Annotated in this window: 34 protein-coding genes and 1 pseudogene (1 of these 35 cut by a window edge); 13 read left to right on the plus strand and 22 right to left on the minus strand. The window is 70.9% G+C overall.

Annotated features, from left to right (window positions below; all coding sequences use genetic code 11):
• From JOD31_RS15695 to JOD31_RS15745, 11 genes are all read right to left on the minus strand, one after another.
• Positions 1-407 carry the beginning of a calcium-binding protein gene (locus tag JOD31_RS15695; RefSeq protein WP_204951355.1) on the minus strand. The gene continues 1,759 nt to the left of window position 1, outside the view, so only the first 407 of its 2,166 coding nucleotides appear in the window; its start codon is at positions 405-407; its stop codon lies beyond the left edge, outside the window.
• A gap of 378 nt (positions 408-785) precedes the next feature.
• Entirely contained in the window at positions 786-1,013 is a 228-nt protein-coding gene (gene yacG, locus JOD31_RS15700; protein WP_204951356.1) for a DNA gyrase inhibitor YacG, read from the minus strand.
• Positions 1,014-1,019: 6 nt separating this feature from the next.
• Positions 1,020-1,643, minus strand: a complete 624-nt coding sequence (locus JOD31_RS15705; RefSeq protein ID WP_204951357.1) for a Maf family nucleotide pyrophosphatase — start codon at positions 1,641-1,643, stop codon at positions 1,020-1,022.
• 66 nt (positions 1,644-1,709) lie between these two features.
• Positions 1,710-1,928 (minus strand): translation initiation factor IF-1, encoded by a 219-nt coding sequence (gene infA, locus JOD31_RS15710; protein WP_020186778.1) that lies wholly within the window; start codon positions 1,926-1,928, stop codon positions 1,710-1,712.
• Positions 1,929-2,355: 427 nt separating this feature from the next.
• Entirely contained in the window at positions 2,356-2,772 is a 417-nt protein-coding gene (locus JOD31_RS15715; RefSeq protein WP_204951358.1) for an arsenate-mycothiol transferase ArsC, read from the minus strand.
• Between the two features lie 52 nt (positions 2,773-2,824).
• The gene (locus JOD31_RS15720) at positions 2,825-3,313 is read right to left on the minus strand and encodes a UPF0262 family protein (RefSeq protein WP_020186780.1); all 489 of its coding nucleotides are present in this window, start codon (positions 3,311-3,313) and stop codon (positions 2,825-2,827) included.
• A gap of 26 nt (positions 3,314-3,339) precedes the next feature.
• On the minus strand, positions 3,340-4,629 hold the full coding sequence (gene hisD / locus JOD31_RS15725) for a histidinol dehydrogenase (RefSeq protein WP_204951359.1): 1,290 nt from the start codon (positions 4,627-4,629) through the stop codon (positions 3,340-3,342).
• Between the two features lie 6 nt (positions 4,630-4,635).
• Positions 4,636-5,082, minus strand: coding sequence for a DUF2948 family protein (locus JOD31_RS15730; protein WP_204951360.1), 447 nt, complete (start codon positions 5,080-5,082; stop codon positions 4,636-4,638).
• A 108-nt stretch (positions 5,083-5,190) separates the two neighbouring features.
• Positions 5,191-6,480 carry a UDP-N-acetylglucosamine 1-carboxyvinyltransferase gene (murA, locus tag JOD31_RS15735; RefSeq protein WP_204951361.1) on the minus strand — a complete coding sequence of 430 codons (1,290 nt, stop codon included), beginning with the start codon at positions 6,478-6,480 and terminating at the stop codon, positions 5,191-5,193.
• Between the two features lie 107 nt (positions 6,481-6,587).
• Positions 6,588-6,758 carry a hypothetical protein gene (locus JOD31_RS15740; protein WP_204951362.1) on the minus strand — a complete coding sequence of 57 codons (171 nt, stop codon included), beginning with the start codon at positions 6,756-6,758 and terminating at the stop codon, positions 6,588-6,590.
• A gap of 39 nt (positions 6,759-6,797) precedes the next feature.
• Positions 6,798-8,573 carry a hypothetical protein gene (locus tag JOD31_RS15745; protein WP_204951363.1) on the minus strand — a complete coding sequence of 592 codons (1,776 nt, stop codon included), beginning with the start codon at positions 8,571-8,573 and terminating at the stop codon, positions 6,798-6,800.
• Between the two features lie 146 nt (positions 8,574-8,719).
• Between JOD31_RS15745 and JOD31_RS15750 the strand changes: the two genes are divergently transcribed.
• The 4 genes from JOD31_RS15750 to JOD31_RS15765 all read left to right on the plus strand — a co-directional run bounded on the left by JOD31_RS15750 (position 8,720) and on the right by JOD31_RS15765 (position 19,071).
• Positions 8,720-13,918, plus strand: coding sequence for an alpha-2-macroglobulin family protein (locus JOD31_RS15750; RefSeq protein WP_246482515.1), 5,199 nt, complete (start codon positions 8,720-8,722; stop codon positions 13,916-13,918).
• A 161-nt stretch (positions 13,919-14,079) separates the two neighbouring features.
• Positions 14,080-16,155, plus strand: a complete 2,076-nt coding sequence (gene pbpC / locus JOD31_RS15755) for a penicillin-binding protein 1C (RefSeq protein WP_204951364.1) — start codon at positions 14,080-14,082, stop codon at positions 16,153-16,155.
• A 137-nt stretch (positions 16,156-16,292) separates the two neighbouring features.
• On the plus strand, positions 16,293-16,955 hold the full coding sequence (grpE, locus tag JOD31_RS15760) for a nucleotide exchange factor GrpE (RefSeq protein ID WP_204951365.1): 663 nt from the start codon (positions 16,293-16,295) through the stop codon (positions 16,953-16,955).
• Positions 16,956-17,097: 142 nt separating this feature from the next.
• On the plus strand, positions 17,098-19,071 hold the full coding sequence (locus JOD31_RS15765) for a calcium-binding protein (RefSeq protein WP_204951366.1): 1,974 nt from the start codon (positions 17,098-17,100) through the stop codon (positions 19,069-19,071).
• 49 nt (positions 19,072-19,120) lie between these two features.
• Here JOD31_RS15765 and JOD31_RS15770 read toward each other — a convergent pair whose 3' ends face one another.
• Together JOD31_RS15770 and JOD31_RS15775 are read right to left on the minus strand one after the other, a co-directional pair.
• Positions 19,121-20,371 carry an MFS transporter gene (locus JOD31_RS15770; protein WP_309299054.1) on the minus strand — a complete coding sequence of 417 codons (1,251 nt, stop codon included), beginning with the start codon at positions 20,369-20,371 and terminating at the stop codon, positions 19,121-19,123.
• Positions 20,368-22,470, minus strand: a complete 2,103-nt coding sequence (locus tag JOD31_RS15775) for a TonB-dependent siderophore receptor (RefSeq protein WP_204951368.1) — start codon at positions 22,468-22,470, stop codon at positions 20,368-20,370. Before JOD31_RS15775 ends, JOD31_RS15770 begins: the two co-directional genes overlap by 4 nt.
• 533 nt (positions 22,471-23,003) lie before the next feature.
• Between JOD31_RS15775 and bioB the strand changes: the two genes are divergently transcribed.
• The 5 genes from bioB (at position 23,004) to JOD31_RS15800 (ending at position 28,224) form a co-directional block, all read left to right on the plus strand.
• The gene (gene bioB / locus JOD31_RS15780) at positions 23,004-24,005 is read left to right on the plus strand and encodes a biotin synthase BioB (RefSeq protein ID WP_204951369.1); all 1,002 of its coding nucleotides are present in this window, start codon (positions 23,004-23,006) and stop codon (positions 24,003-24,005) included.
• Complete coding sequence (locus JOD31_RS15785) at positions 24,002-25,138, plus strand: 8-amino-7-oxononanoate synthase (protein WP_204951370.1); 1,137 nt, start codon at positions 24,002-24,004, stop codon at positions 25,136-25,138. The genes bioB and JOD31_RS15785 overlap by 4 nt, the downstream gene beginning before the upstream one ends.
• The gene (gene bioD, locus JOD31_RS15790) at positions 25,135-25,761 is read left to right on the plus strand and encodes a dethiobiotin synthase (RefSeq protein ID WP_204951371.1); all 627 of its coding nucleotides are present in this window, start codon (positions 25,135-25,137) and stop codon (positions 25,759-25,761) included. The genes JOD31_RS15785 and bioD overlap by 4 nt, the downstream gene beginning before the upstream one ends.
• Before the next feature lie 217 nt (positions 25,762-25,978).
• On the plus strand, positions 25,979-27,241 hold the full coding sequence (locus JOD31_RS15795) for an adenosylmethionine--8-amino-7-oxononanoate transaminase (RefSeq protein ID WP_204951372.1): 1,263 nt from the start codon (positions 25,979-25,981) through the stop codon (positions 27,239-27,241).
• Positions 27,238-28,224, plus strand: a complete 987-nt coding sequence (locus JOD31_RS15800; protein ID WP_204951373.1) for a beta-ketoacyl-ACP synthase III — start codon at positions 27,238-27,240, stop codon at positions 28,222-28,224. Before JOD31_RS15795 ends, JOD31_RS15800 begins: the two co-directional genes overlap by 4 nt.
• Positions 28,225-28,234: 10 nt before the next feature.
• Here JOD31_RS15800 and JOD31_RS15805 read toward each other — a convergent pair whose 3' ends face one another.
• The gene (locus JOD31_RS15805) at positions 28,235-29,707 is read right to left on the minus strand and encodes a sulfatase-like hydrolase/transferase (protein WP_204951374.1); all 1,473 of its coding nucleotides are present in this window, start codon (positions 29,705-29,707) and stop codon (positions 28,235-28,237) included.
• Positions 29,704-31,218, minus strand: coding sequence for a capsular polysaccharide export protein, LipB/KpsS family (locus JOD31_RS15810; protein WP_338100621.1), 1,515 nt, complete (start codon positions 31,216-31,218; stop codon positions 29,704-29,706). Before JOD31_RS15810 ends, JOD31_RS15805 begins: the two co-directional genes overlap by 4 nt.
• Before the next feature lie 257 nt (positions 31,219-31,475).
• Here JOD31_RS15810 and JOD31_RS15815 point away from each other — a divergent pair, with 257 nt between their 5' ends.
• Entirely contained in the window at positions 31,476-32,792 is a 1,317-nt protein-coding gene (locus tag JOD31_RS15815) for a capsule polysaccharide biogenesis protein (RefSeq protein WP_204951375.1), read from the plus strand.
• On the plus strand, positions 32,789-33,580 hold the full coding sequence (locus JOD31_RS15820; protein ID WP_204951376.1) for an SDR family NAD(P)-dependent oxidoreductase: 792 nt from the start codon (positions 32,789-32,791) through the stop codon (positions 33,578-33,580). The genes JOD31_RS15815 and JOD31_RS15820 overlap by 4 nt, the downstream gene beginning before the upstream one ends.
• A 64-nt stretch (positions 33,581-33,644) precedes the next feature.
• Here JOD31_RS15820 and JOD31_RS15825 read toward each other — a convergent pair whose 3' ends face one another.
• Together JOD31_RS15825 and JOD31_RS19670 are read right to left on the minus strand one after the other, a co-directional pair.
• Positions 33,645-34,601 carry a DMT family transporter gene (locus tag JOD31_RS15825; RefSeq protein WP_204951377.1) on the minus strand — a complete coding sequence of 319 codons (957 nt, stop codon included), beginning with the start codon at positions 34,599-34,601 and terminating at the stop codon, positions 33,645-33,647.
• Between the two features lie 153 nt (positions 34,602-34,754).
• Complete coding sequence (locus tag JOD31_RS19670) at positions 34,755-34,883, minus strand: hypothetical protein (RefSeq protein ID WP_271206195.1); 129 nt, start codon at positions 34,881-34,883, stop codon at positions 34,755-34,757.
• A 259-nt stretch (positions 34,884-35,142) separates the two neighbouring features.
• Here JOD31_RS19670 and glyS point away from each other — a divergent pair, with 259 nt between their 5' ends.
• A complete protein-coding gene (gene glyS, locus JOD31_RS15830) occupies positions 35,143-37,335 on the plus strand; it encodes a glycine--tRNA ligase subunit beta (protein WP_204951378.1) in 2,193 nt (730 codons plus the stop codon).
• A 337-nt stretch (positions 37,336-37,672) separates the two neighbouring features.
• Here the strand turns inward: glyS and lpdA are convergent, their stop codons facing one another.
• Positions 37,673-39,073: a dihydrolipoyl dehydrogenase gene (lpdA, locus tag JOD31_RS15835; protein WP_204951379.1), complete on the minus strand. Its 1,401-nt coding sequence runs from the start codon at positions 39,071-39,073 to the stop codon at positions 37,673-37,675.
• Between the two features lie 179 nt (positions 39,074-39,252).
• On the opposite strand from lpdA, the gene JOD31_RS15840 reads away from it, so the two are divergent.
• Positions 39,253-39,648: an SWIB/MDM2 domain-containing protein gene (locus JOD31_RS15840; protein ID WP_204951380.1), complete on the plus strand. Its 396-nt coding sequence runs from the start codon at positions 39,253-39,255 to the stop codon at positions 39,646-39,648.
• Between the two features lie 109 nt (positions 39,649-39,757).
• On the opposite strand, the gene JOD31_RS15845 is transcribed toward JOD31_RS15840, so the two are convergent.
• The 4 genes and pseudogenes from JOD31_RS15845 to JOD31_RS15860 form a co-directional block, all read right to left on the minus strand.
• The gene (locus tag JOD31_RS15845) at positions 39,758-40,027 is read right to left on the minus strand and encodes a hypothetical protein (protein ID WP_204951381.1); all 270 of its coding nucleotides are present in this window, start codon (positions 40,025-40,027) and stop codon (positions 39,758-39,760) included.
• 360 nt (positions 40,028-40,387) lie between these two features.
• Complete coding sequence (gene odhB / locus JOD31_RS15850) at positions 40,388-41,665, minus strand: 2-oxoglutarate dehydrogenase complex dihydrolipoyllysine-residue succinyltransferase (RefSeq protein ID WP_204951382.1); 1,278 nt, start codon at positions 41,663-41,665, stop codon at positions 40,388-40,390.
• A gap of 82 nt (positions 41,666-41,747) precedes the next feature.
• Entirely contained in the window at positions 41,748-44,702 is a 2,955-nt protein-coding gene (locus JOD31_RS15855) for a 2-oxoglutarate dehydrogenase E1 component (protein ID WP_204951383.1), read from the minus strand.
• Positions 44,703-44,852: 150 nt separating this feature from the next.
• Positions 44,853-44,951, minus strand: a pseudogene (locus tag JOD31_RS15860) (succinate--CoA ligase subunit alpha); the annotation flags it as partial.

Consider the following 44,951-nt stretch of genomic DNA (forward strand, 5'->3'; position numbering starts at 1 on the left):
ATGAAGATCTTAACGTTCGCGGCCTTGAGGCCGCCGCCGACGATCAGCGCGTCGGCGCCGGCGTTGACGCCCTCGACGACCCGGTCGACCCCTGACGCGGCGTCGAAACGGTAGGTGTCGCCCTCCGTGCCGCCCGCCAGGTAGTCGTTGCCTTCGCCGCCGGTCAGGTCGTCGACGCCGCTCTCGCCGTAGAGCGAGTCGTTTTCCGACCCGCCGTTGAGCCGGTCATTGTCCGCGCCGCCTGCGAGGTAGTCGGCCCCGCCGCCGCCGTCGAGCGTGTCGTTGCCGGCGTAGCCGTAGAGATTGTCCGCGTCCTCGCCGGGCCGAACGCCCGCCGGCGTGACGCCTGCCGTGACGCTGGCCGGCGTGATGCGGTCAGCGGAGCCCGTCCCTGTAAAGGTGGCCATTTTCATCCCCCGATGAAACGTCTTGCTTTGTTTTAGACGTGCGCCTCAGCGCGGCCCCTCGGCCGTCGCGGCCCATTCGCATCCTCTGGACTGTTTTTGGCAATAGGTAGAATTACGCACCCAGCGCCGGCCGCTTGGCCATGGCCGCGAAACATCACGACCTCCGGTCGAGGATTGCAGCCGCGCCGGCGGGGGTTTGGATGTGTTTTGGAGGCAGGCGAGGATGCGCGGGCGCATCGCGACCGTCTCTGACAGTCTCGGCGTCATGACCGGCGAAGCAGGTCATCCACGACGTGGACGTCGAGCGCTTGAGCAGACGTCATGGATACCCCCGCAACGGTGCGGGCATGACGGGTGTCAGTCCAAGCCGGTCAGGTCCTAGGCGTCCTCGTCGTCGTCCGCCGGCCGTTCGATCTCTTCGGATTCGGCGGTCGGCACGGCGTAGACGCCCTTGAACCAGCGCGACAGATCGATGTCCGCGCAGCGCTTGGAACAGAAGGGGTGATAGTCGGGCAGCGACATCTTCTTGCAGATCGGGCACGGCCGCGGCGACGGCCGGGGCTCTGCCGGGGGCGTGTCGCCGGGGGGCGTCGACGCGTCGGACATGGCGCTCTAGGCCTTCGCCAGCCAGCCGCGGTGCAGCGGATAGCCTTCGCCGACCAGCAGGTTGGCGGTTTCGTACAGCGGCAGGCCGACGACCGCGCCGTAGGAGCCGCTGAGCTTGGCGACGAAGGAGCCGGCGAGACCCTGGATGGCGTAGGCGCCGGCCTTGCCGCGCCATTCCCCGGAGGCGAGGTAGGCGTCGATCTCGCCTTCCGAGAGCCGCTTGAAGCGCACGCGCGTCTCGACGAGGCGGCTGCGCAGCGCGCCCTTGCGGGTGGTGAGGCAGACGGCGGTGGAGACGTGATGGGCGCGGCCGGAGAGCAGGCGCAGGCAGTCCGCCGCCTCCTCGACCGACTCCGCCTTCGGCAGGATGCGTCGGCCGACCGAGACGACCGTGTCCGCGCCGAGCACGAGGGCGCCGGCGAGCTCCGGGTCCTGCGAGGCGAGCGCGGCGCCGGCGAGCGCCTTGGCTTCAGCGAGGCGCAGCGCGAGCGTGCGCGGCCGCTCGTTGCGCTCGGGCGTCTCGTCGAGCGAGGCCGGCAGCAGCGCGTCGGGCTTGGCGCCGATCTGGTCGAGCAGCGCGAGGCGGCGCGGGCTCGCGGAGGCGAGGACGAGTTTGGGGCGGTCGGTCATCGGCGGTCGATCATGGACGACGCACGCCCCCGAGGCGCTCGCCCCTCAGGCGCTTGCGCGCCGCGCTCACTTGAAGCGGTAGGTGATGCGGCCCTTGGAGAGGTCGTAGGGCGTCATCTCGACGAGGATCTTGTCGCCCGCGAGCACGCGGATGCGGTTCTTGCGCATGCGGCCGGCGGTGTGAGCGATGATCTCGTGGTCGTTCTCGAGCTTGACGCGGAACGTCGCGTTCGGCAGCAGCTCGATCACGGTGCCCGGAAACTCGAGCAGTTCTTCTTTCGACATGTGATCTCGACAAGTGCGACGGCTGGACGCCCCTGAAATCCAGGCGCAGCCGATCGGAGCGTGACTTAGGAGAGCGCCTGATACCGGAAATAACGCGTTTCCACAACTCGTCCGACACAGGAGCCCTTCTTCGCGACGCATCGAAAGCCGAACGCGGGGATCCCTCCTCGCGCCGAAGGCGTGGGGAGGGTGGCCCGGCGCGCAGCGACGGGTCGGGTGGGGGCCTTCGGACGTCAAACGGCGTCGGCGGAGCTTCGTCCTGAGCCCCACCCCACCCGGCCGGGCTTCGCCCGTCCACCCTCCCCTGTCCCAGGGGAGGGATCGCCCGCGCCCTCTTAGCGCGACGCGCGGGAGCCCCCCTCGCGCCGAAGGCGTGGGGCGGCCCGGCGCGCAGCGACGGCTCGGGCGAGCGGCGGCGGCGTGGCCGCTACACCCGCGCCGGGGCGGCGTAGCGGAAGCGGTCCCGGATGCGGTCGATCAGGCTGTCGCGCATGGCGCGGTAGGCGTCCATGGTCTGCTCGCGCGAGCCGCCGGCCGCGAGCGTCGGATCCATCGTCGGCCAATACTCGACCTCGACCGGCAACCGGCGCGTCAGCTCCAGCGCGGCGTGATGGGCCTCCGGCGCAAGCGTGATGATGAGGTCGAAGTTCAGGTCTTCGAGGTCGTCGAGCGTGTGCGGGCGGTGCTTGCCCAGCGTGAGGCCCACCTCGTCGAGCGCGGCCTCCGCGAAAGGGTCGTTCTCGCCGGGCCTGACGCCGGCGGAGGCGACGTAGAGCGAGCGGCCGAAGTAATGGCGGGCCAGGGCTTCCGCCATCGGCGATCGGATGACGTTCTGTCCGCACATGAACAGAACCGATTGGGGACGCCCCGGCTCAGGACCGCCCGACACCGCCGCGTCAGCCCTTCCAGCTCAGGGCTGCGATCAGCGTGAACAAGCGGCGCGCGGTGTCGTGGTCGAGCGCGATCTTGCCGTCGAGCCGTTCCGCGAGCAGCTGCGCGCCCTCGTCGTGCAGGCCGCGCCGGCCCATGTCGATCGCCTCGATCTGGCTCGGGCTCGCGGAGCGGATCGCCGTGTAATAGCTCTCGCAGATCAGGAAGTAGTCCTTGAGAAGCTTGAGGAACGGCGTCAGCGACAGGAAATGCGTGACGACCTCCTCGCCCGACACCCGGCGCACGTTGAGCGCGAGCTTGCGGTCGATCAGCGCGATGTCGAGCTTGAACGGGCCCTCGCCGCCCCCGATCGGCTGGAACGCGTTGTCCTCGACCAGGTCGTAGATCGCGACCTGCCGCTCGTGCTCGACCTCGGTCGCCGCGCGCCCGATCGACGCGTCGTCGATGGTGACGGCGACGAGTTTGGCTTTGGGGTCGCGTCCGCTCGGGCTCATGGCCGCATCCTATCCGGTCGCGACGCTCAGTTCATGCGGATCGAAACGGAGCGGGCGTGCGCGTGGAGGCCCTCCGCCTCGCCGAGGGCGATGGCCGCGCCGCCGAGCGCCTTCAGCTGCTCCGGCCCGCAGCGCAGGATCGAGGTGCGCTTCAGGAAGTCGAGCACCCCAAGGCCCGAGGCGAAGCGCGCGGTGCGGGCGGTCGGCAGCACGTGGTTCGATCCGCCGACGTAGTCGCCGATCGCCTCCGGCGTGTGAGCGCCGAGGAAGATCGCGCCGGCGTGGCGGATGGCGTCGGAGAGGTCGTCGGCGTCCTCCGCGACGATCTCCAAGTGCTCGGGCGCGATGCGGTCGGCGAGCGCGGTCGCCTCGTCGATCTGGCCGACCAGGATGATCGCGCCGAAGTCGCGCCAGCTCGCGCTGGCGATGTCCTTGCGCGGCAGAACCGCAAGCTGGCGCTCGACCGCCGCCTCGACAGCGTCCGCGAGGCCGGCGTCGTCGGTGATCAGGATCGACTGGGCGGAGGCGTCGTGCTCGGCCTGGGCCAGCAGGTCGGCCGCGATCCAGTCGGGATTGCCGGTCTTGTCGGCGATCACCAGCACCTCCGAGGGGCCCGCGATCATGTCGATGCCGACGGTTCCGAACACCCGGCGCTTGGCGGCGGCCACATAGGCGTTGCCGGGGCCCACGATCTTGGCGACCGGCTTGATGGTCGCGGTGCCGTAGGCGAGCGCGCCGATGGCCTGCGCGCCGCCGACGCGGAACACCTCGTCCACGCCCGCGAGCTTGGCGGCCGCGAGCACCAGCGGCGAGAGCTTGCCGTCCGGCGCGGGCACGACCATCGCGAGCCGGTCGACGCCCGCGACCTTGGCGGGCACCGCGTTCATCAGCACCGAGGAAGGATAGGCCGCCGTGCCGCCGGGGACATAGAGACCGACGCTGTCGAGCGCGGTCCAGCGGTGGCCGAGCTCCACGCCGATGTCGTCGCGGTAGGTCTCGTTCGCCGGCATCTGGCGGCGGTGGTGGGATTCGATCCGGTCGCGCGCGAAGGTCAGGGCCTTCAGGGTCTCGGGGTCGCAGTCGGCGGCCGCGGCGTCGATCTCGGCGTCGGTGACCTGCAGGCCGACCGCTTCCAGGTCGACGCGGTCGAACCGCTTGGAGAGCTCGATCAGGGCCGCGTCGCCGTTGCGGCGGACCTCGTCGAGGATCGTGGCGACCACGGCGTCGACGTCCTCGGAGACCTCGCGCTTCATGGCGAGCAGGGCGGCGAAGCGGGCCTCGAAATCGGCGTCCGCGGAGGACAGGCGCAGGACCATGGGGCGTCAGGCCTCGTCGAGGTCGTGGGTGGGCTCGGCCTTGGCGGCCCAGACGGGTCCGAGATCGGCGGCGCGGGCTTCGACGCACTCGACCTCGAGCCGCAGGCTGGCGTCGCCGGAAAACACCAGCTCGATCGCGCCCGAAGGCGCCTCGTCCGGAGCGAAGCCGATGGCGAGCAGGTTCAGCACGGCGTCCGGACGGGAGCGGTCGATGCCCCGAGCCCTCACCGCGGTCACCCGCTCGAAGTGGCCGGCGGTCCGCCGGCGCCGGGCCTCGCCCTCGACCCGAAGGTCGAGCCGGTTTCCGACGAAGGCGAAGCGCTTCTCCGCCGGCAGGAAGACGAGATCGCCGACCTTGACCACGAAGTCCTGGAGATGGGCCGACAGCACGGCGAGGTCGTCCTCGTCGAGGGCGAGCAGCTTGAGCGGGGCGTCGGCGTCGGGATCTGTCATCGGTCCAGCCGGTTGCGTCGCAGGAGCGGACGGTCGCGCACAGGTAACCGCCGGGACGCGGATCGGCAACCTGCCGTTACCCCGACGTTAACCCCGGCGTAACCGGAGTTAACCTGAAACGCGCTCGATCAGCGCGCCGCAGCGCGACAGCTTGGCCTCGAGCCGCTCGAAGCCGCGGTCGAGGTGGTAGACGCGGTTGACCATCGTCTCCCCCTCCGCGACCAGCCCCGCGATCACCAGCGAGACCGAGGCGCGCAGGTCGGTCGCCATCACAGGTGCCCCTGTCAGGCGGTCGACGCCCTCGATGGTGGCGGTGTCGCCGTCGAGGTGGATCCGGGCGCCGAGGCGGGCGAGCTCCTGCACGTGCATGAAGCGGTTCTCGAAGATCGTCTCGGTGATCGTCGAGGAGCCTTTCGCCTTTGCGGTCAAGGCCATGAGCTGGGCCTGGAGGTCGGTCGGGAACCCGGGATAGGGCGCGGTGACGACGTTGACCGGCGCGATTCCGTGGCCGTTGCGGGTCACGCGGACGCCGTCGTTCAGCTGCGTCACCTCGGCCCCGGCCTCGACCAGCACGTCGAAGGCCGCGTCCAGCAGGTCGCGGCGGGCGCCCTCCAGCACCACGTCGCCGCCGGCCATGGCGACCGCGATGGCGTAGGTGCCCGTCTCGATCCGGTCCGGCAGCACGCTGTGGCGGGCGCCATGGAGCCTGTCGACGCCGGTGATCACGATGGTCGAGGTCCCTGCGCCCTCGATCTTCGCGCCCATCTTCACCAGGCATTCGGCGAGGTCGACGATCTCCGGTTCGCGGGCCGCGTTCTCGATGACGGTCTCGCCCTTGGCGAGAGAGGCCGCCATCAGCATCACGTGAGTGGCGCCCACCGAGACCTTCGGGAACACGACGCGGCCGCCCTTGAGGCCGCCCGGGGCCTTGGCGATGACGTAGCCGCGGTCGATCTCGAGCTTGACGCCGAGCGCCTTCAACCCGTCGAGGAAGAAGTCGACCGGACGCGTGCCGATGGCGCAGCCGCCCGGCAGCGACACCGTCGCCTCGCCCATGCGCGCGAGCAGCGGCCCGATCACCCAGAAGCTCGCCCGCATCTTGGAGACGAGGTCGTAGGGCGCCGTGGTGTCGACGATCTCGGAAGCCGTGAGCCGCACGGTCTCGCCGAGGAACTCGTCCTGGCCGGCCCGCTTGCCCTCCACCGTCACCTCGCAGCCGTGGTTGCCGAGGATGCGCTTGAGCATCGCGACGTCGGCCAGGCGCGGCATGTTGTCGAGGATCAGAGTCTCGTCGGTGAGCAGGCTCGCGATCATCAGGGGGAGCGCGGCGTTCTTCGCGCCCGAGATCGGGATGCGGCCGACGAGCGCGGGGCCGCCGACGATGCGGATGCGGTCCATGGATTCTCCTCGAAGCGCCGCGAAGAGCGGAACGGCGCGAAACCCGCGGTCTAGCGCAAGCGCCGGGCCGGCACAAACGCGCGACGACGCCGAGCTGGGTTTCCGCCTTAGCGGCCTTCGCCGTCCGGGCTCTCCGGCGCGCGGCGGGCGCGCGCATGGGCTTTGCGCCGCTTGAGGTTTTCCCGAAGCGCGGCCGCGAGTCGCTCCCTCCGCTCGGCCTCGCGGCGCTCGGCGTCCGAGGTGCGGCTGGTGCGGTTCGGGTCGGCCTGGTCGGTCATGGCGCGAGATTTAGCCGGCCCGGGGCGATCGCGGAAGGGTCAAGGCGCCACCCGGTAGGCGCGCAGCTTCGCCTCCGGGCCGAGATCGATCGGCGACAGCCAGACCGGGGTCGCGCCGGCGAGCAGCAGCCCGGACAGCCCGAGCGGATGTGCCGTCGCCTCGGCGCGGACGCCTGCGGTCGGACACACCACCACGTAGCGCGCCCTGCGCGACAAGGCGACGGCGCGCGCCGTCTCGTCGGTGCCGGTCGCGGCCTCGATCCAGGCTTCGAGCCCGCCGACGTTGCGGTGATAGGGCGCCGCCAGCGCGGAGAGCTGGCTGAAGGCGAGGATGTAGGAGCCGCTGTCGATGTCGTTGAGCGCGAGCCCCGGCGTCAGCCGCCGCAGCGCGCGGTAGTCGGCGGGCGGGCAGGCCGCCGCCCCGGCGCCCGTGGCGGGCGCGGACCATCCGGCGGCCTCCGCGGCGCCCAGCGCCACGACCGCGATCGTCGTCGGGTTGAGCGCCAGCAGAGCCAGGCCGCCGCGGGTGCGCGCGATCGCCACGACGGCCGCCGCGAGGAAGGGGATCCCGATGCCGAGGCTGAAGGTGACGCCCCGCACCTGCCAGAGCGCGACGAGGCAGCTGACGCCGAGCACCGCCGCGCCGGTCCAGATGCGCCAGCGCCGGGCCGGCTCGCCGCGCAGGCAGAGCCAGACCGCGGGCGCGAGGCCGGCGAGTATCGAAAGGCCGAGAGCGAGCGCCGGCGCCGGCTCCGTCGCGGCGAAGGCGACGGCGGTCCGCGCCTCCGCCACGTGGTCGAGCCATTCGGCCCGCACCAGCGCGGGAACGGCCGCATAGGGGTCGCCCAGGCAGTCCGGCGCGATTAGGGCGACCGTGACGATCACCACCACCCCGACGATGCCAAGCGCCGCGAACCGCGCGGGGGCCCCCTCCCCCGGGCTTCGGGTGGCGAGCGCTAGGCCGAGACCCCCGACCGCCGCGGCCGCGAGATGCGCAGGCCCTAAGGCGTCGCAGACCGGGAGCAGCCATCGCGACGGCGCGACGTCGACGAGGAAGGCCGCGCAGGTGGCCCCGAAGAAGGCGAGGCCGAACACCGCCGCGCCGTCCCGGACGTCGTCGCCGGTGCAGCCCCAACGCAGGGCGATCGCGGTCGCAACCGCCGCGACGGCCGGCAGGGTCTCCATGCCGATCGCAAGCATGGCCGCGCCGGCGAGGCCCCCGCCGATCGCCGCAGCCCGTGATCGGTCGAGGTTCAGGGCGCAGGCGAGCATGACCAGCGCCAGCGTGAGTTGCGCGCCGTGATGGTCGATCATGCCGGGCGCGTAAAGGAGCGCGATTCCCGGGGACAGCACGAACAGCAAGGCCCCGAGCACCGCGGCGCCGCGGCCTCCGAGCGCGCGGCTGATGGACGCCACGGCGACCAGCGCCGGAAGCAGCGGGATGGCGGGCCAGAGCGTAAGCGTGAGCCGGAGCGCAGTCTCCTCGGCGAACAGCCGGCCAAAGCCGGACAGCAGGACGGCGATGGGAAGGTCGATCAGGCGAGACCAGTGCATGAACACGCCGTCCGGCGGATTCAGCCGACGCTGCGTCAGGTCGTACCAACCCTGGCCGCCGAGAAAGTCGCGCACCTCCGCGAGGCGCATCGCGTCGTCGGTCGAGAGCGCCTCGACCACCCGGCCGTAGCCGGCCGCACCCGCCGCCAGCGCCATCACCAGCCAGATGAACAGCACGAGGCGCATCTCCGAGCGGTCGTCGCCCTGGAGAAGCACCCTCGGCCGCTCATTTGCGAGCGGCGCCGCACCCGCCATCGCCATTCTTCGATCTCCTGCCGCGGGGCATTGTGCTTAACGAGCCTTAGGAAGCGGTGAACGCGAGGAGATCGTTTCGCGGGCGTTCGGGCCGGGCTATGCTCATGTTCAAGCGCCGGGACGAAGCGCGGCGCAGGGTTCGGGGGACGCCGATGACACGACTGCGCGCCAAGACCGTCATGAGCGGCCTCCTCGCCGCGACGCTCGCCTTCGCCGTTCCGGCCGACGCGCAGACGTCCCCCGGCTTCCAGAACCGCGACGCGCTGCAGAGCGCGCTGAAGCTGCAGGCGCGCGTCCAGCGCGAGGCGGCGTCCGACCCGCGCCCGGTCGCCGACATCCTGAAGCAGGGCGTCGCGCAGATTCGCGCGGGCCAGTGGCGCGAGGCGGCCGTCACCATGGCGCTCGCCGCCGGCAAGGACCCGCGGAGCGAACAGGCCTGGCGCAACCTGTCGGTGGCGCTGTCCCGGATCGAAACCGACGACTATTCCGAGCGCGAGAGCTTCCGCGAGCAGGCGACCGGCGCCGCCTGGCGCGCCTACGAGCTCTCGACCGACGCCAAGATGCGCGCCCGCGCGCTCGCCGTGCTTGCCAACGCGCTGGTCGCGAAGGAAGACTTCCGCCCGGCGCTCGACGCCTACAAGGCGAGCCTCGCCGCCGCGCCGAGCGCCGAGGTGAAGACCACCTATGAGCAGCTTCGCGCCGAACACGGCTTCCGTGCGCTCGACTACTCCATCGACTCCGACGCCTCGTCGCCGCGCGCCTGCGTGCAGTTCTCCGAAAACCTCGCCAAGGGCCGTATCGACTTCGCGCCCTACGTCATCCTGAAGGGCGCCGAGAATCCGGCGGTGACCGCGAACGACCAGCAGCTCTGCGTCGACGGGCTGAAGCACGGCGAAACCTACGACCTCACCGTGCGCCAGGGCCTGCCCTCCGACGTGGACGAGACGCTGCCGTCCTCGAAGGACTTCCGCATCTACGTCCGCGACCGAAGCCCGAGCGTGCGCTTCACCGGCCGCAACTACGTGCTGCCCTCGACCGGCCAGCAGGGCCTGCCCGTCGTCTCCGTCAACGTCGACGCCGCGACGGTCGAGATCTTCCGCATGGGCGACCGCAGCCTCGCGCCCTCCGTCGTCTCGGGCGATTTCCAGAGCCAGCTGAACGCGGAAGCGATCCAGAAGCTGCGCGACGACAGCGCGGCGACGGTCTACTCCGGCGAACTCGCCATCGAGCGGAAGCAGAACCAGGACGTCTCGACCGCCTTCCCGGTCTCCGAGGCCGTGCCGCAGCTCGCGCCCGGCGTCTACGTGATGGCGGCTCGGCCGAAAAACGTCGTCGATCCGGAGCCCTGGGATTCCCAGGCGACCCAGTGGTTCGTGGTGTCCGACCTTGGGATCACCGCGGTCTCCGGGACCGACGGGGTCAAGGCCTTCGCGCGCTCGCTCGCCTCCGCCGCGCCCTTGAAGGGGGTCGAGCTCAAGCTCGTCGCCCGCGACAACGAGGTGCTGGCGACCCGCACAACCGACGCCGCCGGCTTCGTGACCTTCGAGGCCGGGCTGACGCGCGGGACCGGCGGCTCGGCGCCAGCCGTGCTGGTGGCGGCGAACGGCGGCGACTACGGCTTCCTCGACCTGACGAAGCCGGGCTTCGACCTCTCCGACCGCGGCGTCGGAGGCCGGACGGCCCCCGGTCCGCTCGACGCGCAGGTGTTCACGGAGCGCGGCGTCTACCGCTCGAAGGAGACGGTCCACGTCTCGGCCCTGCTGCGCGACGACAAGGGCGCGGGGGTCGACGGGCTGCCGCTGACGCTCGTCGTCACGCGCCCCGACGGCGTCGAGGACCGGCGCGCCGTCACGACCGACGCCGGCGCCGGCGGCCGCACGCTCGACGTTCCGCTCGTCGATCAGGCCATGGGCGGCACGTGGCGCGTGGAGGCCTTTGCGGACGTGAAGGCCGCGCCGATCGGCGCCGCGACCTTCCTCGTCGCGGACTACGTGCCGGAAAAGCTCGACCTCGCGCTCGCGACCGCGACGCCTGCGCTCGGCGCCTCCGGAGCCTCGGTCGACGTGGACGGCCGCTGGCTCTACGGCGCGCCGGCGGCGGACCTCGCGATCGAGGGCGAGGTCACGCTCAAGGTCAGCGACCGCGCCCCCGCGGGCTTCGAGGGCTATCGCTTCGGCCTCAGCGACGAGCAGATCGCCCCCGTCCGCACGCCGCTCGACGGACTGCCGCGCACCGACGCCGGCGGAAAGGCGAACCTGGCCGTCGCCCGGCCGCCGCTGCCGGACACGACGCGGCCGCTCGAGGCCGAAATCACGCTGCGGCTGCTGGAGCCCTCGGGCCGGGCGCTGGAGCGCGCGGTGACGCTGCCGGTCGCCGCGACGGCGCCGCGGATCGGCGTCAAGCCGCTGTTCCGGGACCGCGTCGGCGACGGCGAGACCGCCCGCTTCGACGTCGCGATGGTCGGCGCCGACGGCAAGGCCGTCGCCGCGAACGGACTGAAGTGGCAGCTTCTGAGGCTCGAGACGGACTACCAGTGGTACGCCGCCAACGGGCGCTGGAGCTTCGAGACCGTGACGCGCACCCGGCGGGTGGCCGATGGGACCGTGGATGCGGCCGCGGCGGCTCCGGCGAAGATCGAAGCCAAGACCGCCTATGGCCGCTACCGACTCGAGGTCGAAACGCCGGACCCACAGGGACCCGCCACCAGCGTGACCTTCGACGCCGGCTTCTACGCCGCAGCCTCGGCCGACTCGCCCGACGTGCTGGACGTCGCGCTGGACAAGCCGGCCTACCGCCCGGGCGAGACCGCGACCGCGACGCTGTCCTCGCGCTTCGCCGGACGCGCCACCGTTCTGGTGGTGGGGGCCGGCGTCGTCGACCAGACGACGCTCGAGGTGAGCGACAAGGGCGCAACGGCGTCCTTTCCCGTCACCGAAGCGTGGCGGCCGGGCGCCTATGTGGTGGCCTTCGTCCATCGCCCGCTCGACGCCAAGGCGAGCCGCATGCCGGGCCGCGCGGTCGGCGTGGCGCACGCCCAGATCGACGCCCGCGACCGGACGCTCGGCGTCTCGCTGGGCGCCCCTGACACGGCGGAGCCGCGGACGACGCTCGCGGTTCCGGTGAAGCTCTCCGGCCTCGCCGCCGGGGAGCAGGCCTATGTGACGGTCGCCGCCGTCGACGTCGGCATCCTCAACCTCACCCGCTACGTCCCGCCCGCGCCGGACCTCGCGGTCTTCGGCCAGCGCAAGCTCGCGGCGGAACTCCGCGACCTCTACGGCCAGCTGATCGACGGCATGAACGCCCAGCGCGGCAAGCTGCGCTCGGGCGGCGACGGCGCAGGCGCCGGCGGCCTGCAGGACACGCCGACCCAGGCGCCGCTCGCGCTGTTCTCCGGGATCGTAGCCGCGGACGCGAGCGGAACGGCCAACGTCGGCTTCGCGCTGCCGGCCTTCAACGGAACGGTGAAGCTGATGGCGGTCGCCTGGTCCTCGACCAAGCTCGGGCATGCCGCGAAGGACGTCACCGTCGCCGATCCGGTGGTGGTGACCGCGGCGCTGCCGCGGTTCCTGGCGGACGGCGACCGCTCGCGGCTGAGGCTGGACCTCGACAACGTCGCGGGCCCCGCCGGCGACTACGCGCTCGACGTCCGCGTCTCAGGACCGCTCACAGGCACGGCGACGGGCAAGCCCGTCACACTGGCCGCGAAGCAGCGCGCGGCGGTCGAGATCCCGCTGATGGCGAAGGGCATCGGCGCGGCGCGCCTCGACGTGGCGCTGCGCGCGCCCGACGGCCGCGTCTACGCCCAAGCGCTCGCGATCGAGGTGAAGCCCGCCACCGCGCCGGTCTCCCGCCGCAGCGTCATCGCCCTCGCCAAGGGCGCGGGGCTGACGGTCGGAACCGACATGCTTAAGGACCTCGTGCCCGGCGCCGGCGAGGTCGCGGTCTCGATCGCAAAGCCCGGCGCGCTCGACGGCGCCACCTTCCGCCAGGCGCTCGACGGCTACCCCTACGCCTGCTCGGAGCAGCTTTCGAGCCGCCTGCTGGCGCTGATCTACGGCGACCAGCTCGGCCTGTCGGCGCAGACCGCCGGCGTGCGGCCGGCCGACGTGACGGCCCGCATCGGCGACATCATCGCCCGCGTCTTGTCGCGGCAGGACTCGAACGGCTCGTTCGGCCTGTGGTCGGCGGGCGGCGGCGACCTCTGGCTCGACGCCTATGTGACCGACGTGCTGACCCGCGCCCGCGCCACCGACGCCGCCGTGCCCCAGCGCTCGCTCGAGCTTGCGCTCGACAACCTGCGCAACGCGATCGGCCTGCGGCAGGACTCCACCGACAGCGACATCGCCTATGCGCACTATGTGCTCGCCCGCTCAGGCCGTGCGCTGACGGGCGAGCTGCGCTACCTCGCCGACGTGAAGCTCGCCGAGTTCGCAAGCCCGCTCGCCCGCGCCCAGATCGGCGCGGCGCTGGCGCAGATCGGCGACCGCACGCGCGCCGAGAAGGCCTTCGCCGCCGCGGAAGGCAAGGAGCCCGACGAGGCGACACGGACCGACTTCGGCTCGGCGTTGCGCGACCAGGCGGCGATCGTGGCGCTGGCCTCCGAGGCGCGCGTCGGCGCGAGCATCGCGCCCGCCGCCCTGCGGAGGATCGGCGCGGCCCGCGCGGACCGCATCACCTTCTCCACGCAGGAGAACGCCTGGCTGCTGCTCGCCGCCCGCGCCCAGCGCGCGGAGAGCGCGGACCTCACGCTGACGGTCGACGGCGCCGCGCACGCGGGGCCGCTGAGCGCGATCTATCCCCCCGACCGTCTCGCCGCCGGCCCCTCGCGCATCGCCAACGCCGGGGAGACGCCGCTCGAAGCCGTGGTGACCGTGAAGGGCGCGCCGCTGGCGCCGGAGTCCCCCGCCGAAAACGGCTTCCAGCTCGAGCGGCGCTACTACACGACGGCGGGCGTCGAGGTGGACCCGTCGAGGGTGGCGCAGAACACCCGGCTCGTGGTGGTGCTCACCGTCACCGAGCCGGAGCCCGCACAGGGCCGCGTGCTGGTGGTGGACCGCCTGCCCGCGGGCTTCGAGATCGACAACCCCGAGCTCGTCTCCAGCGCGAAGCTGCCGGCGCTGTCGTTCCTCAGCGAGCAGCCGTCGGCGACCCACGCCGAGTTCCGCGACGACCGCTTCGTGGCCGCGTTCGACCGCGAAGCCGGCGGCGACGCGATCTACGCCGCGGCCTACGTCGTGCGCGCGGTCGCGCCCGGCGTCTACGCCCAGCCGGCGGCGACGGTCGAGGACATGTACCGCCCCGCCCGCTTCGCCCGCACCGGCGCCGGCCGCCTGGAGGTGACGGCGCGGTGAGCGAGCTGGTCTCAGGCCGTCATCCCGGCCGCAGCGGCGGAGCCGCGGAGAGCCGGGATCGTCGTTCCCAGAGCGCGCTGCGGGCGCGCAGCGGTCATACGATCCCGGCTCGGCCCTGCGGGCCGTCCGGGATGACGCGCTAGCGCGGGGCGCGCGCCGTCATGGCCGGCCGCAGTTCCCGTCCCGCCCGCCTTGCCGCCGCGGCGCTGCTCGCGGTCGCCGTCGCAGGCTCCGCCGCCGCGATCAGCCTCAGCTCCGCGCCCGCGCCCTCCCCCGGCCGCGCCGAGAAGCTCTCCACCCTCGTGCTCGACCGCGACGGCCGGCTGCTCCGCCCGTTCACGGCGGTCGACGGCGCCTGGCGGCTGCCCGCGGCCAAGGACAAGGTCGACCCGCGCTTTCTCCGCTTTCTGACGACCTACGAGGACAAGCGGTTCTTCTCCCACCCCGGCGTCGACCCGCTGGCGGCGCTCCGGGCCGTCGGACAGGCGGCGCTCCATCGCGGCGTGGTGTCGGGCGGCTCGACGCTCACCATGCAGGTGGCGCGGCTGCTCGCGCCGGACGCGCGCGACCGCACGCTCGCCCGCAAGTGGCGCGAGATGGGGGCGGCGCTGGCCCTCGAACGCGCGGTCGGCAAGGACGGCGTGCTCGACCTCTACCTTCGGCTCGCGCCCTACGGCGGCAACCTGGAGGGCGTGCGCGCCGCGAGCCTCGCCTACTTCGGCAAGGAGCCTGGGCGGCTCTCGATCGCGGAAGCCGCGCTGCTGGTCGCGATCCCGCAGGCCCCCGAGGCGCGCCGCCCCGACCGCGACGTCGCCGCGGCTAAGGCCGCCCGCGACCATGTGCTCGACCGGCTGGTCGCCGCCGGAGCGCTCGCGGCGGCCGAAGCCGCCTACGCCCGCGAGGAGCCTGTCCCCACGGGCCGACGCGCCTTCCCCAATCTCGCGGCCCATGCCGCGGAGGCGGCGGCGCGCAGGGTCGGGTCGGGCGGCGTGGCGCGCCTGACGCTGAAGCGCGACCTGCAGCGCGCGCTGGAGGATCTCGCCCGCGAGCGCGCCCGGTCGCTGGGGCCCGGCCTCTCGGTCGCGATCCTCGTCGCCGACCACAGGACGGGCGCGATCGAGGCCTCGGTCGGCTCGGCCGACTACTTCGACGCCTCCCGCGCCGGCAGCCTGGACCAGACGCGCGCCGTGCGCTCGCCGGGCTCGGCGCTGAAGCCGTTCATCTACGGCCTCGCCTTCGAGAACGGCGTCGCCGCGCCGGAAACCCTGATCGAGGATCGGCCCGCCCGCTTCGGCGCCTACGCCCCGCGAAACTTCGACGAGGGGTTTCACGGCACGGTCTCCTGCGCGCAGGCGCTGGCGCTGTCGCTCAACATCCCCGCCGTGGCCCTGCTCGAGGCGGTCGGGCCGACGCGGTTCGTTGCGCGGCTGCGCGGCGCGGGCGCGCAGGTCTCGCTGCCGGGCGTCGAGGCGCCGGGCCTCGCCGTCGCGCTCGGCGGGCTCGGCGTGCGCCTCGTGGATCTGGCCACGCTCTACGCCGGCCTCGCCCGCGGGGGCGCGACCACGCCGCTTGCCGACGACCCGGCGGCGCTGTCCGACCCCGCGGCGCCCGGCCGGCGCCTGATGGACCCGATCGCCGCGGCGCAGGTGTCCGCCGCTCTGCTGAAAAGCCCGCCGCCGCAGGCCGCGCTCGGCGGCCGCATCGCGTTCAAGACCGGGACGTCCTACGGCTACCGCGACGCCTGGGCGGTCGGCTTCGACGGCGAGCATGTGGTGGCGGTCTGGGCCGGGCGGCCGGACGGCGCCTCCAGCGCCGGGCTCGTCGGCCGCGACGCGGCGGCGCCCATCCTGTTCGACGCCTTCGCCCGGCTCGGCCGCGACGTCGCGCCGGCGCCACCGCCGCCGGCTGGGGCCGTGACGGCGGCCGCCGACCTGCCGGCGGCGCTCAAGCGCTTCCGGCCCCTGGAGTCCGCGTCCGCCGGGAGCGCGGCCGAGGCGGCCCCGCTCGCCGTCGCCTTTCCGCCGGACGGGGCGCGGGTGGAGATGGGCGCGGGCGCCGAACTCACCCTCAAGGCCAGCGGGGGCGTCGCGCCGTTCCGCTGGCTGGTGGACGGCCGCCCGCTGCCGCCCCAGCGCCGGCGGGACGCCACCTGGACGGTGTCCGGACCGGGCTTCGCGCGGGTGACCGTGACCGACGGCGCCGGCGCGACCGCCTCCGCCAGCGTCCGGCTCGACTGACGCCCGCGCGTCGCCTTGCGCCCGGCGAGAGAGCTCCGTTCGGACGCCGGCCCTGCCGGCGCTTGATTTTTAGGTTCACGCGCCTGATATCCGGCGCGCTCATCCCTTTTGCAGACTGACCCAGAAGAGGCCGCGCGATGCCGGATCCGACTTCGCCCCGCAACGCCACCAACGAGACCGCCGAGACGGTCGTCGAGCCCGTCGAGGGGACGACGACGCCTGAGACCGACGAGGAACGCGCCGACGCCACCATCGAGGCCGAGGTCGCCGAGCCGGCCCCCGCGGACCGCACCGCCGAGCTGGAAGCCGCGGTCAACGACCTGCGCGACCGGCTGCTCCGCAGCCACGCCGAGATGGAGAACCTGCGCCGCCGCACCGAGCGTGAGGTGCAGGACGGCCGCCGCTACGCCATCTCCTCCTTCGCCCGCGATCTGCTGGGCGTCGCCGACAACCTCCGCCGCGCGCTCGACGCCGCAGCCGCCGGCGGCGCCGCGACCGACCCGATCCTGAAGGCGCTCGTGGAAGGCGTGGAGCTCACCGAGAAGGAGCTTCTGAAGTCGCTGGAGAAGAACGGCGTCCAGAAGCTCGAGCCCAAGGGCCAGGTGTTCGACCCGAATTTCCACCAGGCGATCTTCGAGGCGCCGGACCCGAGCGTGCCCAGCGGCACCGTGGTGCAGGTGGTGCAGGAGGGCTACGTCATCGGCGACCGCATCCTCCGCCCCGCCATGGTCGGCGTCGCCCGCGGCGGACCGAAGCCGGCCGCGTCCAGCGAACCGGCCGGCGTCGACAAGTCGGCTTAAGATCTCGGTGCTGCTGTCTAACCAAAGTCTTTTGGATAGGCCTTGAAAGCGTGCTCACGAACTCGTGAGCACGCTTTCAAGCGGCCTGGCTTCCGGTAGTCTTCGCTCACTCTCCGGGGGGAGAGCAGCAGCGGAGATTTCGGTGGCGACCCTTTATGGCTCGCCCGGTCGGAACAACGTCCTGACCGGCGGCGACAGCTATGACTACATCTACGGAGCCGAACTTGCGGACACGCTCCGCGGCGGCTTTGACGGCGACCAGCTGTACGGGCGCGCCGGCGACGACCAGCTCTTCGGCGAGAGCGGCGACGACTCGCTGGACGGCGAGGATGGCGCCGACCGCCTCGAAGGCGGCGGCGGCTCCGACCGGTTGGTTGGCGGCGCGGGCGGCGATACGCTGATCGGCGGCGCGGGAAGCGACGACATCTCCGTCGGGAACCTAGCCCAGATGATCGGCGACCGGGTCGACGGCGACGGTCCGCTGGCGACCGACAACGTCGGGATCGACACCCTGTCGGCGAGCTTCGCCGGACGACTCGAGGCGCTCGTCTTCGCGCCGAACGATCCCGCGCACACCACGCGCATGCCCGGGGCCTTCCTGTTCAAGGGCATCGAGCAGTTCGACATCGTCAGCGGCTCCGGAAACGACACCCTCTCGGGCTGGCTGCTGGACGACACGCTTTATGGCGGCGCCGGCAAGGATTTGATCAGCGGGCTCGGCGGTGACGACGAACTGGGGGGCGGCGACGGCGACGACCGCCTCTTCGGCGACGCAGGCGACGATTCCCTCGGCGGCGGCGCGGGCGCGGACGCGCTGGTCGGCGACATCGGCGACGACCATCTCGACGGCGACGGCGGCGACGATCGCCTCTACGGCGGCCGCGGCGCCGACACCCTCCATGGCGGCGACGGCGCGGACCTCCTGAAGGGGCAGGACGGCGACGACGAGTTGGATGGCCAGGACGGCGCGGACACGCTGGACGGTGGATCGGGCAACGACACGCTCATCGGCCACGACGATTACGACGACTACGACCAACGCGACGTTCTTCTCGGAGGCGCCGGCGACGACCTCATCCGCGCGGGCGGTTCCGATCTCGCCGTCGGCGGCGACGGTTCCGACGTGCTCCAACTGCGCTTCAGGAATTCGTGGGCCGGCGAGGATTTCGCATTCTCCGACGGCGGCTTCGAGCTCGCCTCGGGGGGCTCGTTCTCGGGCTTCGAGAAGCTGGATTTCCTCGGCGGCTTGCGGAACGATCGGGTGAGCGGCGGAGAGTTGTCCGACACCTTGTCCGGCGGCTCGGGCGACGACCGGCTGGACGGCCTCGGCGGCGACGACGTGCTGATGGACGGGTATGGCGCGGACACGCTGTTTGGCGGCGCCGGAGACGACGTGTTCTACCTGCAGGAGAACGATTTTTATTACACACTGCCGAGCAAGGACGTCATCGTCGGCGGAGCGGGCTTCGACACGGTAATCGCGACCTCCTACGACGCCGGCCTCGTCCTTGACCTTGCGGACAACGCCCTGAACGACGGCCTGCTTCGAGGCGACCGCTTCCGCAGCGTCGAGGCCTTCGTGGCGACCGACGCGGACGACGTCATGCGCGGCGACGCGCAGAGCAACGCTTTCTACGGCGGCGGCGACAGCGATGTTCTCGACGGCCGCGGCGGAAACGACACGCTGCAAGGCGGCGCTGGGGCGGACTTGCTGACCGGCGGCGAGGGCGCCGACGTGTTCGACATGTCGGACCTCGCCTACCGCTACATCTACGACCCGTGGGCGGGCGGATATCCGATCGGATTTGACTTCGCGGCCCGCAACGACCGCATCACCGATTTCTCCTCCGCCGAGGGCGACAAGATCCAGGTGTCGATCCAGGAGTTCGGCGCCGCCGCCGACTTCACGCTGACGCTTGGGACCGAAGCGAGCACGGCCGCCCACGGCTTCATCTTCGACGCCGGCTCGCACCGGCTCTGGTTCGATCAGGACGGCTCGGGCGACGGGGAGAAGTACCTGATTGCGACGCTGGACGGCGTGACGGCGCTCACGCGCGACGACTTCGTCTTCGTTCCCGCGTCGAACCCGATCGGCAGCGAGCCGCTGTTCGGCTGAAGGCGACGCCGGAGTCTCCGCGCTGCGGCCGGCGGAGACTCCGGCGAGCTTAAGCCGACGCTGCGGCCACGCTGCGGTCGGCGCGGGCGAACAGGATCGGCAGCGTCGCGCTCGCGAGCAGCGCGACGCCCGTCGCCAGCGCGAAGGAGGCGGCGTAGCCGAAGCTGTCCGCGAGGTAGCCCGCGAGGTACCAGCCGATCAGGCTGACGATGCCGTCCATGCACTGGAACAGCGTGAAGTCGACGCCCGCCTGGGCCGGCGACGCATAGCCCATCAGCCGCGCGTAGAGCGCGACGAAGCCGAGCGCCATGACGGCGGAGTTGGCGATGACGATGGCGCCGAGCAGCCACGGGTCGCGCACGCCGAACAGCGCGCAGGCCGCGAGCGCCGCGGCGAGCGCGCACTGGAGGCCGAGCGCCGCAACCGCCATCCGCTCCGCGCCGAAGCGGCGGACCACGACGCCGCCCATCAGCGCGCCGAGGAGCCCCGCGCCGGTCGCGCCGACGCCGTTCAGCACGCCGATCGTGGAGAGGCCGAGGCCGGCGTCCACTAAGAACGGGCCCAGGACGAGCAGGATCCACTTCTGGCCGGCGACGAACAGCGCGGTGAGCGCGAGGCCCGCGCGCACCTCCGGCCGCTTCAAGGCCGCCAGGAGGCTGGGGCGGCGGGCGTCGGCCGGGACCGCCGGACGGCCGTCGCGGCCGAACACGAACAAGGCCCCGAGCGCGACCAGCACGCCGCACATGGCCCAGGTCGCCGGCCCCCAGCCGACGTAATCGACCAGCACGAGGAACAGGCCGCCGCCGATCGCGGAGCCCATGTAGGCGCCGCCCACCTGGGCTGCATTGCCCCAGCCGCGGTGACGGTCGGCGAGGCTTTCGACCGCATAGCCGTCGCAGGCGATGTCGACGGTGGCTGTGGCGAAGGCCGCGACCACAAGGCAGACGACGAGCGGCCCGAGCGCCGCCGGGCCGAACAGGCCGGCGAGGGCCAGCGCGGCCGTGGCGATCGCGCCGCCAATCGCGACCACCGCCCGCGACCGGTGCGGCCGCCCCGGCGGCAGACGGTAGCGCTCGACGGCGGGCGCCCAGAGGAACTTGAACGACCACGGCAGGACGGTGAGGAAGATCAGCCCGATCTCGCCGAGCGAGAGCCCCGCCGAACGCAGAACGGCGGGGAGACCCGTGAAGGTCACCCCGCCGATCACGCTCTGCGCCACATAGATCCCCCCGATCGCCGCGATGACCCGCGGCGCCGAGGGGAGGGCGGCCGGAGATGCGGCCGCGGGAGGCGAGGTCACCACTTGTAGCGAAGGCTTGCGAACACCTTGCGGCCTTCGTTGTAGTAACAGTAGTTCGACGTGCACACCTGCTTGATGCTGTCGAGCAGGTTCGTCGCGTTGACCTGGAGCGTGACGCCCTTGAGGCGATTGCTCAGGTTCTCCATTTCGTAGGACGCCTTGGCGTCGACGAAGGCGCGCGGGTGGTTGGCGATTACGCTGCGGTTCAGGTTGTCGCCGAAGTTCGACCCTGTGTAGCGCACGCCCGCGCCGAGACCGAGCCCCTTTAGGGCCCCCTCCTGGAAGTCGTATCCGCTCCAGATGGAGAAGGCGTGCTTCGGGATGCTGGTGATGTCCTTCCCCTCGGTGACCTCGGTCAGCTTGAGGATCTTGGTGTCGGTGTAGCTGTAAGACGCCTGAAGCTTGAGGCCATTCTCGAGCGATGCCAGCGCCTCGATCTCGAACCCGCGCGTTCTGAAATCGAGCTGCAACTGAGAAGGGTCCGTTCCAGTGACCTCGAAAATGAGGCCGTCCGTCTGCTTCAGCCAGAACGCAGACGCGTTAATCGAGGCGTTGTAGCCCGGAACGGCGTATTTCACGCCGGCCTCAGCCTGCTCGCCCTTGGTCGGCTTGGCGACGCCGCTGTTCACCACCGTCCCCGAATTTGGCGTGAACGACGTGCCATAGCTGACGAAGGGCGTAATTCCGTACTCCGTGACGTAGCTCAGGCCGGCGCGGCCGGTGAACTTGCCCTCGCTCTGCCGTTCCTGGTCCAGCCCAGGCGCCTTGTAATTGCTGTCGAACCAATCGTGCCGTCCGCCCAGCAACAGGCGCCACGGCCCGGCCTTCATCTCATCCTGAACATAGACGCCGACCATGGTCTGGAACTGCTTCGTCTTGTCAGGCAGCTCCGGCACCTGATGGTCAGAATTGAAGCTCAAACCATAGCGCGAGTTGTAGCCGAGCCGTCCAAAATCGAATCCAGTCAGCAGCGTGTGCTCCACCGGTCCCGTGGAGACCTGAGATTTCAGGTAGGTATCCGCCGCGAAGGAGTAGACGTTCTCGATGACCTTTCCGGTGTAACCCGTCCCACCGTACTTCTCGCTGAGAGATAGGGTCGAGAACCGCGTGTTCTGATGAATTGAAATCGTGTCGCTGAACGCATGCTCGAACTCGTAGCCGACACGACCCTGCTTTTGATTGAAGTTGTTGAAGTCAGGATTGTACAGAAGATCTTTCAACGCACCGGTCGAATATCCGTTTTCGTCATACGAGTTGGCGTTGAACATCGATCCGCCGGTCGTCGAGTTCATGTACTCCGACAGGAACGTGATTTTGGTGTCGTCGTTCAGCTTGAACGTCACCGCCGGCGCAATGAACACGCGGTCGTCGGGCACGCCCGGAAGGTCCGAGTTCGCGTGACGGGCGAGGCCCGTCAGACGCCAGAGTACCGTACCTTCCTCGTTCGCCGGCCCGCCGACGTCGAAGCTGCCCTGAAAGCGATCGAAGGAGCCAACCTGCGCCTCGACCTCCGCCAACGGGGCCTCGGTCGGACGCTTCGAGATCAGGTCGATGATGCCTACGGACGCGCTCGCGCCGTAGATCGAAGACGCGCCGCCCTTCAGCACCGAGATCGTCTCGAGACCGTAGGGCTCAAGCCGGAAGAGCCCGTTCACGCTGTTGTACTGTCGCAGGCCGTCGCGGAACACGCCGGTGTAGGTGATGTCGACGCCGCGGATGAAGAAACTGTCGAAGCGCGGGTTAAAGCCCGAGGCCCCGACGCGGACGCCCGGCGTGTAGAACAGAGCCTCCTCCAGGGTCTGCGGCCGGCGATCCTCGATCTGCTCCTGCGTCACGGTGTTGACCGTCAGCGGGATCTCGTTGATCGGCGTGTCGGTCTTGGTGCCGGTTCGCGTGGTTTTGGCGACGTAGCCATCATTGGTCGCGACGCCCTGCGTTCCGCTCGCACCCCCGCTTGCTGCGGCGCGGCCCTCGACCGAGATCTCCTCGAGCGTGGTGGTCCCGCCCTCGGCCGGGGCGGTCTGGGCGTGGGCGGCGCCCGCGGTCGTCAGGGCGACGATGGAGGCGGTCGCAAGCAGGGCGAACGGCGTTCGAGACATACGCGGCGGTCCTTCAAGGAGAATTCCCGGGGACCTAGCCGCGATCACGCCACAAAGACAACAGATTTAGTCTAGAATTAAAATTAGAATAATGAAAATACTTTTGTCATACCCTAGTATTTCGGGCTGATTTTTAGGTATATATTGTATCTGTACGTTTCTCGCGCCTTTGTGTATTTGTCCTTTCCGATAGGCGACCTCACTGCGATAACGAGCAGACGATCCTAAGACGAACAATAGAGCGCTGGATCATGGAGGCCGGCCACGCGAGATTGGTCGGAGCTTCGATTTCGGTCGGCGACGACCGCATGATCGCTTGAACGCCCGTCCCAAAACCGATGCGCCGACCGCGTACGCCGCTGTGGCGCATTTGCGACAGATCGGCGGCGACGATCGGGCGACGCGCCCCAAGCGTGCGCCTCCGACGGACCTCGCGTCCGGGTCTTCGTCGTTCGGAGGGCGTTTCCACGGCCGGTCGATGCGTGTATCGAAGGGGCTGTATTGCACTGCGGTCACGGAGCGGACGAGCGGCGATGGCGCTTCCGAATTCAACGGCGACGACTTCCTCCCCCACGCATCTCAAGGCGTTGTGGACGCGGCTGGAGGCGAAACGGATCTACGAGCAGCCGTTCGCGGACCTGTTGTTCCAGGCCCAGACCGTGCACCGCCGCCACTTCGATCCCAACGCGGTGCAGATGTCGCGGCTGCTGTCGATCAAGACCGGCGGCTGCCCTGAGGACTGCGGCTACTGCAGCCAGTCCGCCCGCATGCCGGGCCAGAAGCTCTCCGCCTCCAAGCTGATGGAGGTCGAGCGGGTGATCGACGAGGCGAAGAAGGCCAAGGACGGCGGCGCCACGCGCTACTGCATGGGCGCCGCCTGGCGGAGCCCGAAAGAGCGCGACATGGACATGGTGCTCGCCATGGTCGAGGGCGTGAAGGGTCTCGGCATGGAGACCTGCATGACGCTCGGCATGCTGTCGCCGGAGCAGGCCATCCGCCTGAAGGACGCCGGCCTCGACTACTACAACCACAACATCGACACCTCCGAGCGCTACTACGCCGAGGTGATCACCACCCGCACCTTCGCCGACCGGCTGGAGACGCTGGACAACGTGCGCCAGGCGGGCATGAAGGTCTGCGCCGGCGGCATCCTGGGCATGGGGGAGACCGCGGACGACCGGGTCGACATGCTGGTCACGCTGGCGAACCTGCCCGAGGCGCCCGAGAGCGTGCCGATCAACATGCTGATCCCGATCCCCGGCACCAAGCTCGAGAACGCGGCGCCGATCAACCCAATCGACTTCGTGCGCACCATCGCGCTCGCCCGCATCATGATGCCGACGAGCCACGTGCGGCTTTCCGCCGGCCGCACCGACATGTCGGACGAGACCCAGGCGCTGTGCTTCCTCGCCGGCGCGAACTCGATCTTCGTGGGCGAGACGCTGCTGACCGCCGACAACCCCGGCGAGGATCACGACGCCGCGCTGTTCCGCCGCCTCGGGATCCAGCCGGAGGCGCTGGACGCGTCCGAGTGAGCCGGCTCGCCCGCTTCGAGGCCGCGCTCGCCGGCCTCGAACGGCGCAGCCAGCGGCGCCGGCTGATCCCGCGCGCAGGCCTCGACTTCGCCTCCAACGACTATCTCGGCCTCGCCGCTTCGCCGCGGCTGGCGAAAGCTGTGGCTGAGGCCGCCGCCCGCGGCGTTCCCGTCGGCGCGGCCGGCTCCCGTCTGCTGCGCGGCAACCACCCGGAGCACGAGGCGCTGGAGGCGGAAGCGGCCGCGTTCTTCGGAGCGGAGCGCGCGCTCTACTTCGGCGCGGGCTACGCGGCGAACGTCGCGCTGGTCGCGGCGCTCCCCCAGCGCGGCGATCTCGTCGTCCATGACGCGCTGGTGCACGCCAGCGTCCACGAGGGGCTGAAGTCCACCAAGGCCGACGTGGCCGCGGCCGGCCACAACGACGCGCAGAGCTTCGAGGACGCCATCGGCGCCTGGCGCGCCGACGGCGGGCGGGGAACGCCCTGGATCGCGGCGGAAAGCCTCTACTCCATGGACGGAGACACGGCCCCGGTCGCCGACCTGCTGGCGATCGCGGAGGCCCACGACGGATTCCTGCTGCTGGACGAGGCCCACGCCACCGGCGTGTTCGGGGCGTCCGGCCGCGGCCTGGGCGAGGCCTTCGAGGGCCGCGAGACGCTGATCTCGGTGCACACCTGCGGCAAGGCGCTGGGCGCTTCCGGCGCGCTGGTCACCGGCCCCGCCGCGATCGTCGACTTCCTCGTCAACCGCGCAAAACCCTTCATCTACGCCACCGCCCCCTCCCCGCTGATGGCCGCGGCGGTGCGGGAGAGCCTCAGGATCGTCGCCGAGGAGCCCGAGCGGCGCGTGGCCCTGAAAGCGCGCATCGCGGTCGCGACCGAACGGCTCGGGCGCCTCGGCGTCGCGCCCACGGGCACGCAGATCCAGCCGGTGATCCTCGGCCTCAACGCCCGCGCCGCGGAGGCCGCGAAGCGCCTTCAGGCCTTGGGCTTCGACTGCCGCGCCATCCGTCCGCCGACGGTGCCGGACGGCACGGCGCGGCTGCGGATCTCGCTCACTTTGAACGTCTCCGAGGACGAGGTCGCCGCCCTGATCGACGCCATCGCCGAGGCCCTGACGGCCGCTGCGGCATGAGGCCGATCGTCGTCACCGGAACCGACACCGGCGTCGGCAAGACCGTGTTCGCGGCGGCGCTCACGCGCGCGCTCGGCGCGCGCTACTGGAAGCCGGTGCAGGCCGGGCTCGACGAGGCGACCGACAGCGCCTCGGTCGTTGCGCTCGCGGGGCTTTCGCCGGAGCGCGTCCTCCCTGAGGCCTACCGCCTCAAGACGCCCGCCTCCCCGCACGTCGCCGCAGAGATCGACGGCGTCGCGATCGACGTCGACAGCCTAACGCCGCCTGACGTCGACGGCCCGCTGGTGATCGAGGGGGCCGGCGGCCTGCTCGTGCCGCTGACCCGCTCCGTGCTGACCATCGACCTGTTCGCCCGCTGGGGTTTTCCAGTCGTGCTGGTGGCGCGCACGGGCCTTGGCACGATCAACCACACGCTGCTGTCGCTGGAGGCTTTGCGCGCTCGCGGCATCACGGCGCTGGGCGTCGCCTTCGTGGGCGACGACCACCCCGACTCCATCGCGACGATCGCCGCCTTCTCCGGCGAGAAGGTGCTGGGCCGGTTGCCGCGGTTCGATCCGCTGACGCCGGAGGCGCTGGCTGAGGCTTTCGCGGCGGCGTTCGACGTCAAGGATCTCACGTCGTGACACGCGCGCTTTTCTTTCCCTTCTCCCCTTGCGGGAGAAGGTGGCGCGGAGCGCCGGATGAGGGGTCGTCCGGGACACCCGCCCCAGCGCAAAACCTGTCGATCGCCAGGATGTCCCGGACGACCCCTCACCCTTACCCTCTCCCGCAAGGGGAGAGGGGGACCACGACGACGCGATTCATTTTGCGCCGACGGGGCCGAGCTCGGGCGCTGCAACCATGACCTCCCCTGTCTGGCGTCCGTTCTTCCAGCACGCGGTCGAGCCCGATCCGCCGGTGATCGTCCGCGCCGAGGGCGCCTATCTTCACACCTCCGACGGACGGGCGCTGCTCGACGCGATCTCGTCGTGGTGGGTGACGACCCATGGCCATCGCCACCCCCGCATCATGGCGGCGATCCGCGAGGCGACCGAGAGCCTCGACCAGATGATCTTCGCCACGGTGACGCACGAGCCGGCGGAGCGGCTGGCGCGGGAGCTGGTCGCTATCGCGCCAGCGGGCCTCGCGCATGTGTTCTACTCCGACTCCGGCTCCACCGCGGTCGAGGTCGCGCTCAAGATGGCGCTGGGCGCCTTCGCCAACCGCGGCGAAAAACGCACGACCATCGTCGCGCTGGAGGGCGCCTACCACGGCGACACCATCGGCACGATGAGCGTCGGCGAGCGCGGCGTGTTCAACGCGGCCTACGAGCCGCTGCTGTTCGACGTCGCCCGCCTGCCCTTTCCGGCGCTCGGCCGCGAGCAGGCGACGCTCGACCGGCTGGAGCAGATCGCCCGCGCCGGCGGAGTCGCGGCGCTGATCGTCGAGCCGCTGGTGCTGGGCGCTGGCGGCATGCGGATGTACCCGCCCTCGGTGCTGACGGAGCTCGGCCGCATCGCCCGCGAGGCCGGCGCGCTGGTGATCGCCGACGAGGTGATGACGGGCTGGGGCCGCACCGGCTCGCTGTTCGCCTGCGAGCAGGCCGGGCTGTCCCCTGACATCCTCTGCACCTCAAAGGGGCTGACCGGCGGCGCGGTGCCGCTCGCGGCGACGCTTGCGACAGCCGAGATCTTCGAGGCGCATCTGTCGACCGACCGCTCCAAGACCTTCTTCCACTCCTCGTCCTACACCGCGAACCCGATCGCCTGCGCGGCGGCGGTCGCCAATCTCGAGGTCTGGCGCGACGAACCGGTGCGGGCGCGGATCGCGGCGCTGGGGGCGGCGCAGTCCAAGAGGATCGCGCGGTTCGAGGGCGATCCGCGGTTCGCAAACCCGAGGGTCTGCGGCACGATCGCCGCGGTCGATCTCGTGGCGCCGGACACGGGCTATCTCGCCGAGATCGGGCTGACGCTTCGGAGCTTCTTCCTCGACCGCGGGCTGCTGGTGCGGCCGCTCGGCGAGGCGCTCTACCTGATGCCGCCCTACTGCGTGACCGAGACCGAGCTCGACCGGCTTTACGACGCCTTCGAGGAGGCCGCGGGGCTGATGGGCGATCCGCGATGAAAGCCCGGGGAACCCGCCTCGCCGGCTTCGGCTGGGCCGCGCCAGCGCGGCGGGTGGCGAACGCCGAGATCGAGGCGACGCTCGGCCTCGACGACGGCTGGATCGAGCGCCGCACCGGCATCCGCGAGCGGCGCTGGGCGGTCGAGGGCGAGACGCTCTCGGGGCTCGCGGTCGAGGCCGGCGACCGCGCGTTGGCGGGCTGCGGGATCGACCGGGCCGCGATCGGCCTCACCCTGCTCGCGACCTCCACGCCCGACCAGTTGCTGCCGCCGACCGGACCGCTGGTGGCGCATCGGCTGGGACTGACCCGCTCCGGCGCGGTCGACCTCGCGGGCGCCTGCGCGGGCTTTCTCTATGCGCTCGCGTTGGCCGTGTCCCATGTCCGCGCCCATGGCCGGCCAGCGCTTGTCATCGCCGCCAACCTGCTCAGCCGACGCATCAATTTTGCAGAGCGCGGCAGCGCCGTGCTGTTCGCCGACGCCGCCGGCGCGGTCGTGGTCGCGCCCTCCGACGACCCGGACCGCGGCGTGCTGGGCCTGTCGCTCGCCTCCGACGGCGCGGGCTACGGGCTCGTCGGCATCCCGGGCGGCGGCAGCAGCCTGCCCTATGCCGAGGGCATGCCGATCGAGGACACGCGGATGACCATCGCCGACGGCCGCGGCCTGTTCGCGGACGCCGTGCGGCTGATGACGGCCTGCTCGGGCGAAGCGCTGGCGGAGGCGGGCCTCGCCGCCGAGGCGATCGACCGCTTCGTGCCCCATCAGGCCAACGCGCGCATCTTCTCGGCGGTGGGGGCGAAGCTTGGGGTTCGCGACGCCGCCATGGTCTCGACCATCGCCGCCTTCGGCAACTCCTCGGCCGCGACCATTCCCCTGTCGCTCGCCCTCGCCCACGAGGCGCGCCCGATCGCGCCCGGCGAGACCCTGCTGCTGACGGCGGCGGGCGCGGGCCTGACCGGCGGCGCGCTCGTGCTCAGGGCTTGAGGGCGGATCCTCACCCCAGCGTCAGCAGCCTGCGGCCGAGTTCGTCCACCGCGATGTCCTCGCGCGCGGCCGGCGACGCCGGCTTCTCCCGCGTGCTCCACAGCAGGTAGTCCGTCATCCCGCGGTCGGGCAGGCCCGGGTGCAGGGTGCGGGCGGGGGCGTGATCGCCGTAGAGGCAGAGCGCGGCGCCGCCGGGAACGTCGACGAGGGCTTCGGCGACCCGCGCGATCATGCGGTCGGCGTTGACGAGATGACGGGCGTACTGCTTCGCCGGATCGTCGGTCTCCGGCAGCCGTCCCGGCCCCCAGGGGCCGTGGTTCTCGATCGTCACCACGAACAGGAACAGCGGCTCCCGCGCGCCGGCGACTTCGGCGGCGATGGCGGCGGCGACGGCGACGTCGGCGACGTAGGGGCCGCAGCGCTCGGCGTTCGTGAAGGCCTCGCCGTCGATGAAGCGCTGGAAGCCGAGCTGGGGGACGAGCGTCTCACGGTCGAAGAAGCGGCGGTCGTAGGGGTGGAGGAACGTGGTGCGGCGGCCGGACGCCAGGAACAGGCGCGGGATCGCACGGGCGGCGTAGTGCGGAACCGTGAGGTAGGGGTCGAAGGCGTCGAGGCCGAGGACGTCCGAGGGAAACCCGGTGAGGAAGCCGAACTCGCTCCGCATGGTGTAGGCGCCCTCGGCCGGAACGCGACAGCGCCCCCAGCAGATCGCCTCATTTTTCAGGCGTTCGAAGGCCGGAAGACGAGGCCCGGCGACGCCGCGGGCGGCGAGGTCGACGAAGCTCTCGATCTGGATCGCGACGATGACGGCCGGCCCCGCCTTCGGGTGCCGGGGCGTCGGCAGGGCAGCCGCGGCGACGGCCGCCGCCGGGCTTGGGCGCGCCATGGAGCGCCAGGCGAGCGCGTGCAGGATCAGGGTCGAAACCAGGCCGAAACGGGCGACGTCGCGGTTCGGATCCGCGGGCAGTTCGACGACCCCTTGGGCGAAGCGGCCCGCCGCCGCGAGGCGCAGGAGAGCGAAGGCCGAAAGTGCGATTGCGGGCGGAAGCCCCAAGAGAATGAACGATCCGCCTGAGGGAAACACCGAGGGTTCGACCGAGAACCACAGCGTGGTGGCCACGATCAGCACGGCGAACACGACGAGCGCGCGGGGCTCGGCCAGCTTCTCGGCGTAGTAGAGCCTGGGGTGCCGGATCGCGTTCCGCACCAGCGCCCCGTCCGAGAAGGTCAGGGGCTCGCCGAGGATGTTGCGCTTCATGCCGCTGCCGGCGGCGGCGAGGAAGGTGGCGACGCAGACCACGAGCGCCGCGTGCCACGGCCGCCACGACACTGCGAACGCGAGGGCGAACGCAACGACATGCAAGGTTAACCTGAGGGTAACAACCCGCCATGGCGCCCGCATCGCCTGGGTCGACGGCGGCAGCGTCTCGAGCGCGAGCGAGACGACGAAGGACAGCACGAAGGCGGCGACCGTGGCGATCATCTGAGCAGCCGCCCGATCGGGCCAAGCACGACATGCCGGGTCATCGCATAGAGGTGACGGAGTTTTGCGGCCCGCCGTCCCGCGGGGGTGGAGGCGACGGCCCGGCGCCGCGCGATGACGTCGAGCGCACGCTCCGGCCCGCAGGGAAGCCCGGCGCCGGGATCGCGGTAGAGCGGATAGAGGATCAGCGTCGCCGCCACCAGCTCGTCGAGGCTCCGGGCGCGGCCGCGGCGGGGGTGGGGGGCGAGATCCTCGGTGAGGCCCCAGCCGGCGTAGAACGGCTGGCCGTGGGTCGTGACCTCGAGCCCGCGCAACAGCGCCTCGAAGCCGGAGAGCGAGGTCATGGTCTCGACGGCGCGGCATTGGGGATAGAGCGCGGCGATCGAACCGTCGGTCACGACCGCGTCGGCGAGGCCGGCGAGATCACCGTCCGCCACCGCGCCCACGCGGTAGCCCGCGACCACGTCCGGATGCGGCTTGTAGATCAGGAAAGCGTCGGGCCTGCGGGCGCGGGCCGCCTTCAGCAGCCCGAGGTTGGTGCGCACAGCGCCGGCGCCCTTCACGATCGAGGCGTCGTCCTCGACCTGCCCCGGCACGAGCACGCCGAACCGGCCCGCCGGCACGACGCGGGGCGACGCCACGCCGACGTTGTACTTGGTCACCTCCTCGGCCACGAGGCGCGCCCGGAGACGCGCGGCGCGGGCGATCATCGCCGCGGGAATGTCGGCCTCGCGCAGCAGGGTCTCGAGGTCGCTCGGGGCGGAGGGGTCGTAGTAGACGCCGCTCTCGTCGAGCACGAGCGACAGCGCCGCGACGAAGGCGGAGCCGAGCCCGACCGAACGCAGGAAGCCGTCCTCCAGCCGGGCGAAGGGCGCGCCGGCGGCCCGCGCCGCCGCCTCCGCGGCGTCCGTCCGCCGCGAGGCCCAGGCGACGACGCGGCCATGCGCCTGGGCCGCGCCGCGGGCGGCCTCCGCCGCCGATCCGGCGAAGACCGGCGCGCCGTTGGGGCCGGCGAGAAAGCCCGCGACGGTCGGCCGCTTCCAGCGCGTGATCCCCACGCCGAATGAGCGCCGCGCCGTCCGCGCCCGGTGGCGCAGCACGTCCGCCGCGATCTCGAGCCCGCGCGACGGCGTGATCCGGGTGCGGTCGTAGGGACAAAGCCAGACCAATTCAGGGTCCGCAGGATCGAAGCCCGCCGCGAGTCGCAGCTCTCCGGGGCCCGCGAGCGCGAGCAGCTCCGACATTGCGGCGACCAGCGCGCTCCGGTCGACCTCGCCGTCGACGGCGGGCGGCTCGGCTGCGGCGGCGCCGACCAGACGGTAGCCGAGAGGCCGGCGCGCGGCGTCGAGCGCGGCCAGGGCCAGCGGATGCGGCGCGAGGCGCAAGAGCTTCAGGTTTCTCGCATTTGCGAGAGTTTCCGCCTCGCCTTCGAGGGGGTCGCCCAGCGTCGTGATCACCGCTGCGAGCGGCGCATTTTCCGTGTTCCCCGATGAGACGGCGAGGCCCGTCACGGCCGCGACGTCTGCGGCGCGCGACCGCAAACGGTTGGAAATGATTGCGACGCAGCCGGGCGTGTGGTTCAACTAAAGGTGTCCGAGGCTTTCTTGGGTCGAGCTTTACGTCAGCGCTAGCGGCCTGCCGCGCGCGGCGCAATGCCCAAAGAAGACGCCACGTCGATGCCGCTGCTTCGCAGCTGCAGCATCGTCCGGACGGGGGCATGACAGGGACGGCGCGATCCGCGAAGGCGGGGCGCGCCGGTTGGCGCACGATGAGCGACGGAAAAGGCGACCGGTCCAGCCGGCCGACCCGGACGTTTCTGTTCCTTCAGGGCCTGGCGTCTCCCTTCTTCCGTCGCCTCGGGCGCACGCTGAAGCGGCAGGGCTACGGCGTCGAACGCATCAATCTCAACCTGGGCGACCGGCTGTTCTGGAACCTTCCGGGCGCCACCGACTACCGCGGCAGCTTTCAGAACTGGCGGCGCTTTCTCGCGGCCTTCATCGAGGAGCGCGGCGTCACCGACCTCGTGCTGTTCGGCGACGGCCGCCCGTATCACCGCATCGCCATTGGAGTCGCGCAACTGCGCGGGGTGCAGGCGCATGTGTTCGAGGAAGGCTACTTCCGCCCCGACTGGATCACGGTCGAGGCCAACGGCGTCAACGGCTACTCCACCCTGCCGCGCGATCCGGGCGTCGTGCGCGACCTCGCCCGCGGCCTGCCGGAGCCGCCGAAGCCGCAGCCGATCTTCGGCGATATGGGCGCCCGCACGGTCTGGGACGTGACCTACAACTTCGCCCACGTGCTCTTCCCCTATCTCTACCCCGGCTACCGCCGCTACCGGCCGCACCATCCGGTCGTCGAATACGCCAGCTGGATCCGCAGGCTCGCGCGCCGCAAGACCGAGACCTCCGCCGCGGAGGCCGTGATCGCCGCGCTGAAGGCGGACGGCGCGCCGTTCTTCCTGCTGCCGCTGCAACTCGACAGCGACTACCAGATCCGGCTGCACTCCCGCTTCACGCTCATGACCGAGGTGGTCGATCTCGTCGCCGAGTCCTTCGCGGCCCATGCGCCTTCCGACGCCAGGCTGGTGGTGAAGCTGCACCCGCTCGACAACGGCCTCGTCAATCGCCGCAAGATCACCCAGGCCACCGCCGACCGCCTCGGCCTCGGCGACCGGCTGCTCTTCATCGACGGCGGCGACGGGCGCGACCTCATCGCCGCCTCCTCCGGCGTCGTGGTCGTGAACAGCACCATCGGCACCGAGGCGCTGATCCAGGGCAAGCCGCTGATGGCCCTCGGACAGGCGATCTACGGCATGGAGGGCCTGAGCCATCAGGGCGATCTCGACGCCTTCTGGACCGAGCCGACGCATCCCGACATGTCCCTTGTCGACGCCTTCCGCCGCGTGGTCTTCGCACGCACCCTGCTGAACGGCGGGTTCTACGCGGAACAGGCGATCGAGATCGGCGTCGCCAACGCGGTCGAGCGGCTGATCGAGACCGCGCCCTCGCGGTCCGCGCCGTTCGCGTCGGGATGGCGTCCGACGGGCGCCTATGGCGAGGCGGGCGCGGCCCTGCCCGGCGAGTGAGCGCTCCGGCCCCGAACTCGATCGTTGTCACGGGCGCAGGCCGCGGCATCGGCGCCGCCCTCGCCCGCGCCTACGCGCGCCCCGGCGCGACGCTGCTGCTGATCGGGCGGACCGCTGCGACGCTGGAGCGCACGGCCTCGGAGGCGCGGGCGAAGGGCGCCGAGGTGGAGATCGCGGCGCTGGACGTGTCGGACGCCGGGGCCTTGGCGGAGGCGCTTCTCGCCTTCGACGCGCGCCGGCCGGTCGATCTCGTCATCGCCAACGCCGGCGTCTCCGGCGGGCTGGGGCCGAACCGCTCCGCCGAGCCGTTCGAGACCGCCCAGCGCCAGATTCGCGTCAACCTTGAGGGCGCAATCGCGACCGTGACGCCGCTGATCGACCCCATGCGCGGCCGCCGCTCCGGGCAGATTGTGCTGATGAGCTCGCTCGCCGCGCTGCAGCCGATCGGCGACACCGCGGCCTACTCCGCCTCCAAGGCTGGCGTGCTGGTCTGGGGACGGGCCCTGGCGGACTATCTCGCCCCCTCGGGCGTCGGCGTGTCGGTGGTGTGCCCCGGCTTCGTCACCAGCGACATGAGCCAGCGCTACCTCGGCCCGAAGCCGCTCGAAATGTCGGCCGACGCCGCGGCGGAGCTGATCAGGGGGAGAGTCGCGAAGCGCCGGGAGATGATCGCCTTCCCCTGGGCGATGGTTGCGCTGATCCGCCTGTCGAACCTGCTGCCTCGCAAGGTCTCGCGCTTCGTGCTGTCGCGGGTGCCGGTGACGATCGAGCCAGACCGGCACATGTGAGGCGCGGACGTCGGGTCGGCATGCGCCCGGATCGACCGGGTGAGACGCCGGAAGCCGACGCGCTTCAGCGCCGCTCCGCCCACGTGAACCAGCCGACGCCGGCGAGCACCAGCGCGGCGCCGGCGAGATCGATCGCCGTCACCCGCTCCCCGAGGAACAGCGCCGCGAGCACCAGCGTCGCGATCGGGCTGACCGTGCCGATGGCGGCGTTGGCCTGCGCGGAAATCCGGTGCAGCGCGGCCGAGAGCAGGAAACTCGGCAGGATGGTGCTCAGCACCGCGATCATCGCGGCGTAGACCCACGCCTTCGTGGTGAGCGTCGACAGCACGCCGAGATCGCGGACCACGAAGAACTGCAGGATGGCCGCGGCCGCAGCGCCGGTCATCGCGATGCAGGTGAAGAGCTTGGGGCCGAGCCTGGCGATCTGGCCCTTGGCGAACAGCTGGTAGAGCGCGAAGGCGAGCGCCGATGCGAGGACGAGCGCTGCGCCGTCGCGCGTGGCGTCGAAGCCCGCCGCCTCCATGTCCTTGGTGAAGACAAGCGCGAGGCCGGCGTAGCTCAGCGCGAAGGCGAACAGCGCCTTGACGCGAAACGGCTGGCCGAAGAAGGCCGCGCCGAGCAGCACCGTGAACAGCGGATAGGTGAACAGGATCAGCCGCTCGAACGGCGCTGAGATGTAGGCGAGGCCGAGGAAGTCGGCGTAGCTCGCGAACCAGTAGCCGAGCAGACCGACGGCGAGCGAGGCCGCGAGCGTGCGGCCGTCGAGCGCCGCGGGCCGTCCCGACCGCGCCACCGCCATCAGCCCGATCGCGAGATAGACCGGCACTGACAGCCCCATGCGGAGCGCAAGCAGGGTCTCGGTGTCGACGCCCTCGGCATAGGCGAACTTGATCAGGACGCCCTTGCTGGAGAACAGGATCGCGCCAGCCGCGGCGAGCGCGTAACCGCCCCAAGGCGCCGCGGCGCGGACGCGCGTCGGCGTCGTGACGACTTCGGGATCGGCGGGCGTGGTGGTGGGCATCGGGGAACCTCTCGCCCGCGGGTATCACGCGGGCGCGAGGCGGCAAACGCCGGACCGCGCAAGGCTGCCCTGTGCCGGCGCTGAAACGCAAACGGCCCGGGCGGAGGACTCGGGCCGTTCGAGCAGGGGTGAGGCGTCGGAGCTTCGAGCGCGTCAGGTGCCGGTGGGGTTGGACTGGGTCGACGCGGTCGTGTTCTTGCGGGCGCAGGGCTCGGCCGAAGCCGGCGCCGCGACGGCGACGCCGAGGGCTACGGCGAGCAGCGTGGCGGTCAACGTCTTCATCGTCGCTCTCCTCGTCAGACAGCGGGCGGGATCGCCCGCGGCCCGATCAGGCTACCACTGCCCAGCGACGCGCCAAGCCCAAAGCGCAGGCGCCGCATTCACGCTTTCGCGCGTGGCGACGGCCTAGGTCGCGCCGGTCGTCATGCCCGCCGTGCGGCGTGGACGCGCCTGTGGGGCCCTCGTCTCTGGCGTAGCGGTCGGCTTTCGACTATCGACGGCGCGACGCCTTCTCCTGCCCTCTCCTCCTCCCGGAGACGAGATGCCCGACCTTCTGCTTGAGCTGTTCTCGGAAGAGATCCCCGCCCGCATGCAGGCCCGCGCGGCCGACGACCTGAAGGCGCTGGTGACCAACGCGCTGGTGGAGCGCGGCCTCACCTACGAGGGCGCCAAGGCCTTCGCGACGCCGCGGCGGCTGACGCTGGTGGTCGGCGGCCTCGCCGCCCGCCAGCCGGACCGGCACGAGGAGCGCAAGGGTCCCCGCGTGGGCGCGCCGGAAAAGGCGCTGGAGGGCTTTCTCAAGGCCGCCGGCCTCGCCTCGATCGAGCAGGCCACGGTGCAGGCGGACCCCAAGGGCGACTTCTACGTCGCCCGCATCCACAAGCACGGCGCGGCCACCACGGACGTGATCGCGGCGATCGTCCCCGAGATCGTGCGGTCGTTCCCCTGGCCGAAGTCCATGCGCTGGGGGACCGGAACGCTGCGCTGGGTGCGGCCGCTGCATTCGATCGTCGCGACCTTTGGCGTGCCGCAGGAGGAGCCCGAGGTCATCCGCTTCGAGATCGACGGGATCGCGTCGGGGGACGTCACCCGCGGCCACCGCGTGCACGCGCCGGGCGAGATCCGCGTGCGCCGCTTCGACGACTACGTGGCGAGCCTGGAGAAGGCCCACGTGGTGCTCGACGCCGAGCGCCGCCGCGACATCATCCGCGCCGACGCCCGCACGCTGGCCCAGGCGCAGAACCTCGAGCTGGTCGAGGACGAGGGCCTGGTCGACGAGGTGGCGGGGCTGGTCGAGTGGCCCGTCGTGCTGATGGGCCAGTTCGAGCCGGAGTTCCTCGAGGTCCCGGACGAGGTGATCCGCGCCACCATCCGCGCCAACCAGAAGTGCTTCGTGCTGAAGGACCCGGCGACGGACCGGCTCACCAACCGCTTCATCCTGGTCGCGAACCTCGACGCCAGCGACGGCGGCAAGGCCATCGTCCACGGCAACGAGCGCGTGGTCCGCGCGCGCCTCTCCGACGCCCGCTTCTTCTGGGAGACGGACAAGAAGGTCCGGCTGGAGGACCGGCTGGAGAAGCTCAAGAGCATCACCTTCCACGCCAAGCTCGGCACGCAATACGAGCGGGTCGAGCGCGTCGCGCGGCTGGCGAAGGAGCTCGCCCCGCTGGTGGGCGCCGACCCCGCGAAGGCGGAGACCGCCGCCCGCCTCGCCAAAGCCGACCTCGTCACCGAGATGGTCGGCGAATTCCCGGAGCTGCAGGGCCTGATGGGCCGCTACTACGCGGCGGCCGAGGGCCAAGACCCGGAAGTCGCCGCGGCGCTGGAGGAGCACTACAAGCCGCAGGGACCGTCGGACCGCATCCCGACAGCGCCGGTGTCGATCGCCGTCGCGTTCGCCGACAAGATCGACACGCTGGTGGGTTTCTGGGCGATCGACGAGAAGCCCACGGGCAGCAAGGACCCCTATGCGCTGCGGCGCGCGGCGCTGGGGGTGGTGCGGATCATTCTGGAGAATGGGCTGCGGGTGCGGCTTCTCGACGTGGTCAACGGCGCGTCGAAGGCGGGGATTGGCGACGATCTCCTCGCCTTCCTCGCCGATCGCCTAAAAGTCCAGCTGCGCGAGCAGGGCAAGCGGCACGACCTCGTCGACGCGGTGTTCGCAGCGGGCTCCCCCTCCCCCCTTGCGGGGGAGGGTAGGGAGGGGGGTGGCTCCGAACGGGGCGCCAGGTCCGGGACGACCCCCACCCCCGGCCCCTCCCCGCAAGGGGGAGGGGTGACCCGCGCCACGTCCGGCGGCGACGCCAACGACGACCTCGTGCTCGTCGTCCGCCGGGTCGAGGCGCTGGAGACTTTGCTTGCGACTGAGGACGGCAAGAACCTGCTCGCGGGGTATCGCCGCGCGGCGAACATCCTGAAGGCCGAGGAGAAGAAGGACGGCGCGGGGACGTTCGAGGCGGCGCCCGAGGCCGGGCTGCTGAGCGAGCCCGCCGAGCGGGACCTGTCTGCGGCGCTCGACGCCGCCGAGCCCGCGGCGACCGAGGCGCTGGCGCGGGAGGACTTCACCGCCGCGACCACGGCGCTGGCGAAGCTGCGCCCGCAGGTCGACGCCTTCTTCGATCAGATCATGGTCAACGCGCCGGAGGCGGACCTTCGGGCGAACCGCCTGAAGCTGCTGGCGCGCCTCCGCCGCGCGGTCCGCGCCGTCGCCGACTTCGACCGCATCGCGGGCTGAGCGCTCCGGCGTCCTCCGGCTTGACCGGCGGACCCGCCGGCGACGTGGAGCTTTGGCTTCGACGTGGATGGTCCGCAGCGAAGCTGAGGAAAGGGTCCACCGATCACACGCGCGGATCCCTCCTCGCGCGCCAGCGTGGGGAGGGTGGCCCCGGCCGGGAGGCCGGGGTCGGGTGGGGCCTTGGGCGTCGGGCGCAGAGGACGAAAGGCGCCTTCTGCGAAAGCGCACCCCACCCGACCTCGGCTGCGCCGAGGCTGCCCTCCCCTGTCCCAAGGGAGGGATCGCCCGCGATTCATCCGGAAAACAGGCGACGGGGCGCCGGAGCGCCCCCTCCCCCTCACATGTGGATGGCGCGGCCTTCGACGGCGAGCGCGGCTTCCTTCACCGCCTCCGCCAGCGTCGGGTGCGCGTGGCAGGTGCGGGCGATGTCTTCCGACGAGGCGCCGAACTCCATCGCGATCGCGGCCTCCGCGATCAGGTCGCCGGCGCGTGGGCCGACGATGTGGACGCCCAGAACCCGGTCGGTCCTGGCGTCGGCCAGAACCTTCACGAAGCCCTCGGTGGTGGCGTTCGCCTTGGCGCGTCCGTTGGCGGTGAAGGGGAACTTGCCGGCCTTGTACTCGACCTTGGCGGCCTTCAGCTCCTCCTCGGTCTTACCCACCGAGGCGACCTCGGGGTAGGTGTAGACCACGCTCGGGATCACGTCGTAGTTCACGTGGCCGGCCTTGCCCGCCAGGATCTCGGCGATCGCCATGCCCTCGTCCTCGGCCTTGTGGGCGAGCATCGGGCCGACGATGACGTCGCCGATGGCGTAGATCCCGTCGACGCTCGACTTGAAGTGGCCGTCGGTCTTCACGCGGCCGCGCTCGTCGAGGGCGACGCCGGCCTCCTCGAGGCCGAGGCCCGCGGTGTAGGGCACGCGGCCGATGGCGACCAGCACCACGTCCGCCTCCAGCGTCGCCGCCTCGCCGCCCTTGGCCGGCTCCACCGTGACCTTCAGCCCCTCGCCCGCCTTTTCGGCCCCCGTAACCTTGGAGCCGAGCTTGAAGGCCACGCCCTGCTTCTCCAGCAGGCGCTGGAACTGCTTGGCTACGTCGGAATCCATGCCGGGCAGGATGCGGTCGAGAAACTCGACGACGGTGACCTCGGCGCCGAGGCGCCGCCACACCGAGCCGAGCTCCAGCCCGATCACGCCGCCGCCGACGACGATCATCTTGGCGGGGACCGTCTTCAGCGTCAGCGCGCCGGTCGAGGACACGATGGTCTCCTCGTCGATGTCGAGGCCCTTGAGCTTCGCGACGTCCGATCCGGTGGCGATCACGATCGCCTTGGTCTCCAGCGTCTGGGCCGCGCCCTCCTCCGGCGTCACCTCAACCTTGCCGGCCCCAAGAATCTTGCCCGTCCCGTGGAAGGCGTCGATCTTGTTCTTCTTCAGCAGGAAGGCGACGCCCTTGGTGTTGCCGTCCACGCCCTCGTCCTTGAAGGCCATCATGGCGGGCAGGTCGAGCTCCGGCGCCGGCACCTTGATGCCCATCTTGCCGAACTTGTGGCTCGCTTCCTCGAACAGCTCGGAGGCGTGCAGCAGCGCCTTGGAGGGGATGCAGCCCACGTTCAGGCAGGTGCCGCCGTGGGTGGCGCGCTTCTCCACCACCGCCACCTTGAGGCCGAGCTGCGCGGCGCGGATCGCGCAGACATAGCCGCCGGGGCCGGTGCCGATGACGATGAGGTCGTAAGCCATCTGTCTCTTTCGCTTGCGGTCGTGGGTCAGGCCGCGCGAGGCGGCGCGTCGTGAGAAGAACGGCGCGCCGCGAAGACGCGTCTTGAAAAGGGAACGACTTCGGGGCGGTCGCGGTTGAGTCGCACGAAGCGGCGACCACGCGGCCGCTGGGCCCTCCACCCTAAGAAGGAACCATCGACATGGCGGCCGCCAAGAAGACCGAGACCAAGACCGAAGCCAAGACGACTGCAGCCAAGACCACGGCGACGAAGGCCGAGACCAAGAGTCCGGCGAAGCCGAAGGCTCCGGCCAAGGCCAAATCCGCGGAGAAGCCCAAGTCGTCCGCCGCGAAGAAGCCCAACGCCCTCAGCGTCGAGGTGAAGCCCTCGGCGGACCTCGCCGCCATCGTCGGCGACAAGCCGCTGCCCCGCAGCGAGGTCGTCAGCAAGACCTGGGACTACATCAAGAAGCATAAGCTCCAGAACCCCGATGACGGCCGCGAAATCCTCGCCGACGCCAACCTCGAAAAGATTTTCGGGAAGAAGAAGGCGACGATGTTCGAGATGAACAAGTTCCTCAACGCCCACCTGAGCTGAGGCGCCGCGAGGCCGCCGGGCGCATCTCGGCTGGCGGCCTCGACCAAAGCCTGACATTCGAGGCGCTCTCAGGGATCGATGTCGCATCCGCACGCTCTCCCGCCCGCGCTCAGCCTTTTCGGGCGCCGTCGGCCGGCTTCGACGACCGCCTGAGAAGCGCCAGCGTCCAGCGATTGACCACGACGATCAGCGCCGACAGGCCAACCAGCCACGGCAGAATCGGCAACAAGGCCGCGACTGTCTTGTCGAGGTCGCCGGGGTGGATCGTCAGAAACCCGGCGATCACGATCATGCCCACGATCGCCATCACGGATTGACGATCCGCCGTCTGCTTGCGCGCTGCGATTCCGGCCGTGATTTCTGAGCGGTTCTCCGTCATTGGGCGTCTCGCTCGATACGCCACGTTGAGAGAACGTCGGGATTCGTCACGGTTTCTCCAGTCGTACGAAGCCGATAGTCGCCAGGCTTCGCTGGCTCGAACCAATCAACTGCAGGGGGAAGCACAAGCATTTCCCCTTTCCAACGGCCCTCGCACGCGATCGAGATTCCGGCGACAGGGTCCGCCGAGACCACCCGGCCATGATACTGGCCGAACAGATCGCCGTCATCGAAGGCCCACGTTACGCCGACGAGCGCATACTGTCCGAGCAGCCGCTCCGCCTCCTCCTCGTCCCATGGCTCCGAGGCGGGCTCATCGGAGCCTATGAAGGACGGAGGCGGCTGCAACGGGCGGTGACTTTCAGAGATCCATCACCAGCCGCGACGGGTCTTCCAGGCTCTCCTTAACGCGGACGAGGAAGGTGACCGCCTCCTTGCCGTCGACCACGCGGTGGTCGTAGCTCAGCGCGAGATACATCATCGGCCGGATCTCGATCTTGCCGCCGACGGCCATCGGCCGCTCCTGGATCTTGTGCATGCCGAGAATGCCGGACTGCGGCGCGTTCAGGATCGGGGTCGACATCAGCGAGCCGTAGATGCCGCCGTTGGTGATCGTGAAGGTGCCGCCCTGCATCTCCTCGATGCCGAGCTTGCCGTCGCGGGCGCGGCGGCCGAAGTCGGTGATCTTCTTCTCGATGCCGGCGAGGCCGAGCGCGTCGGCGTCGCGCACCACCGGCACCACGAGGCCCTTCTCGGTGCCGACCGCGATGCCGACGTGGTAGTAGTTCTTGTAGACGAGCTCGTTGCCGTCGATCTCGGCGTTGACCGCCGGCAGATCCTTCAGCGCCTGGATCACCGCCTTCACGAAGAAGCCCATAAAGCCGAGCTTCACGCCGTGCTTCTTCTCGAACACGTCCTTGTACTTCGCGCGCAGCGCCATGACTTCCGTCATGTCGACCTCGTTGAAGGTCGTCAGCATGGCCGCGGTGTTCTGCGCGTCCTTGAGGCGGCGGGCGATGGTCTGGCGCAGCTTGGTCAGCTTCACCCGCTCTTCCCGGGAGGCGTCGTCCGGCGCGGAGGGGGCGCGGGCCTGAACGGCGGGCTGCGGCGCGGGCGCCTTGGCCCCGCTTTCGACCGCGACCAGCATGTCGCCCTTGGTCACGCGGCCGTCCTTGCCGGTGCCCTGCACGCTTGCGGGGTCGACGCCGCTCTCGGCGCCGATGCGGCGCACGGACGGGGCCTGACCGGCGTCGGCGGGCGCCTGACCGCCGTTCGCCTTCGGAGCCTCCTTGGAGGCCTCGCGCGGCTTCGTCTCGTTGGCGTTGTCCTTGATCGCGGGCTCGGCCGCCTTGGCCGGCTCCGCCGGCTTCGCCTCGGCTTTCGGCGCGGGCGCCGCGCCCTCGCCGGCCTCGATCGAGCCCAGCAGCGCGTCGACGCCGACGGTGTCGCCCTCGTTCGCCTCGATCGCGCCGAGGACGCCGGCGGCGGGCGCCGGAACCTCCAGCGTCACCTTGTCGGTCTCGAGCTCGACGATCGGCTCGTCGACGGCGACCGCCTCGCCCGGCTTCTTGAACCACCGGCCGATGGTGGCCTCGGTCACGGATTCGCCAAGCGTCGGCACGCGGATTTCGGTCGCCATCGAAGTCTCCCATGGGGCCGGCGCTCGTCGCCGTCCCGCTTCAGCTCTCAACGTTCAGTCAGCGGTCAGTTCGGGCGGCCGGTCAGTCGCCCAGCGCCTCGTTCAGGAAAGCCTGCAGCTGGGCCAGATGCTTCGACATCAGGCCGGTCGCCGTCGCGGCGGACGCCGGGCGGCCGGCGTAGCGCGGGCGGCGGTGCATCGCGCCCACGGTGTTCAGCGCCCACTCGATATAGGTCTCGACGAAGAACCAGGAGCCCATGTTCTTGGGCTCTTCCTGGCACCACACCACCTCGGCCTGCTTGAAGCGCGACAGCTCGTTGACGAGCGCCTTGGCCGGGAACGGATAGAGCTGCTCGACGCGCAGGATGTAGACGTCGTCCACCCCGCGCTTCTCGCGCTCCTCCAGCAGGTCGTAATAGACCTTGCCGGAGCACAGCACGACGCGGCGGATCTCGGCGTCCGGCTTCAGCTCCAGCGTAGAGCCCGGGTTCATCTGCGCGTCGTCCCACAGCAGGCGGTGGAACGAGGTGCCCGCCTCCATCATCGACAGCGGCGACACCGCCCGCTTGTGGCGGAGCAGCGACTTCGGCGTCATCAAGATCAGCGGCTTGCGGAAGTCGCGGACGAGCTGGCGGCGCAGGATGTGGAAGTAGTTCGCCGGCGTCGTGCAATTCGCGACCTGCATGTTGTCCTCGGCGCACATCTGCAGGTAGCGCTCGAGCCGGGCGGAGGAGTGCTCCGGGCCCTGGCCTTCGTAGCCGTGGGGCAGCAGCATGACGAGGCCCGACATGCGCAGCCACTTGCGCTCGCCCGACGACAGGAACTGGTCGACGATGACCTGCGCGCCGTTGGCGAAGTCGCCGAACTGCGCCTCCCACAGCGTCAAGGCGTTGGGCTCGGCCAGCGTGTAGCCGTACTCGAAGCCGAGCACCGCCTCTTCCGAGAGCATCGAGTTGATGACCTCGAACCGGCCCTGGTTGTCCGAGAGCGCGTTGAGCGGAACGGCCCGGTCCTCGGTCTCCTGGTCGACCAGCACGCAGTGGCGCTGGCTGAAGGTGCCGCGCTCCACGTCCTGACCGGAGAGCCGGACAGGCTTGCCGTCGGCCAGCAGCGAGGCGAAGGCGAGCGCCTCGCCCATCGACCAGTCGATGCCCTCGCCGGTCTCCGTCATCTTCCGGCGGTTCTCGAGCAGGCGCAGGATCGTGCGGTGGGCCTTGAAGCCCTCCGGCAGCGTCGTGAGCTTCTGGCCGAGCTCCTTCAGCCGGTCGATCTCGACGCCGGTCTTGCCGCGGCGCGCGTCATCGACGTCGCGGGAGGCCTTGATGCCGGACCAGCGGCCGTCGAGCCAGTCGGCCTTGTTCGGCTTGTAGGCCTGGCCGGACTCGTACTCGCCCTCGAGACGCGCGCGGAACCCGGCGCGGATCTCGTCCACCTCGCCGGCCTTGATCACGCCCTCCTGCTCGAGCCGCTTGGAGTAGATCTCGAGCGAGGTCGGGTGGCTGCGGATCACCTTGTACATCCGCGGCTGCGTGAAGGCCGGCTCGTCGCCCTCGTTGTGGCCGAAGCGGCGGTAGCAGAAGATGTCGATGACGACCGGCTTGTGGAACTTCTGCCGGAACTCGGTCGCGATCTTGGCCGCGAAGGTCACGGCCTCCGGGTCGTCGCCGTTCACGTGGAAGATCGGCGCCTCGATGGTCTTGGCGACGTCCGAGGGATAGGGCGACGAGCGCGCGTAGCGCGGGCTGGTGGTGAAGCCGATCTGGTTGTTGATGATGACGTGGATTGAGCCGCCGGTGCGGTGGCCCTTCAGGCCCGACAGGCCGAAGCACTCCGCGACCACGCCCTGCCCCGCGAAGGCGGCGTCGCCGTGGATCAGCAGCGGCAGCACCTTGGTGCGGTCGGCGTCCTTCCACTGGTCCTGCTTGGCGCGCACCTTGCCCAGCACCACCGGATCGACGATCTCGAGATGCGAGGGGTTGGCGGTCAGCGACAGGTGGACGGAGTTGCCGTCGAACTCGCGGTCGGACGAGGCGCCGAGGTGGTACTTGACGTCGCCGGAGCCCTCGACCTCCTCGGGGGTCCAGGAGCCGCCCTTGAACTCGTGGAAGATCGCGCGGTGCGGCTTGCCGAGCACCTGCGCCAGGATGTTCAGGCGGCCGCGGTGGGCCATGCCGAACACGATCTCGCGCACGCCGAGCGCGCCGCCGCGCTTGATGATCTGCTCCAGCGCCGGGACGATGGACTCGCCGCCGTCGAGGCCGAAGCGCTTGGTGCCGGTGTACTTGACGTCGAGGAACTTCTCGAAGCCCTCGGCCTCGACCAGCTTGGTCAGGATCGCGCGCTTGCCCTCGGGGGTGAAGGCGACGCCCTTGTCCGGCCCCTCGATGCGCTCCTGGATCCACGCCTTCTCGGCGGGCTCGGAGATGTGCATGAACTCGACGCCGAGCGTCGAGCAATAGGTGCGCTTCAGGATCGCGAGCATCTCGCGCACGGTCGCGAACTCGAGCCCGAGCACGTAGTCGATGAAGATCTTACGGTCGAGGTCGCCCTCGGAGAAGCCGTAGGACGCGGGGTCGAGCTCCTCGCGGTCGGGGCGGGGCTCCAGCTTCAGCGGGTCGAGGTCGGCCGCGAGATGGCCGCGGATGCGGTAGGCGCGGATCATCATCAGCGCGCGGGTGCTGTCCCGCGTCGCGGCGCGGATCTGCTCCGGCGTCAGCCCCTGGCCCTTGGCCTCGGACTTCGCCTTGATCTTGTCGCCGATGACGATTTCGGCGGCGCCCCAGTCGCCGTCGAGCGCCGAGACCAGTTCGCCGTTCGCCGGCACCGGCCAGTTCGGCTTCTCCCAGGACGGGCCGTCCGCAGCCGTCTCCACCGCGTCCGACGGGTCGCCCAGATCCTCGAAGAACGCCCGCCACTGCGGGTCGACCGAGGACGGGTCCTTCTGGTAGCGCGCCTGGAGGTCCTCGATATAGGCGGCGTTTCCGCCCCAGAGGAAGGAGGTGCGGTTGAAAGCCTCGTTCGCCGCCTGGCGTGACATCGGATTAGACCTTGCGTTGATTTCGGAGCTCGCCCCTTGCGTCCATATGGGGGCGACGGTTCAGTTTTGAACGTCCGGAACGCGAATGCACTCTGATCGTGGCGTCATTCCGACGCCGGGGTTAAGCGAGCAAGAACGGCGCCGCCGCCCTCACCCCTTCAACAATTCCACGAGCGTTTTTCCGAGCCGTGCGGGGCTTGGGCTCACCCGGACGCCGGCGGCTTCCATGGCGGCGATCTTGTCGTCCGC

Origin of the sequence: Methylopila capsulata (genome assembly GCF_016907975.1) — a bacterium.
In the GTDB taxonomy this organism is placed as follows: domain Bacteria; phylum Pseudomonadota; class Alphaproteobacteria; order Rhizobiales; family Methylopilaceae; genus Methylopila; species Methylopila capsulata.

Coding starts and splice junctions, on each gene's coding strand:
- JOD31_RS15825 (WP_204951377.1), bottom strand. CDS start 34,601: ATGCCCACCACCACGCCCGCCGATCCCGAAGTCGTCACGACGCCGACG.
- JOD31_RS19670 (WP_271206195.1), bottom strand. CDS start 34,883: ATGAAGACGTTGACCGCCACGCTGCTCGCCGTAGCCCTCGGCGTCGCC.
- JOD31_RS15845 (WP_204951381.1), bottom strand. CDS start 40,027: ATGACGGAGAACCGCTCAGAAATCACGGCCGGAATCGCAGCGCGCAAG.
- JOD31_RS15745 (WP_204951363.1), bottom strand. CDS start 8,573: ATGGCGATGGCGGGTGCGGCGCCGCTCGCAAATGAGCGGCCGAGGGTG.
- murA (WP_204951361.1), bottom strand. CDS start 6,480: ATGGACCGCATCCGCATCGTCGGCGGCCCCGCGCTCGTCGGCCGCATC.
- glyS (WP_204951378.1), top strand. CDS start 35,143: ATGCCCGACCTTCTGCTTGAGCTGTTCTCGGAAGAGATCCCCGCCCGC.
- bioD (WP_204951371.1), top strand. CDS start 25,135: ATGAGGCCGATCGTCGTCACCGGAACCGACACCGGCGTCGGCAAGACC.
- JOD31_RS15840 (WP_204951380.1), top strand. CDS start 39,253: ATGGCGGCCGCCAAGAAGACCGAGACCAAGACCGAAGCCAAGACGACT.
- JOD31_RS15715 (WP_204951358.1), bottom strand. CDS start 2,772: ATGTGCGGACAGAACGTCATCCGATCGCCGATGGCGGAAGCCCTGGCC.
- JOD31_RS15730 (WP_204951360.1), bottom strand. CDS start 5,082: ATGACAGATCCCGACGCCGACGCCCCGCTCAAGCTGCTCGCCCTCGAC.
- JOD31_RS15775 (WP_204951368.1), bottom strand. CDS start 22,470: ATGTCTCGAACGCCGTTCGCCCTGCTTGCGACCGCCTCCATCGTCGCC.
- grpE (WP_204951365.1), top strand. CDS start 16,293: ATGCCGGATCCGACTTCGCCCCGCAACGCCACCAACGAGACCGCCGAG.
- JOD31_RS15705 (WP_204951357.1), bottom strand. CDS start 1,643: ATGACCGACCGCCCCAAACTCGTCCTCGCCTCCGCGAGCCCGCGCCGC.
- JOD31_RS15805 (WP_204951374.1), bottom strand. CDS start 29,707: ATGATCGCCACGGTCGCCGCCTTCGTGCTGTCCTTCGTCGTCTCGCTC.
- lpdA (WP_204951379.1), bottom strand. CDS start 39,073: ATGGCTTACGACCTCATCGTCATCGGCACCGGCCCCGGCGGCTATGTC.
- JOD31_RS15750 (WP_246482515.1), top strand. CDS start 8,720: ATGACACGACTGCGCGCCAAGACCGTCATGAGCGGCCTCCTCGCCGCG.
- pbpC (WP_204951364.1), top strand. CDS start 14,080: ATGGCCGGCCGCAGTTCCCGTCCCGCCCGCCTTGCCGCCGCGGCGCTG.
- bioB (WP_204951369.1), top strand. CDS start 23,004: ATGGCGCTTCCGAATTCAACGGCGACGACTTCCTCCCCCACGCATCTC.
- JOD31_RS15855 (WP_204951383.1), bottom strand. CDS start 44,702: ATGTCACGCCAGGCGGCGAACGAGGCTTTCAACCGCACCTCCTTCCTC.
- JOD31_RS15720 (WP_020186780.1), bottom strand. CDS start 3,313: ATGAGCCCGAGCGGACGCGACCCCAAAGCCAAACTCGTCGCCGTCACC.
- odhB (WP_204951382.1), bottom strand. CDS start 41,665: ATGGCGACCGAAATCCGCGTGCCGACGCTTGGCGAATCCGTGACCGAG.
- JOD31_RS15815 (WP_204951375.1), top strand. CDS start 31,476: ATGAGCGACGGAAAAGGCGACCGGTCCAGCCGGCCGACCCGGACGTTT.
- JOD31_RS15800 (WP_204951373.1), top strand. CDS start 27,238: ATGAAAGCCCGGGGAACCCGCCTCGCCGGCTTCGGCTGGGCCGCGCCA.
- JOD31_RS15795 (WP_204951372.1), top strand. CDS start 25,979: ATGACCTCCCCTGTCTGGCGTCCGTTCTTCCAGCACGCGGTCGAGCCC.
- yacG (WP_204951356.1), bottom strand. CDS start 1,013: ATGTCCGACGCGTCGACGCCCCCCGGCGACACGCCCCCGGCAGAGCCC.
- JOD31_RS15740 (WP_204951362.1), bottom strand. CDS start 6,758: ATGACCGACCAGGCCGACCCGAACCGCACCAGCCGCACCTCGGACGCC.
- infA (WP_020186778.1), bottom strand. CDS start 1,928: ATGTCGAAAGAAGAACTGCTCGAGTTTCCGGGCACCGTGATCGAGCTG.
- hisD (WP_204951359.1), bottom strand. CDS start 4,629: ATGGTCCTGCGCCTGTCCTCCGCGGACGCCGATTTCGAGGCCCGCTTC.